The following is a 57,671-nucleotide window of genomic DNA, read 5'->3' on the forward strand; positions in this document are numbered from 1 at the left end:
GAAGAACCTCTTCGAGGCCCCGCAGGTCTACAAGGTCAAGGACCGGAACCAGTACCTCATGCTCGTCGAGGCCCGCGGCGCGAACGAGCAGCGCTACTTCCGCTCCTTCACCGCCTCCAGCCTGAACGGCTCCTGGACCCCGCAGGCCGCCACCGAGGACCACCCCTTCGCGGGCAAGGCCAACAGCGGTGCCACCTGGACCAACGACATCAGCCACGGCGACCTCGTCCGCAACAACCCCGACCAGACCATGACCATCGACCCCTGCAACCTCCAGCTCCTCTACCAGGGCAAGTCCCCCACCGCGACCGGCTCCTACGACCGACTGCCGTGGCGGCCCGGCGTCCTCACCCTCCAGCGCTGACCCCGCCTGATCCACGGTGATCGCGATCGGGTGCGGCCCGCCGGCGCGTAACCGAGCGGTTCACGCCGCGGGCGGCTCCACCCGCTGACCGGCACTCGCCGCATCGAGGAACCCCAGCCGTGCGCCGGCTGGGGTTCCTCCTTCGTGGACCTCCGCCGCGGGTAGCCGAAGCGTTCAGCCGCAGCACGTCGCTCTCGTCCCGGGCGTGGGGCGAAAACGTCCGCGGGAGTCTCGGAACACCGCGCACGAAGGCCGTCACAGCCCCAGCGCCGGACTACTCTGAGGGTGTTGCCCGGCATACCCCAGGAGACCGCGCATGAACCCGGAGCACTTCGCACTTCTCGAAGAAGCCCGCCGGAGCCTGCCCGACGGATTCAAGGTGGAGATCTCGGGCGACACCATCGTCATGATGGTCAGCCCCTCGGGCATCCACCAGCGAAACCTGCTACTGGTCCGCCGCCAGTTCGACAGGCACGCCCCGGTCGACCTGCTGCCGAGTGAGAACACCGACCTCGTCTCGCCCAACGTCGGCAAGAGCCGCAATCCGGACCTGACATACCTTCCGAGTGAGGCGTTGGAAACGTCCGACAACCAGGTCCCGTCCGAGCTCGCCGCGGTCGCCGTCGAGCTGGTCTCCCCCTCGAACCCGGAGAACGACTGGGTGGGGAAGGTTCGCGACTACCCCCTGATGGGCATCCCGCTGTACTTGCTGGTCGACGCCAGGCAGAAGACCGTGACCCTGTTCAGCCGACCCGACGGTACGAAGTACCACCGCCGTGAGGACGTCGACTTCGGCGAGACGCTGCGCATCCCCGAGCCGTTCGACTTCGACCTGGTCACGAGCGACCTGCTGCCGTACTGATCCGCGCCGGCTCGTGCTCCCCGCCGCCGGTTGACGCCAACGCTGACGCCAACCGATCCGGACGACGGCGCTCGACAGCGGCCTTCCCCGGACGGCAGAGGTGATCAGGCCGGGGGCGTTCCCCTCCTCAGCCGCCGCCCGACCGCCCCTCACCGGGCGAGCCGGGCGGCGAGCCAGTCCGCGGTGGCGGGGAGCCAGTCGGGCAGGGCGGTGCCGAGCAGGTGGTTGCCGTGCGGGACGAGGAGGAGCTCGGCGTTCGGCGCGTGCTCGGCGAGGACGGTGGCGTTGGTGACGCCGGGGATGCGGTCCTCGCCGCCCTCGACCACCAGCAGCGGCAGGGTGATGGTCGGCGCGAGCCCGGTCAGGTCGAGCCGGTCGGCGAAGGCCCGGGCCGCCTCGGGGCCGCCGCAGCGCTGGCCGAGGGTCTCGGTGACGAACGGCACCAGGTCCGCCCAGTCCAGCCGGTACGGACCGCTGACCGCCACGGCGGCGCGCAGCCGCGGCTCGTGGGCGGCGGCCATCGCCGCGTAGTAACCGCCCAGGCTGAGCCCGACCAGGGCGGTGCGGCCGAGGTCCAGGCCGTCGTGCGCCGCGAGCGCGTCCAGCGCCCGGCCCACGACCCGGTGGTAGTCCGGCTCCGGCGCACTGGTGGCCGCCAGCACGCCCTGCCCGGGCCCGTCGATCGCCAACACGGCGATCCCCCGGGCCAGCAGCGCGTCGGCGAGCGCGTGGAACTCCTCCTTCGAGGAGTCCATGCCCGGCACGATCAGCACCACCGGACCGCCGGACTCCGCCGGGCGCCGCAGCCAGCCCGCGAAGCCCTCACCCTCGACCCTCGCCGCCTCCGGCTCCAGCAGCGCCAGCGACTGCCGCATCGCCTCGTCGGCCTCGGCGGCCAGCCGGGCGGCGCCCGCCCGGTCGGGGTGCGGCATCAGCCCGGCCGCGTGGAACCAGCGGGCGGCACTGCGGTAGGCGCCACCCGCGGTGACCGTACGACCCTGGGCAGCGGCGATCCCGGCCTCAGCGGCGTACCGGCGCCCGACCGCGCCGAACGCGGCCGGCCAGTCGCGCAGCGAACCCAGCGCCCCGGTCACCCGGTCGTACTCGTACAGGTCGAGACCGGCGCCGTGGGCACGCGGTCGGGTCTCCGCGATGAACGCGGGCAGCAGACCGGGGGTGTCGACGAAGGACACGATGAAAGCTCCTTTTCCGGCAATCAGGCGACGGTCAGCACGGCCTTGCCGCGGATCCGCCGGTCACGCAGGTCGGTGAGGGTGGTCGCGGTCCGCTCCCAGGGCGCGACCAGGCCGATCTCCGGGGTCAGCCGGCCCGCCCCCACCAGGCGCACCAGGGTGGCCAGGTCCTCGCCGTCCGGGACGTCCGAGTCGGCGTAGTGGAAGTGCCGCAGGGCGGCCGACTCGGGACCGGCGAAGAAGTCGAAGAAGTTCAGCGTGGCCGGCGTGCGCGAGGCCTGGCCGAACCAGACCAGCGTCCCGCGCCGGTCCAGCCGGGCCAGCGCCAACGGCAGGTTGTCCCCACCCGTGGACTCCAGCACCAGGTCGTACGGGCCCCGGGCCTCACCCAGCCCGTGCACCACCTCGGCCGCCCCCAGCTCGGCCAGCCGCCGGCCGCGCTCCGGCGAAGCGGTCACGACGGTCAGCTCGGCCCCCGCCGCCGCGGCCAGCTCGGTGAAGTAGTGCCCCACCCCACCGGACGCCCCGGTCAACAGCACCCGCCGCCCGGCCACCGCCCCCACCGTGCGCAGCAGCCGCAACGCGGTCAACCCCGCCAACGGCAGCGCGGCCGCCCGTACGGCATCCACGCTGTCCGGCAGCTCGGCCAGCGAGGACACCGGCACACACACGTACTCGGCCCACCCCGCCGCCGGCGGATGCCCCACCACCCGCCGACACACCGCAGGCCCCGACCCGTCAGCCGCAGCCTGCACCACCAGCCCGGCCACGTCCTTCCCCGGCCGCCACCCGTCCCTGGGCGCCTCCAGCTGGAACGTCTCCCCCCGGTTCACCGAGAAGGCCTCCACCTTCACCAACACCTCCCCCGGCCCCGGCTGCGGCTGCTCCACCTCCGCGAACCGCACCGGCTCCACCGCGTCCCCCGTCGCCACCAGCGCCTTCATCCCCGCTCCTCACCTCGTCGGAGCCCCCACTCCACCGCCCCCACCGCCCCCCGGTCCAACAACCACCGGACAGCGACGACAACCATCAGCTGTCACAGCCGCACCCCACCCAACCAGGGCGAGAGGGGTGCGCCCCGGCGTCACCCACCCTCCCGGGAGCCCCCACCCCCAACAACAACCCCCCGCTAGGGTTCCCCAGGTGGATCTGGATCTGGGACAGGTACGAGCCTTCGTGACCACCGCCGAAGAACTCCACTTCGGCCGAGCCGCCACCCGCCTGGCCATCAGCCAACAAGGCCTCTCCAAGCGCATCGCCCGCCTCGAGGCCGCCCTCGGCCTGCGCCTGCTGGAGCGCGACGCCCGAGGCGTCGCCCTGACCGCAGCCGGAACCCGCTTCCTGGGCCCCGCACGGCGAGTGCTCACCCAGGGGGACCTGGCAGTGGCCGCCGCACAGGAAACCGGACGGCCGTTGCGGATCGACGTGTGGGGACACCTGTACGCCCCGATGCGCACCCTCGCACAGGCGGTGGACGCGGCACCCGGCCTGGAGGTGGAGCCGGTGCCGGGGCGGGACCTGCCGTCGGTGGCGGCGGCGCTGCTGCGCGGGGAGGCGGACGCCGGGTTCGGCCGGGTGCACGCCCTGCCGGACGGCGCCGACGCCGGGCTGACGCACCGGCTGGTCCGCCTGGAACCGGTGGACGCGCTGCTGAGCGCGGACCATCCGCTGGCCGACCGCGACACCCTGAGCCCGGCGGAGCTGCGCAGCAGTGTGCTGCGCTATCCGGCGGCGGTGGACCGGCTGGACTTCCTGACCCGCTTCGCCGCCCGGTTCGACGTCACCGCCCGGGTCGGCTCGACCAATCTGGGCCTGGAGCACTTCCTCGATCAGGTCGCCGCCGATCCGGGCTGCTTCTCCCTGGTGCCCGCCGACGGCCCGCTGCCGGACCGCCCGGGTGTCCGCACCGTCCCGCTGGCCGATCCGACCCCGCTGTACGCCTGGTCACTGCTCTGGCGGACCGACCGGGCACCCGAGAGCGACGGCCAACTGGACCGCCTGTTGAGGGCGTTCACCGCCGAGGCCGCCCGAAGCCGGTGGCTGGAGTACGACCCGTCCCGCGACTGGCTCCCGGACGCCGACGAAGCCGCCCTCCGGCCGTAGCGGCCTGGCGAGGCGGACCCGGTGCCGGCGGTGGTCACGGAGACCCCGAAGCCCCACCCGGCCGGCCGACAGGCCCGTCGCCACGCTCATCGACGGCCGCCTCCCGCACAGTTGACACCCGGTCACATCCGGGGCCCACTGTGCCGCACGGCACGGACAACCGGGTGCGGCGGTGGCTCGACCCGTGTCCCGCCGCCGGTCACCACCAGGTGTTCCGGACCCCCAGCACCGACCCGTCCGCGGCGAAGGAGGTGGCGGTGTTGCCGGTGTTGCCGGTGGAGCCCAGCCTGCGGACGACGGCGTACCAGTGCACAGGGGAGTCCCCGACCGCGACCGGGACCGCGGCCACGGAGCCGCCGGTCTTCCAGCTGACCACGACCCTGGCGACCTCCGGTCCGACCGAGACGGCCACCATGTCCGGCCGGCTCGCCTCCCCGGTCACCCGGTTGAGCATCACGCCCTTGGTGGGGCCCGTGTCGTCCTTCGCCGTCCCGCCCGGAGCGGTGGTCGCGTCCACGAAGTCCCCGGGCTGCCGCTTGCCGTCCGCGACCAGGTAGACGTCGACCCGGTCGGCCTGCAGGTCCCAGACCGGGTTTCCGCTCTCCGCGGGGTCGGCCGGCAGCGTCGGGTCGGCGGCACGCCGCTCCCTCCAGATCAGCTCACCCTGTTTGAGGCCGTCCTGCGCGGTCGGGGCCGCCGGCCACAGGGCGACCCAGACCTCCATGGTGTGGCCGTTGACGGCGCCCTCGCCGATCTTGGCCCGGACCGGGGTGAACGGGTCCCGCGGGGTCCGCGACGAAGCGGCCGAAGCGGCCGGCGTGACCGTCGGGATGGCCGCCGGGGTGGCCGTAGCCGCTGGTGCGACCACCGGGGACGGCGAGGCCACCGGCGAGGGGAAGGCCGAGGCCGACGGCGTGCCCGACACCGACGACCTGCCCGGAACGAGCGCGGCCGCGGAGGACACGGCCGCCACCGAGGCGCCGCCGGCCTCCCGCCCGTACCCGCCGATCGCCGTCCCCGCCCCGGCCACCGCCACCACCAGCACCGCGCCCGCGCCACCGGTCAGCAGCCGCCGGCGCCGCAGCCTGCGCCGGCCCCCGGCCAGCAGCCGGTCGTACGGGACGGCGCCGATCTCGATGCTCTCGGCCACCTCGCTCAACCCGTACGACGCCGCGGCCTCGGCCCCGGCCATGTCCTCGTTGCTCATCTTCCGCCTCCGACGGTCGTCAGCTCGCTGAGTGAGGAGGTCTCCCGGAGCTTGGCCAGCCCCCTGGCCGCCTGGCTCTTGACCGTGCCGACCGAGCAGCCCATGGCCGCCGCGGTCTGGGACTCGCTGAGGTCCTCCCAGTACCGCAGCACGACGGCCTCCCGCTGGCGGGGCGGCAGGGCGGCGAGCGCGGCGAGCAGCACGGCCCGGGCGTCCGGGTCGGGCCCGGTCGGGGCGGGCCGGTCGGGGAAGGCCTCGACCAGGTACTCGGCCGGTCTGCGCCGGAACCGCCGGGCGTGCTCGTTGACCAGGATCCGGCGCACGTAGGCGTTCGGGTCGTCCGCGGCGCGCACCTTGGTCCAGTGGACGTAGGCCCGTTCCAGGGCCTGCTGGACCAGGTCCTCGGCGCCGTGGCGGTCCCCCGCCAGCAGGTACGCCGTCCGCAGCAGTCGTGACCACGCGCTGCCGGCGAACGCCCGGAACTCGTCGTCCCGGGCGGTCTTCTGGGCTCCCATGAGCACCTCCTCGAACCCCCAGAGCCCGGAACCGCCGCCGATCGTTGCCCGGCGTCCGCGACCAGTCGTTCGCGATTCGCGACCAGTCGTTCGCGATTCGCCACCGGCGGCTGTGACACTGGAGGGGCTCGAAAACCGAGGTGCGCTCCGCCGTGCCTCCTTGCGAACCTAGAGGGATGCCCGCAGTGAGTTCTCCCGCAGTCCAGTCCGCCCCCGTACCCGCCGAGGGTCCCGGAATCGGTGAGCTGGCCGCCCGCCTGCCCGAGCTGACCCTGCGCGACGAGGTGCGGATCGGGCGCCGGCTGGAGGGGGCCCGCAGGGTCCGCAAACCCGAGGCCAGGCAGAAGATCGCCGCCGAGATCGCCGCCGACATCGACCGCGCCGAGCTGCTGGTCGAGCAGCGCCGGGGCGCCGTGCCGAAGATCACGTACCCGGCCGAGCTTCCGGTCAGTCAGAAGAAGGACGACATCCTGGCGGCCATTCGGGACCACCAGGTGGTGATCGTCGCAGGTGAGACCGGGTCCGGCAAGACCACCCAGATCCCGAAGATCTGCCTGGAGCTGGGCCGTGGCGTGCGCGGTCTGGTCGGTCACACCCAGCCGCGCCGGATCGCCGCCCGTACGGTGGCCGAGCGCGTCGCGGAGGAGCTGGACACCCCGCTCGGCGAGGCGGTCGGCTGGAAGGTCCGGTTCACCGACCAGGTCGGCCAGGACACCCTGGTCAAGCTGATGACGGACGGCATCCTGCTGGCGGAGATCCAAACCGACCGCGATCTGCGCCAGTACGACACCCTGATCATCGACGAGGCGCACGAGCGCAGCCTCAACATCGACTTCCTGCTCGGCTACCTCAAGCAGCTGCTCCCCCGCCGCCCCGACCTCAAGGTCGTGATCACCTCCGCGACGATCGACCCCGAGCGCTTCTCCCGGCACTTCGGCGACGCTCCGATCATCGAGGTCTCCGGCCGGACGTACCCCGTCGAGGTCCGCTACCGCCCGGTGATCGACGACGGCGAGGACGAGGCCGACGAGGCGGACCGCGACCGCGACCAGATCCAGGCGATCTGCGACGCCGCCCAGGAACTGCAGGACGAGGGCCCGGGCGACATCCTGGTCTTCCTCTCCGGCGAGCGCGAGATCCGCGACACCGCCGACGCCCTCACCAAGCTGAAGCTGAGGAACACCGAGGTCCTCCCGCTCTACGCCCGCCTCAGCTCGGCCGAGCAGCACCGGGTGTTCCAGCGCTCCAACCTGCGCCGGATCGTGCTGGCCACCAACGTGGCCGAGACCTCGCTGACCGTCCCCGGCATCAAGTACGTGATCGACCCGGGCACCGCCCGGATCTCCCGCTACAGCCACCGCACCAAGGTGCAGCGGCTGCCGATCGAGGCGATCAGCCAGGCCAGCGCCAACCAGCGCAAGGGCCGCTGCGGCCGCACCTCGGACGGCATCTGCATCCGGCTGTACTCGGAGGAGGACTTCCTCTCCCGCCCCGAGTTCACCGACGCCGAGATCCTGCGCACCAACCTCGCCTCGGTGATCCTCCAGATGACCGCGGCCGGCCTGGGCGACATCTCCGCCTTCCCGTTCCTGGACCCGCCGGACTCGCGCAACATCAAGGACGGCGTCCACCTGCTGCACGAGCTGGGCGCGCTGGACCCGGACGAGAAGGACCCGCGCAAGCGCCTGACCGCGCTCGGCCGCAAGCTCGCCCAGCTCCCGGTGGACCCGCGGATGGCCCGCATGGTGCTGGAGGCGGACCGCAACGGCTGCGTGCGCGACGTCATGGTGATCGCCGCCGCGCTGTCCATCCAGGACCCGCGCGAGCGCCCCGCCGAGAAGCGCCAGGCCGCCGACGAGCGGCACCGCCGGTTCTCCTCGGAGACCTCGGACTTCCTCTCCTACCTGGCGATGTGGCGCTACGTCCGGGAGCAGCAGAAGGAGCTCTCCTCCTCGGCGTTCCGCCGGATGTGCAAGTCGGAGTTCCTCAACTACCTGCGGATACGGGAGTGGCAGGACGTCTACACCCAGCTGCGCACCGTCGCCAAGCAGTTGGGGGTGACGATCGAGGAGCCTCACCCCGATGCCGAGCCGGACGCCGACCGGATCCACCAGTCGCTGCTGGCCGGGCTGCTCTCCCACATCGGCCTGTTCGACGTGGAGAAGCGCGAGTACGGCGGCGCCCGCGGCGCCCGCTTCGCGGTCTTCCCGGGCTCCGGCCTGTTCAAGAAGCCCCCGCGCTGGGTGATGTCGGCCGAGCTGGTGGAGACCTCCCGGCTGTGGGCCCGGATCAACGCGAAGATCGAGCCCGAGTGGGTCGAGCCGCTGGCCGGGCACCTGATCAAGCGCAGCTACAGCGAGCCGCACTGGGAGAAGAAGGCCGGCGCCGTGCTGGCGTACGAGAAGGTGACCCTCTACGGGATGCCGATCGTCGCCCAGCGCAAGGTCAACTACGGCCGGATCGACCCGGAGCTCTGCCGCGAGCTGTTCATCCGCAACGCGCTGGTCGAGGGCGACTGGGAGACCCACCACCGGTTCTTCGCCGAGAACCGCAAGCTGCTCGGCGAGGTCGAGGAGCTGGAGAACCGGGCCCGCCGCCGGGACATCCTGGTGGACGACCAGACCCTGTTCGACTTCTACGACGCCCGGCTGCCCGACGAGGTCGTCTCCACCCGGCACTTCGACTCCTGGTGGAAGAAGGCCCGGCACGAGCAGCCGGACCTGCTGAACTTCGAGAAGTCGATGCTGATCAACGACGCCGCGGACGGCGTCACCGAGGCCGACTACCCGGACTACTGGCAGCAGGGCAAGCTGCGCTTCAAGCTGACCTACCAGTTCGAGCCGGGCAGCGACGCGGACGGCGTGACCGTCCACATCCCGCTGCCGGTGCTCAACCAGGTCACCGCGGAGGGCTTCGACTGGCAGATCCCCGGCCTGCGGGAGGAGCTGGTCACCGCGTACATCAAGTCGCTGCCCAAGGCGATCCGGCGCAACTTCGTGCCGGCCCCGGACTTCGCCAAGGCGGCCCTGCGCCAGGTGAAGGACCGCCAGGAGCCCTTGCTGCCGTCCCTGGAGCACGCCCTGAAGCGCCTGACGGCCGTCACGGTGCCGCCGGAGGCCTGGGACGACGAGCGGGTGCCGGAACACCTCAAGGTGACCTTCCGGGTGGTGGACGGCAAGCGCAGGCTCGCCGAGTCCAAGGACCTGGAGGAGCTGCGGCTGAAGCTCAAGCCCAAGCTCAAGGAGACGCTCTCCTCTGCAGCCTCCGGCAAGGGCATCGAGCAGAGCGGCCTGACCGCCTGGCCGGCCGGGCTGCCGGTGCTCCAGCGCACCTTCGAGCAGCGCTCGCGCGGCCATTCGCTGCGCGCCTACCCGGCGCTGGTGGACGAGGGCTCCTCGGTGGGCGTGAAGCTGTTCGACACCCCGGAGGCCCAGGCCCACGCGATGTGGGAGGGGACGCGCCGACTGCTGATGCTGACCACCACCTCCCCGGCCAAGTCGATCCAGGGCCGGCTGGGCAACCAGGCGAAGCTGGCGCTCTCGCACAGCCCGCACGGCTCGATCAACGCCCTGTTCGAGGACGTCGTCTCGGCCGCGACGGACCGGCTGATGGCCCTGGCCGGCGGCCCGGCCTGGGACGAGGCGGCCTTCGGCAAGCTGCACGACAAGGTGCGGGCGGACCTGTACGACCTGTCCGCGGACACCACGCTGAAGACGGCCACCGCGCTGATCGCCTTCCACAAGGCCTCGACCCGGCTGAAGTCGGTGAGCAGCCCGGTGCTGCTGAACGCGGTGAACGACGTCCGGCTGCACCTGGCCTCGCTGGTGCACCCGGGCTTCGTGACGGCCACCGGCTGGCAGCGGCTGCCCGACCTCAAGCGCTACCTGCTGGCGGTGGACCGCCGGCTGGAGGCGCTGCCCAACCACCCGCAGCGGGACGCCCAGCAGCTGCTGAAGGTCCAGCAGGTGCAGCAGGCGTACGGGGAGCTGCTGGCGGCCGTACCGCCCGGGCGGCAGCCCTCCGAGGAGGTGCGGGCGATCCGCTGGATGATCGAGGAGCTGCGGGTCAGCTTCTTCGCCCAGTCGCTGGGCACGCCGAGCCCGGTCTCGGAGAAGCGGATCATGAAGGCGATGGAGGCGGCCCGGGCGACCCTGTGACCCGGGCGGCGCCCTGAGCTGCGGGTGCGCGGTGGGGCCTTCAGGAGCCAGTTCGACCTGGAGGCCCACCATGGGCTACGATCTGTCTTGTTCGCAGCGCGGCAAGCGAGTGAACGAGATCAGAAAACTCTGGTCCCGTGGAGCAGTTGGTTAGCTCGCCACCCTGTCAAGGTGGAGGTCGCGGGTTCAAGTCCCGTCGGGATCGCCGTAGCGCGAGAGGCCCGGAACCGTAAGGTTCCGGGCCTCTCGCTTTTGGTTTTCGGCTTCTACCAGGCACCAGGTCCGGGCCACAAGCGGCAGGTGCTGTGATCGTCGCCACTCGATGCCCCCGGGAACGACCCCGGAAACAGTCGGTTCTTGAGTCCACTAATTTAATATGTAAAATTGCACTTCTATTCACTGTAAATCCCCCCCGCACCACGTGCACCAAATCGTTATCCGGAGTTCAGCATTCCGACCCTCGCGAAGCGCGCTCCGGGCACGACAAAGGGGCCGCTGACCGGACCCGGCGGAGTCCGGTCAGCGGCCCCTTTGAAAGAGCCTTCGGCCTAATCAGGCCTCAGTGCGCTGAGCGGGAATCCCGGCCAGCAGGGCACGCACCTCCGCCTCACGGTAACGACGGTGACCGCCGAGCGTGCGGATCGACGTCAGCTTGCCCGCCTTGGCCCAGCGGGTGACCGTCTTCGGGTCAACGCGGAACATGGTGGCAACCTCCGCCGGCGTCAGCAGCGGCTCAGCATCAGGGGTACGAGCGGTCATGAGCGGCCTCCTCGGGAGAACCGAACCAGGGCGGTTCTATCCTTCAAATTCTGCACCTTGGCCCGCGATGCCCTAAATGGCATAGACGGACCGAGTCGGTTATAGGACGAACGGCTTGTCCTGGTGTCTACAACTACACCATCCGTCCAGCCCTATCGACCAAACCGCCAAAATTGACCCCTCACGGGTTCAAGGCCGACGGATGGCGATGGACCACCCCATAACGGACAGTCACTCGACAGTGACGTCCGGTTACGAGGGGACCAGACCCTCCGTTTCCCCGCAAAGCACGCATCGACTCCAGAACCACCCAAAAGTGGGCACGCTCACGTGAAGTTGGGCTGGTTGTCCCATTTTTGCACATAGGGGTAAGTTCGCGTCAACGGTGAGTAGTGTCACGTTCGGCAGCTATTGACCCGAACCGGGACCTTGGTCGGAGCCGTTGCGGACCAAAGACCCCTCCCAGTCATACACGGGCGGTCGGACGTCAGTTCGCCTGCCGCAGCGCAAGCACCCGCCGCCAGCGCACCGTCAGTTCCCCGTACGCGCGCAGCGCCTCGGCGGTGTCCCCCGCCCGCAGCGCCCGCAGCCCGTCCTCCAGCTCCCCCGCCGAACGGTCCGCCAACAGCCTCTCCGGCCCCAGCAGATGCACCAGCCCCCCGTAGTCCAGCTCCACCAGCGAGCGCGGGTGGAACTCCTCCAGCCACCGCCCGACCTGCTCCGCCCCGCGCACCAACTCCCCCTCCGGCACCGCCTCGCGCAGAGCCCGGTAGGCCCGCGCCACCCGGCGCCGCGCCTGGGCCATCGGCACCAGGTAGAACAGCGCCGCCGGCCTCCCCCGCTCCCCCTCCACTCCCTCCCCGTCCGTACCCCCCGGCACGAAGCAACGGTCCTCGTCCCCGAACGGGAGGAACCAGCGCACCGGCACCTCCCACCGGCTGGTGAGGATCCACGGCCGGGCGTCCGGGTGCCCGGCCAGCCAGCGCTCCCGGTCCGCCTCGGCGGCCGCCCTGGTCACCGGCGGCACCGCGGTGTCCAGCAGCGCCACCGGAGCCCCCGCCCGCAGCTCCTCCAGCGCCTGCCAGCTGCGCAGCCTGGTCGCCCACGGGCACACGTACAGTACGCCGTCGACGATCCGCAGGTACGCCCGCCCGCTCTCCTTCTCCGGCAGCGCCCTCGGCGTGCGGGCGGCCAGCTCCGCGAGCGCCTCCCGCTGCTCCTCCAGCACCGCCGCGGCCACCGACTGCTCGGCCGCCGACGCGTCCGGCCCGTGCTCCGCCGCGTAGGCCTGCCAGTCCGCCCGCTCGGGTTCCGGGTAGGCCGCCAGCGGCTCGTAGACGCGCAGGTGGGCGGCGTAGGGCGGCAGTACGGAAGTGCGTACGACGGTCACGTCCTGCATGGTCGCACGCGCCGCGCGGCGCCGGGAGGGCGCGCCTGCGAACCGTTCGTCCCCGCACCGCGCGAGCTCCTCCGTCTCACCCTTCGGACAACCGGCACAAGCTCGGACAAGACGGCGGATCAGCGGCCCCCGCCCGACTACTCTTCGGCTTAGGCGCCCGCACCACAGCAGCGGGCCTTTCGATACTGGAGTCACCACAGTGACCGACGTACAGACCCCGGCCACGCACCCCGCACCCGGCGTGCTCAGCAGGATCTTCCGCACCGAGCAGGACGGCGCCCCCGGCGACGGCCACGAGCAGGTCGTCCTCTGCCACGACCGCAGCTCCGGGCTCAAGGCGATCATCGCCATCCACTCCACCGCCCTCGGCCCCGCCCTCGGCGGCACCCGCTTCTTCCCGTACGCCTCCGAGGAGGCGGCCCTGGAGGACGCGCTGAACCTCTCCCGCGGGATGTCCTACAAGAACGCGCTCGCCGGCCTCGACCTCGGCGGCGGCAAGGCCGTCATCATCGGTGACCCGAACAAGGACAAGAACGAGGCGATGCTCCGGGCCTACGGCCGCTTCGTCGAGTCCCTGCGCGGCCGCTACATCACCGCCTGCGACGTGGGCACCTACGTCCAGGACATGGACGTCATCGCGCGCGAGACCGAGTTCGTGACCGGCCGCTCGCCCGAGCACGGCGGCGCCGGCGACTCGTCGATCCTGACCGCCTTCGGCGTCTTCCAGGGCATGCGCGCCTCCGCCCAGGCCCGTTGGGGCCAGCCCACCCTGCGCGGCAAGCGGGTCGGCGTCGCGGGCGTCGGCAAGGTCGGCCACTACCTGGTCGGCCACCTGGTCGCGGACGGCGCCACCGTGGTCGTCACCGACCCCTTCGAGGCCGCCGTCAACCGCGTGCGCGCGGCCCACCCGGAGGTGGAGGTGGTCGCCGACACCACCGCCCTGCTCCGGGCCAAGCTGGACGTCTACGCCCCCTGCGCCCTCGGCGGCGCGCTGACCGACCCCGTGGTCGCGGCGCTCAGCGAGTTCGGCACCTCCATCGTCTGCGGCGCGGCCAACAACCAGCTGGCCCACCCGGGCGTCGAGAAGGACCTGTCCGACCGCGGCATCCTCTACGCCCCCGACTACCTGGTGAACTCCGGCGGCGTGATCCAGGTCGCCGACGAGATCGACGGCTTCAACTTCGAGCGGGCCAAGAACAAGGCCACCAAGATCTTCGACACCACCCTGGAGATCTTCACCCGGGCAGCCGCCGACGGCGTCCCGCCGGCGGTCGCCGCCGACCGCCTGGCCGAGAAGCGGATGCGCGAGATCAGCGCGCTGCGCACGGTCCTGCTGCCGGGCGCCCGCCGCGGCTGACCGGGCCCGCTCCGGTGAGCCGGTGCGCGGGGGGCCGTCACCGTCGGCCCCCCGCGCATCACGATGTGGAACCGGATTCTCACTTCTCCGCCCGAACGGGTGATCCCAGGCCCCCCCAGGGGGGATAATCGGTCCTGGAACGACGGACCCCGAACACCTCCGGACAGCGTGCAAAACGCCGCAAAACCTCCTCTGACCTGGGAAGACCCGGTCGTTGGTGCAGTCGGTGCGCGCCACGTCACACCGACGACGTACCGTCCAGCGGCGGAAACAGGTACCGTTAATGCTCCAAGGGACGGTCCTCCCATTCGGGCAGGCCGGTCCTGATCATGAACACGTGTCAGACTCGGGGCCGTGAGCCCCATCGTTGAGGGGGTCGACCCATGGGGCGCGGCCGGGCCAAGGCCAAGCAGACGAAGGTCGCCCGCGAGCTGAAGTACAACAGCGGCGGGTTCGACGCTAACCGTCTGTCCAACGAGCTGGGCGTATCGCCGTCCACCGCTTCGATCGACCCGGAGCCGATCGAGGAGGAGGAGGACGACGACCCGTACGCGGAGTACGCCGCCCGCTACGCCGACCTCGACGACGAGGACGACAACGAGCCGGGCAACGGGCCGTCGCGGGCATCCCGCCGCTCGTAACCCACAGCTTCGCCGGACCGGTCCGGGCGCCCCTGGGTGCCGGACCGGTCTTCGGCGTTCCTCCGGGCGGATCCGGCGCCGTCGCGGACGACAGCCGTCGGTTGCCAGGCCAGGGTGACCGCCGCAGACGTGCGGCAGAGGCCCCTCCGGTGCACCGGAGGGGCCTCTGCCGTCAACGGGGCCGGACGGGCCGTCAGCCCGCCGTGAAGCCCTCGTAGGCGTTGTAGAGGGCCGCGCCCTCCGTGTGCTCGTCGGTGCGCTCGACGATGTCACCGAGCAGCCAGGCCTCGACGCCGCGGTCCTCCAGGATCGACAGCACCACGTCCACCGAGTGCGGCGGGACGACGGCGACCATGCCGACACCCATGTTGAGCGTCTTCTCCAGCTCCAGGGTGGCCACCTTGCCGACCTCGGCGACGGTCCGGAAGACCGGCAGCGGGGTCCAGGTGCCGCGGTCCAGGCGGGCGTGCAGGCCGTCCGGGATGACCCGGGCCAGGTTGGCCGCCAGGCCGCCGCCGGTCACGTGCGAGAAGGCGTGCACCTCGGTCGCGCGGGTGAGCGCCAGGCAGTCCAGCGAGTAGATCCGGGTCGGCTCCAGCAGCTCCTCGCCGAGGGTGCGGCCGAACTCCTCGACCTTGCGGTCCAGCTTCCAGCCGGCCTGGTTCAGCAGCACGTGGCGGACCAGCGAGTAGCCGTTGGAGTGCAGGCCGGAGGCGGCCATCGCGATCACCACGTCGCCCGCCCGGACCCGCTCGGAGCCCAGCAGCGCGTCGGCCTCGACCACACCGGTGCCGGCGCCCGCGACGTCGTACTCGTCCGGGCCGAGCAGGCCCGGGTGCTCGGCGGTCTCGCCGCCGACCAGGGCGCAGCCGGCCAGCGCGCAGCCCTCTGCGATGCCCTTGACGATCGAGGCGACCCGCTCCGGGACGACCTTGCCGACGCAGATGTAGTCGGTCATGAACAGCGGCTCGGCGCCGCACACCACGATGTCGTCCACGACCATGCCGACCAGGTCGTGGCCGATGGTGTCGTGCTTGTCCATGGCGGCCGCGATGGCCACCTTGGTCCCCACGCCGTCGGTGGCCGAGGCCAGCAGCGGCCGCTCGTAGTCCTTGAAGGCGGACACGTCGAAGAGGCCGGCGAAGCCGCCGAGACCGCCGACCACCTCGGGGCGGTTGGCCTTCCTCACCCACTGCTTCATGAGCTCGACGGCGCGGTCGCCCGCCTCGATGTCGACACCGGCGGCGGCGTAGGTGGCGCCGTTCTGGTTGCTGGTCACTGCGTGCGGCCCTTTCGGGTCAGGTGGGGGTGGTTCGGAAACAGCGGTGGGGCCCCGGTTCGCGGGACCCCACCGTGCGTTCGTTACGGGCGGCGCAGCGCGTCGGCCGCGCCCGCCCCGCCGAGCAGCGACTGGACGCCGTCCAGGTCGCTGCCGCTGGTCGGCTTGCCGCGGACGGCCGGCTGCTGCTGGCCGCCCTTGATCTCGGCCTCCAGCAGGAGCTTGCCGAGCAGCGCCGGGTCCGGCAGCTCCATCGGGTACTCGCCGTCGAAGCAGGCCCGGCAGAGCTTGTCCTTGGGCTGCTTGGTGGCCTCGATCATGCCGTCGATCGAGATGTACGCGAGCGAGTCGGCGCCGAGCGTGCGGCCGATCTCCTCGATGGTCATGCCGTTGGCGATCAGCTCCGCGCGGGTGGCGAAGTCGATGCCGAAGAAGCAGGGCCACTTCACCGGCGGCGAGGAGATCCGGATGTGCACCTCGGCGGCGCCCGCCTCGCGCAGCATCTTCACCAGCGCGCGCTGGGTGTTGCCGCGCACGATCGAGTCGTCCACGACCACCAGGCGCTTGCCCTGGATGACCTCGCGCAGCGGGTTGAGCTTGAGCCGGATGCCGAGCTGGCGGATGGTCTGGCTGGGCTGGATGAAGGTGCGGCCCACGTAGGCGTTCTTCACCAGGCCGGAGCCGTACGGGATGCCGCTGGCCTCGGCGTAGCCGATCGCGGCGGGGGTGCCGGACTCGGGCGTGGCTATCACCAGGTCGGCCTCGACGGGCGCCTCCTTCGCCAGTCGGCGGCCCATCTCCACCCGGGAGAGGTGCACGTTGCGGCCGGCGATGGAGGTGTCGGGGCGGGCCAGGTAGACGTACTCGAACACGCAGCCCTTGGGCTTCGCCTCGGCGAAGCGGGAGGTGCGCATGCCGTTCTCGTCGATGGCGATGAGCTCGCCGGGCTCGACCTCGCGGATGAAGGAGGCGCCGCAGATGTCCAGCGCCGCCGTCTCGGAGGCGACCACCCAGCCGCGCTCCAGCCGGCCGAGCACCAGCGGGCGGATGCCCTGCGGGTCGCGGGCGGCGTAGAGGGTGTGCTCGTCCATGAAGACGAGCGAGAAGGCGCCCTTGACCTTGGGCAGCACGACCTTGGCCGTCTCCTCGATGGAGAGGTCCGGGTGGCCGGCCAGCAGGGCGGTCACCAGGTCGGTGTCGTTGGTCGCGGCGGTCCGGCCGGAGCGCGAGACGTGCTCCTCGCCGGGCAGTTCGGCGACCATGGCCGCCAGTTCGGCGGTGTTCACCAGGTTTCCGTTGTGCCCGAGGGCCAGCGAACCGTGCACGGTCGCCCGGAAGGTCGGCTGGGCGTTCTCCCAGACCGAGGAACCGGTGGTCGAGTAGCGGGCGTGTCCGACGGCGATATGCCCGTGCAACGACCCCAGCGAGGCCTCGTCGAAGACCTGGGAGACGAGCCCCATGTCCTTGAAGACGAGAATCTGGGAGCCGTTGCTCACTGCGATGCCCGCGGATTCCTGACCGCGGTGCTGCAGGGCGTAAAGGCCGAAGAACGTGAGCTTGGCGACCTCCTCGCCGGGAGCCCAGACACCGAAGACGCCACACGCGTCCTGGGGGCCTTTCTCGCCGGGAAGAAGATCGTGGTTGAGTCTTCCGTCACCACGTGGCACGCCTTCGAGTCTAGGGCAGTTGACCAGGGCTTCCGGAACCCGGGACGTCCGGTTCGGTCGGCGATCGCGGAGTAACGCGCGTAGACAAAACCCCTTACGGGGCCGGGAATTCGGGTGGGGGAATTCCGTCGGACGTCGGTTGGCCTTGCGGTTCGCGCCTGTTGGGGCTTTCCGTGTGCGGAGCGGTGGTTGCCGGGGCGGCGCGAACGTGAGCCTGCTCACCCGGGGTTCAGCGGGCGTTCACGGGCGGAGGTCGTGCGGCGCGCGTTCACGGGCGGGCTCGCGGGCGGGGGTTCGCGGGCGGGGTTCGCGGGTGGTGGTCACGCCGCGGGCAGCAGCAGGCCCCAGGCGCCCGGGTGGACCGTCCAGGTCCGGGCGCGGACCGGGCCGACCGCGTGGCCGTCCGCCTCGTAGCCGAAGCCGCGCCCGACCACCGAGACGCTCGCCGCCCGCGCCCGTACCAGCGCGCCCGGCGCGCTGACCACCACTTCGAGCACCCCCGCGCCGGCCGGGTCGGTCCGCCCGGCGCCCTGGAGGGTCAGCTGCACCAGCCGGACCGGGCGGTGCACGTCGGCGAGCAGCCGGCCGTCCGCCTCGACCCGGACCCGGGGGCTGTGGTCCGCCGTCTCCGGGGTGAGTGCGTTCGCCTGCTCGGCCGCAGCCAGTTTCGCCCATAGCGAACGCCACCCACCCGTACGGCCCACCTGCCGCCGGGCGCCACCGGTGATCCGCACCCCGCCCAGCGCCACCCCGCCGCCGTCGTCCACCAGCAGGTCGAAGGTGCGCGGCGCACCCGACAGCACGGCCCGCGCCGCCCGTACCGGCTCGCCCGGCACACCGAGCGCGCGGGCCGTCGCCAACTCCTCCGCCCGGCCGACCGGAACCATGCCCACCGGATCGGCGCCCAGCTCACGCTGCCGGTGCAGTGCCTGGAGCACCCGCTGCAGGGCGAGATCGGAACCGATCACCACCGGTCGCCGACGGCCCCGGTGCGAAAGCATCCGGTCGAGTTCCGACGGGCTCTCCGGATAGGCCACCTTGACGTCCGCACCCCCGCACAGCACGTCCTTCGCGATCCGCACCGACTCCCCGTCGGTCTGCCGGGCCGCCGGGTCGAGCAGTAGTAGAAGGGGCTCGGGACCGCCGGTTCCAGGCGTGGACAGGGACGACACGACCGGTCCTTCCTCAGGTAATCTCTCGGTGCAAGAGCCCCTTGCGCCATTGCGCCAGGGGCTTCGTCTATCTCGGGGCAGACTGCGGCCTACGCAGGATGCCCCAACCGGAAGGGGTGTACGCCTGTGCCGGCACTCGTGCTCGTTGGCGCTCAGTGGGGGGACGAGGGCAAGGGGAAGGCCACCGACCTCCTCGGCGGCTCCGTCGACTACGTCGTCCGCTACCAGGGCGGCAACAACGCCGGTCACACGGTGGTCATCGGCGACCAGAAGTACGCCCTGCACCTGCTCCCCTCCGGCATCCTCAGCCCGAACGTGACGCCGGTGATCGGCAACGGCGTCGTCATCGACCCGGGCGTGCTGCTCTCCGAGCTCAACGGCCTGAACGAGCGCGGCATCGACACCTCCAAGCTGCTGATCTCGGGCAACGCCCACCTGATCACCCCGTACCACCGCACCATCGACAAGGTCACCGAGCGCTTCCTCGGCAAGCGCCGGATCGGTACCACCGGCCGCGGCATCGGCCCGACCTACGCGGACAAGATCAACCGCGTGGGCATCCGGGTCCAGGACCTGTTCGACGAGTCGATCCTCCGCCAGAAGATCGAGGCGGCGCTGCACGACAAGAACCAGATCCTGGTCAAGCTCTACAACCGCCGCGCCATCCCGGCCGACCTGGTGGTCGAGGAGTACCTGGGCTACGCGGAGAAGATCAAGCCCTTCCTGGCCGACACCACCCTCGTCCTGGACGAGGCGCTGAAGGCGAACAAGGTCGTCCTGCTGGAGGGCGGCCAGGGCACCCTGCTCGACGTCGACCACGGCACGTACCCCTTCGTGACCTCGTCGAACCCGACCGCGGGCGGCGCCTGCACCGGCGCCGGCATCGGCCCCACCAAGATCGACCGGGTCATCGGCATCCTCAAGGCCTACACCACCCGCGTCGGCTCCGGCCCCTTCCCGACCGAACTGCTCGACGAGGACGGCGAGGCGCTGCGCCGGATCGGCGGCGAGCGCGGTGTCACCACCGGCCGCGACCGCCGCTGCGGCTGGTTCGACGCCGTCATCGCGCGCTACGCGACCCGGGTCAACGGCCTCACCGACTTCTTCCTCACCAAGCTCGACGTGCTCACCGGCTGGGAGCAGATCCCGGTCTGCGTCGCCTACGAGATCGACGGCCGCCGGGTCGAGGAACTCCCCTACAACCAGTCGGACTTCCACCACGCCAAGCCGATCTACGAGACGCTGCCGGGCTGGACCGAGGACATCAGCAAGGCGAAGACCTTCGCCGAGCTGCCGAAGAACGCCCAGGCGTACGTGAAGGCCCTGGAGGAGATGTCCGGCGCGCCGATCTCCGCCATCGGCGTCGGCCCGGGCCGCGACGAGACGATCCAGATCAACTCGTTCATCTGAGCCTGACGGCCTTCGAGGGCCCCGCGGGACGGTTCGTCCCGCGGGGCCCTTCGCTTAGCCTCGCTGTTTTGCACTAGTTCAGAGATTCATTGCCTCTAGTGCAGAACCGAGCTACGTTCGGATCATGACCGCGAAGCTGCCCTCACCCGTCACCCTCACCGGCCACCACATCCGCCTCGAGCCGCTGGCCCGCCACCATCTCGCCGACCTCTGGGCCACCATCGGCTCCGAGCCCGACGTCTGGCGCTGGACCATGAACCTCCCGCCCGCCACCGAGGAGGAGCTCGGCGCGATCCTCGACGCCCGCATCGCCGAGGGAGCCAGCGGCGAATCCGTGGAGTTCGCCGCCGTCGACCTCGCCAGCGGCACCGCCGTCGGCGTCACCGGCTACTACGACCTCAACGCCAAGGACGAGTACCTGGAGATCGGCGGCACCATGTACGCCCGCTCGGTCTGGCGCACCGCGGTCAACACCGAGGCCAAGCTGCTGCTGCTCACCCACGCCTTCGAGGAACTCGGCATGGGCCGCGTCTTCTGGAAGACCGACGCCCTCAACGAGCGCTCCCGCAACGCGATCCTGCGCCTCGGCGCCCAGTACGAGGGCACCTTCCGCCGCCACCGCCTCCGCCCCACCGGCGTCTGGCGCGACAGCGTCTACTTCTCGATGCTCGCCGACGAGTGGCCTGCCGCCAAGTCCCGCCTGGAGGAGCGACTTTCGCGCGGCTGAGGGCTCACCCTCATCACCGGTGGGCCCAACTTGGCCACGGCCCATACGGCTTTGCCGTGGCTGCCGATCAGTTCGACGGCCCACTCCTCCGAGAGGGCCTCGACGATGTCCAGGCCCCGGCCACTCGCCCGCGCGTCGTCCCAGGCCTGCCGCAGAAGCGGGCCCCCCGAGGCGTCGGAGACGGTGATGTGCAGCTCGCCGCAGAGGAGTTCGAGCGTGATGCCCGGTCGGCCCTCCCCGTGGAGCAGGGCGTTGGTCACCACCTCGGAGAGGATGAGGCACGCCGAGTCCGGGTCCAGGCCCATGGCATGGAGCAGGTCCCGGAGGAATCGGCGGATCGGCCCGACCATCCCGGGAAGGGCCGGCGGGGACAGGTCGAGCCGGAACTCGGAGGCGAGCGGGCCCCGGGAGGGACCGAACCGTGGAAGGCACATGGCTTTCTCCAGCCCTGAGATGAGTGGAAAGCACCTGGGAGAGAAGCGAAACCCGTGGCCTGCCCCGCCGACGATGGAGGAGGGCAGGCGACGGCAGCCTGCACTCCCACACCCGGGGTGCACTTCGGGACCGCTTGCGCGACTTCGCGTAAGCGACTCGCTACACCCGGCAGGCCATCTTCTGGCAGTTGCGCCACCCATTCCGTGGCATTGATGCCTCGTCAATTCGGGGAAAATATGCCCCAATCGGCGAGGGCCGCAGCCCACACGAAGTGGACTGCCGCCACCGGACGCGGGAGACTCTCCGCATGCCGCCGAGGACCACACCAACCGCCCGCCAGTTGCGCGTTGGCCTGGAGCTGCGAAAGATGCGCGACTCCGCCAGGAAGACCTCCGCTAACGCGGCCTCAACTCTCGGCCTGGACCGGACGAAGATCACCCACGGCCCCGCCCGCCCAGGACCTGGGCGGAAGATTCAACGGAGAAGCCAGGGGAAGGGCGAGCGATGCCGGGCCCGTCAGCGCCAGAGACTGATGCGCGGGCTGGTGGCTGTTACGGCCGCCCGCTCAGGTACGGGGCACCTGGGAAGCAGCGGCCGACACGGTCGAGTGGCTCGCGGGACGGTACGGGGAGCACTCGCCCGGCGGCGATCCGTGGATGCCGATCGAGGCACGGCGCCGGTGCGCCGTTGCGCAACTGACCGAGGCGTCGGACGTGGTGTGGTCATGTTGGGTGTCCGGCAGCCGCTGGTCGGGCCACTACGTGATTGTCTGCCCCAACAAGACCTGGCCGCAGCTCGCTTGTCCGGTGAGTTGAGGACATGGTGGGGGTGGGGTCGGGAGGCAGGGCAGGTCAGTCGCGGTCGACGGGGGTGGGGCGGCGGGGGGTGAACTCGCGTTTCAAGGGGCGAAGTTCGCGCGGCTGGCCGTTGACCAGCCAGACCAGCCAGCCGACGAAAAGGACGGCGAGGAGGAGGGTGGACAATCCGGCGACGAGAAGGGCGTTCACCAGGACGGGGAATTGCGGGGAGGAAGACGGAGGGGCGGCGGAAGGGGCACGGCTGTCTCCGGTCGGTGATGTCGAACGCCCTGACCATGCATCTGGTGTGTATTTACGGCTCATTGGCGACTTGGCGACTGTTTACGGGACAACAAGTCAGCGAGTGACAAGGATGACCATAGAGTCAGGGTGCCAGAGTTGCTACCGAGGGACTGGACGTTCACTCCATCGTGGGGTATCCCCCATTTCGCTAGCTAGTGCCCGGTGTCCACGGCACACTTCACCGGAAGCATCGACCGTAGCCGCGATTCGGAGAAGAGAGTCATGCCACCCCGCTTGTCGCCGACCGTGCGCCAGCAGCGCCTGGGAATCGAACTACGCAAGATGCGCGAGCGCGTGGGGGTGACGCCCAAGAGCCTGGCCGCCACGATCGGCACCGACCTGCCCAAGATCTCGCAGATGGAGAACGGGAAGTCGGGCATCAGCGCCGAGCGGCTCCGGACCTGGGCGCGCACCTGCGGCTGCCCCGAGGGCCCGTACCTCGACGCGCTGCTCGCGATGACGCAGGACCGCCGTAAGTACTGGTGGGACGGTTACCGGGGGCGGATGCCCAGCGGGATCGTCGACATCGCGGAGATGGAGCACCACGCGGCGTCGCTGTCGATCCTGAACAGCACTTTCATCCCCGGGCTGCTGCAGACCTCGGACTACGCCGCCGCGGTGTTCGAGCGGCTTCCCGCGCACTACCGGCAGGAGGCGGAGGTCCGGAAGGCATTCCGGATTCGGCGCCAGCAGATCTTCGTCGACCACCCGAAGCCGTACAGCGCAATCCTGCACGAATCCGCACTGCGGATGCAGTTCGGCGGTCCGGAAGTGCTGCGCGAGCAGTTGCGGAGCCTGCTGGAGAATTCCGAGCGGCCGGGCGTGGAGATCCGGGTGATCCCGTTCAGCGTGCCCACCTACACGGGGTCCGGGGAGAGCCTGTATCTCGCCCGCGGGCCGGTCCCGGAGCTCGACACCGTGCAGATCGATCTCTCTCACGGGCCGAAGTTCGTGCACTCCGAGGCGGAATTGGCCTCCTACCGCCGGATCAAGGAGAAGACCGCGGCGATCGCGCTCGGGACGGCGGAGTCCCGGGACTTCATCCGGGCCTTACTGAAAGACTTCGTATGAGTACGTGGCGCAAGGCGTCAGCCAGCGGCGAGAGCACCGACTGCGTGGAGGTCAGATCGGCGGGCGGCCTGGTGGAGATCCGGGAGTCGGACCTGCCCGAGGTGGTGGTGCGCACGACGCCGCGCAAGTGGGCGGCGTTCGTCCGCGGGGTGAAGGCCGGGGAGTTCGACCGGTACGCCGACTTCACCCGGGCCCGGCCGTGAACCGGGCCGTCAACCCGGCTGTGAGCCCGGCCGTGACCCCGCCGTGACGGCGGTAGGCTTGGCAGCCCACAGTGGACCCCTGCGCCTGGCACAGCACTCCGCGTCGGGGTGCGCGTGCGGGAGAAATCGGAGCATCCGAGGATGGCTCGGCACCTGATCACCAGCGCCCTTCCGTACATCAACGGGATCAAGCACCTGGGCAACATGGTCGGGTCGATGCTCCCGGCGGACGTCTACTCCCGCTACCTGCGCCAGACCGGCCACGAGGTGCTGTTCATCTGCGCCACCGACGAGCACGGCACGCCCGCCGAGCTGGCCGCCCAGGAGGCCGGGCTGCCGGTCGCGGAGTTCTGCGCCCAGGCGCACGAGGCCCAGAAGGCGGTGTACGACGGCTTCGGGCTGTCCTTCGACCACTTCGGCCGCAGCTCCTCGCCGCAGAACCGGGAGATCACCCAGGAGATCGCCCGCGAACTCCAGCGCAACGGCTTCATCGAGGAGCGCTCGATCCGCCAGGTGTACTCCAACACCGACGGCCGCTTCCTGCCGGACCGCTACATCGTCGGCACCTGCCCGCACTGCGGCTACGACAAGGCGCGCGGCGACCAGTGCGAGAACTGCACCCGGGTGCTGGACCCGACCGACCTGCTGGAGCCGCGCTCGGCGATCAGCGGCAGCGCCGACCTGGAGGTCCGGCAGACCCGGCACCTGTTCCTGCTCCAGTCGAAGCTGACCGGGGAGGTCGAGCGCTGGATCGCCGACCACGGAGACGACTGGCCGGTGCTGGCCTCCTCGATCGCCCGCAAGTGGCTGACCGAGGGCCTGCAGGACCGTTCGATCACCCGTGACCTGGAGTGGGGCGTCCCGGTGCCGGCCGACGTGTGGCCCGAACTGGCCGCCGAGGGCAAGGTGTTCTACGTCTGGTTCGACGCCCCGATCGAGTACATCGGCGCCACCAAGGAATGGGCGGACGCGGCCCCGGCGGAGCGGCGGGACTGGAAGTCCTGGTGGTACGAGGCCGACGAGAGCGTCCGCTACACCCAGTTCATGGCCAAGGACAACGTCCCGTTCCACACCGTGATGTTCCCGGCGACGATCCTCGGCTCGCGCCGCCCGTGGAAGAAGGTCGACTACGTCAAGGCCTTCAACTGGCTGACGTACTACGGCGGGAAGTTCTCCACCAGCCAGAAGCGCGGGATCTTCACGGACGTCGCGCTGGAGCTGCTGCCGGCCGACTACTGGCGCTACTTCCTGATGGCGCACGCCCCCGAGTCGGACGACTCCAGCTTCACCTGGGACCTCTTCGCCTCGGTGGTCAACAAGGACCTCGCCGACACCCTCGGCAACTTCGTCAACCGGGTGCTCTCCTTCAGCCGCAAGCGCTTCGGCGACGACGTCCCGGCCGGGGCCGCGGCCGGCGAGGCCGAGGCGCGGCTCGGCGAGCAGATCGCCGGCCTGCTGGCCGAGTACGAGGCCCAGCTGGACGCGCTGAACTTCCGCAAGGCGGCGCAGGCGCTGCGCGCGCTGTGGAGCGCGGGCAACGCGTACCTGGACGAGAAGGCGCCCTGGCAGCAGGTGAAGACCGACCCGGAGGCGGCGGCGCTGACCCTGCGGACGGCGATGAACCTGATCCGGCTGTACGCGGTGGTGTCCGAGCCGTTCATCCCGACCGCCGCGGCGGCGATGCGCGGCGCCTTCGCGCTGCCCTCGGACGGGCGCACCTGGATCACCGGGGAGGAGGCCCGGGCGCTGGACCTGGTCCCGGCCGGGACGCCGTTCACCGTGCCGCCGGTGCTGTTCGCGAAGATCACGGACGAGGACCTGGCGGCCTGGACGGCCCGCTTCGGCGGCACGGAGGCGTAGGGTACGCAGGTCACGAGGCCCCCGACCGTCGCGAAACGGTCGGGGGCCTCGTCGGTGGTACGGGCCCGGTGGACGGACCTGTGGCGACGGGCCCGGTGGGGCGGGCCGGTGGTGGGGGCTACCAGCGGGTGGTCTCCGCGAAGAAGCCGGGGATCTCGGTCGCCTTGCCCGCGGCCACCGCCTCCGCGTGCACCAGCGCGCCGACCGCCAGGTCGAGCACGCCGAGGCCGAAGGGCGAGAAGACCACCGGGCGGTCGGTGCCGACGGCGACCTCGCCCTCGATCACCTGGGCGAGCGTGCCGGTGACGAACTCCCGGTTGCCGTAGAGCTGTTCGGCCAGGTGCGGCGAGGTGTTCGCCTTCATGCAGTGCTCCACGTCGTCGAGCACGTTGTACGCGCCGCCGATGATCTCCGGGGCGAGGTCGCGCAGCGAGATGTTGAGCACCAGCTGGCCGGGGGTGAAGGTCTCCGGGTCGAGGATGTACGGCTCGCCGGCGGTGGTGGCCAGCACCACCACGTCGGCGCCCTTGAGCGCCTCGCCGAGGTCCTCGACCACCCGCGCCGGGTAGCCGAGCTGGGCGTCCGCGTGGTCGACCAGCGCCTGGGCGTACGTCGCCTCGCGGTCGTGCACCACCAGCTCGTCGATCGCCCACTTCTGGGCGCCGAAGAACTCCAGGATGTTGCGGGCGATGATGCCGGCGCCGACCACCGCGAGCCGGCCCGCCGTCCGGCCGCCGCTGAGCACCTCGGCGGCGAGCACCGCGGAGGCCGCGGTACGGGCCGCGCTGATCTGCGAGGCCTCCAGGACGGCGAACGGGTAGCCGGTCTCGTAGTCGTTCAGCAGCAGGGCGGCCGAGGCGCGGGGGAAGCCCCGCTCGATGTTGGCCGGGAAGCTGCTGATCCACTTGATGCCGGCCAGGCCGACGCTGCCGCCGAGGTAGGCCGGCAGGGCGATGATCCGGGCGTCCGGCTTGGCGGGGAACCGCAGGAAGTAGCTGTCGGGGTTGACCGACTCGCCGGCGCCGTGGGTCAGGTAGGTCTCCCGGACCTCCTGGACGATCCGCGGGCGGGCTCCCGCGATGACCTCGCGGGCGGTGGTGCCGTCGATGACTCTGAACTCGAACACGGTGGTGGCTCCAGTCGAGACCGCCCGGTGCGGGCGGGGATTCGGATGTGCGGGCGGAGTGGGGTCAGCTGACGTAGGCGGTGCCGGCGGGCTCGTGGCGGCCGCCGGCCGCGTGCGCACCACCGGCGTGGGCGCGGGTGCTGCGGCCGCCGCCCAGCCAGCGCGGCAGGTACCAGTTGCGGTCGCCGAGCAGGGCCATCACCGCGGGCAGCAGCACCGCGCGGACCAGCGTGGCGTCCAGCAGGACCGCGACCGCCAGGCCGATGCCGAGCTGCTTGAAGTCCTGCATGCCCAGGGTGCCGAAGACCGCGAACACCGCGACCATGATCAGCCCGGCGCTGGTGACCACCCCGGCGGTGTTGCGGATGCCGAGGCCGACCGCCTCCCGGCTGGGCTTGCCCGACAGGTAGGCCTCGCGGATCCGGGAGACCACGAACACGTGGTAGTCCATCGAGAGGCCGAAGAGCACCACGAAGACGAACAGCGGCATCCAGGACTCGATCGCGCCGGGTGCCTTGGTGCCGACGATCGAGGCTCCCCAGCCGTGCACGAACACCGCGGTCATCACGCCGTACGCGGCCGCGACCGAGAGCAGGTTGAGCAGGATCGAGGTGATCGAGATGGTCAGCGAGCGGAAGGAGAACAGCATCAGCAGGAAGGTGACGCCCATGACGAAGGCGAACACCGGGACGATGCTGCGGTGCAGCTGGTCGTTGTAGTCGACCGAGAAGGCGAGGTCACCGTTGACCAGTGCGGTGGTGCCCGGGACGGTCTTCAGCGTCTGCGGCACCAGCTGCCCGCGCAGCGCCGCCAGAGCCGCCTTGGAGGTGGCGTCGGTACCGTTGCCGGCCAGCGGAACGCTGATCTCGGCGATGTTCTTGTCCTTCCAGTACCGCACGTCGATCTGGTTGCCGGTCCTGCCGGACGCCAGGGCGGCCGCCTTGAAGTCGTCGATGCTCTTGGCGACCTGCGGCGAGCCGATGTCATCGGCCTTGACCACCACGGTGGCGGGCGAGGGCGAGCCGGGGAACTCCCGGTCGATCCGCTGCGAGACAGAGACCAGGGGGTTGTCCGAGGGCAGCAGCTTGTCCATGCCGAGCTTCTCGGTCTTCATGCCGAGCGCCGGCACGGCCAGCACCACGAGCACCGCGGCGGACAGCACGGCGAAGATGCCGGGGCGGGCGAGCACGCCGCGCAGCAGCGCGTTGGCGGGCTTGGGGTTGGCCGCGGCGGCCTGGCGGCGCTTGCTGATCCACGGGATCCGGCCGGACGCGACCTTGTCGCCGAGCATCGACATCAGGGCCGGCAGCACGGTCATCGAGCCGACCACCGCGACCGCGACGACCTCGATGGTGGCCATCGCGAAGCCCTCGAAGACGGTCAGTCCGGAGAGGAACATGCCGGCCATCGCGACCATGACGGTGAAGCCGGAGACCATCACCGAGTGGCCCGAGGTGTGGGCGGCGATCCGCAGCGCGGTCGCCTTGTCCCGGCCGGCCGCCCGCTCCTCGCGCTCACGGCGCAGGTAGAACAGGCAGTAGTCGACGCCGACGGCCAGACCCATCAGGAACATCACCGAGTTGGTCATGCCGTCCACCGGCACCGCCTGGCTGCTCAGCGAGAGCAGGCCGAGCGCGCCGATGCAGGCGGTGACCGCCAGGGCGACCGGCAGGACGGCCGCCACGAAGGCGCCGAAGACCACCAGCAGAATGCCCAACGCGACCGGCAGGGCGGTCAGTTCGGCGCGCGTGAAGTCGTCGCCGAGGCTGTCGTTGATGCCCTTGAGGGCGGTCGCGCCGCCGAACTCGCCGATGGTCACCTGCGAGTGGGCCTTGGCGGTGTCCTGGACGGCGGTGATCACCGGCTCGATCCGGTCGGCCGCGGTGTCCGGGTCGCCGGTGACGGCGAACGTGATCAGTGCCGAGTGCTTGTCGGCCGAGAAGGCCTGGGTGGTGTACGGGTCACGGAGGTTCTCCGCGAGACCGGTCTTGTTGACCGCGTCGGAGGTGGCCTGGACGGCGCTGCGGAACTCCGGGGAGTCCGCGGTCAGACCGTCGCTGTGGACCAGGATCAGTTCGTTGACCGGGTCGTTGATCCCGGCGTCCTTGAGGATCTGGGCGGCGCGGCCGGAGTCCCCGGTCCCGTAGTCGGCCTGGGTGAGGCTCTTCTGGCCGACCATGCCACCGAGCACGGTGACCAGGACGACCAGGACGACCCAGCCGATGACGGCGGTCCTGCGGTGGTGGGCACTCCACTCGCCCAGCCTGGCCGCGAAGTTGCTTTGACGTGCCATTACCTCTCCTGCGATAGGCGGCATGATCAAGCCGCAGTGGCGACAGTCGGGTTCGGATGTGTCCTCACCGGCATGAGGGGGACCGGAGGAATACTCATGACCGTAGGCCCTCGCGAACGGCCCCGGGGCCTGCGGGAGTTGCAGCATCCTGCGGTGGCAAGCTGCTGCCAGCCGAGCCCCGCCGAAGCCCCTTACCGCGTCCGTTTCCCCGGTGCTACGGTCGGTTCCCGTTGAGGGACAACCATTCGAGCGGGCCACATCCGAGTGAAGCCGGGCCGAAGCCGCGGCAACGCCCAGCGGCCGCCGAACGATTCCACCCAATTCCTTGGTCCCACGCCGGAATGCGCTCCGGCGTCGGCTTTCCGCACGATTCACCTACCTCCGTGAAAGGGGGAATGAATGATGGACACAGCCATTCGGGCGACCGGTCTCGGCAAGAGATACGGGGAGCACCACGCGCTGAGAGGCGTGGACCTGGAGGTGGCGGCCGGCACCGTGCTCGGCCTGCTCGGGCCCAACGGGGCCGGCAAGACCACCACCGTCCGGCTGCTGGCGACCCTGCTGGAGCCGGACCAGGGGCGGGCCGAGGTGGCCGGCTTCGACGTGGTCCGCCAGCAGCGCCAGGTGCGCCGCCGGATCGGCCTGGCGGGCCAGTACGCCGCCGTGGACGGGCTGCTCACCGGCCGCGAGAACCTCGAACTCCTCGGCCGGCTCCTGCACCTGGGCCGCAAGGGCGCCCGCGCGCGGGCGGCCGAACTGCTCACCCGCTTCGAGCTGGAGGGCGCCGCCGAGAAGCCGGCCCAGACCTACTCCGGCGGCATGCGCCGCAGGCTGGACCTGGCCGCCGCGCTGATCGGGCGACCCGAGGTGCTGTTCCTGGACGAGCCGACCACCGGGCTGGACCCGGCGAGCCGGCTGGTGCTCTGGGAGATGGTCCGTGAGCAGGTCGCCCAGGGGGTGACCGTGCTGCTCACCACCCAGTACCTGGAGGAGGCCGACTTCCTGGCCGACCGGATCCTGGTGATCGACACCGGCCAGGTGATCGCCGAGGGCACCCCGGACGAGCTCAAGCGCAAGGTCGGTGAGGAGTGGCTGGAAGTGGGCGTTTCGACCGACGCCGCCCTGCCGCAGGCCCTGGCCGTGCTCGCCCCGGTGGCCGCCGCCCAGCCCGAGGTGGACCGCACCGGGCGCCGGATCACCGTCCAACTGGCCGACGGCATCGGCACGATAGCCGCCGCGGCGGTCGCCCTGGAGTCGGCCGGCGTGCCGGTGACCGACTTCGCGCTGCGCCGCCCGTCGCTGGACGACGTGTTCTTCCACCTGACCGGGCGCGGCACCCAGGTGGGCCGGGCCCCCGAGGAGGGCGCCCAGCCGCTCGCACAGGGCCCGGAGGGGGAGGCCGAGCGGGACGAGAAGGCCGAGAAGGCCGCGCCGGGTGAGAAGGCCGGGCGGACCGAGAACGGTGAGAAGGCCGAGCGGGAGCCGGTGGCCGCCGCCACCGCACGGACGGGAGACGAGCAGTGAGTGACATCGGCGCATCGGCCGGCCTCGGCACGGCCCTCGGCGACACCGCCGCGCTGATCGGCCGCCACCTGCGGCACCTGCGCCGCACTCCCGAGAAGATCATCGCGATCACCCTGACGCCGGTGACCATGGTGGTCGTCCTGGGCTACCTGTTCGCCAGCGTGGTGACCGTGGCCGGCTCCGGGGAGTACCACGACTACGTGATGGCCGGGGTGTTCGCCCAGGTCGGTCTGACCTGCGTCGGCGTGGCCGCGCTGGGTGTGGCCACCGACCTGCGCACCGGTCTGATCGACCGCTTCCGCTCGCTGCCGATGGGCCGCTCCGCCGTCCTGGTCAGCCACACCGCGGCCGACCTGCTCACCGCCGCGGCCGCCACCTTCGCCGTCACCCTGGCCGGTCTCGGCGTCGGCTGGCGGATCCACAAGGACGCCGGCTCGGCGGTGCTGGGCTTCGTGCTGGTCCTGGCCTTCGCCTACGTGATGCTCTGGCTGGGCGCGCTGGTCGGCATGCTGATGCGCAACGCCGAGGCGATAAACGGCATTTCGGCGCTGTTCCTGGTCGTGCTGTCGTTCCTGTCCAACTCGTTCATGCCGCTGTCCGGGCTGCCCGCCTGGCTGCGCGCGGTGGCCGAGTGGAACCCGGTGAGCCTGGTGGCCACGGCCTGCCGCGAGCTGTGGGGCAACGCGCCGACGGTGGCCGGCTCCAGCCTGCCGGACCGGCACCCGGTGCTGCTCGCGGTGATCGTGGTGGCGGCCCTGCTCGCGGTGCTGGTCCCGGTGAACCTACGGGTCTACCGCACCGCGGTGACGCGTTGAAGGAGCACGGGGCAGGCCGGTTCGGGCGAGGCGGTAGGTGTCCCGCCCGGACCGGCCGTTCGCGTGGGCGCGTGGGCTCAGGAGCCGGACCGGCCCTGGCCCTCGCGCGCCGACGCGCCGCCCTGCAGCAGACCGCGCTCGCCGGCTATCACCCCGGCCTGGAAGCGGCTCCGGCCGCCGAGCCAGGCCATCAGCTCCGCGGTGATCCGGCGCGAGGTGCGCACCGAGACGCCGAGCCTGCGGGCCACCACCTCGTCGGTGTGGCCCTGGGCGAGCAGGCTGAGCACCGCCATCGTCTGCGGGTTGAGGCCCTCGGCCCCCCTGGCCGGGGTCTTCCCGTACGGGGCGGCGTTCTCCCAGACGTACTCGAACAGCGCGCAGAGCGCGGAGACCAGTCCGGGACCGGACAGCACCAGAGCCCCCACGCTGGTGTCGTCCGGATCGGTCGGGACGACCGCCACCTCGCGGTCGAAGATCACCAGGCGCATCGGGAGCGAGGGCGCGACCCGCACCCGGGCGCCCCTCTCCGTGAGCCAGTCCAGGTGGGCGATGGTGCCGCCGTCGTTGGCCGCGCTCTCCAGGTAGATGCTGCGCATCTGCACGCCGCGGTCGAAGACCGCCTGGTCGGCGGCCTGGCTCGCCTTCCGGGCGGCCTGGGACTGCCCGCCGCCGGTCGCGAAGCCCATGATCTCGCTGGTGCAGGAGTGCGCGAGCTCCTCCAGCCGCAGCCGGATCTGGTCGACACCCTCCAACTGTTCGACGCCCAGGCCCCGTTCGCCCTTGCGGTTCTCGGCGTACTGGGCGACGAGCTTGGCGGCCTCCAGCCGGCTCTGCGCGATCTGGCGCTGCCGCTCGGCGAGTTCGGCCTCCTGTCGGCCGATCAGCATCGCCAGGCTGACCTCCGGGTTGACCAGGAGGAGATGCCCGGGCTCCAGCTCGGAGTGCCTGATCAGGGTGAGCCGGGCCAGTCCGTCCAGGGCGTCCCGGACGCGTTGTTCCGGCCAGTTGAGATCCTGCGCGACCCCCGCGATTCCGAGCTCCGGACGGGCCAGCACCGTCCGGTACACGGCCTCGGCGTCGGGATCCAGTCCTAACACTGACAGCACCGCCTGCCCCCCCGATATTTCGAACCTGATGAAAACGCCACGTCATTGCCGGATCTCGGGGGCATGCTACGACACCTGACCCGGAGCCACCCGAGGTTTCAGGACAGGCCCTTTCCTGCGGGCTTCGAGCGGGTCCACCCACGAGAGGATTTGACATGTATATCACTGTCGGACGTCTGGTTCGGGGTATGGTCGGACCGGAACAGGTCACGCCCGACAAACTCGTCGAACTGCTCCGAAAGGCCGCCCGTCCGGGCGAGGGACTTGAGCACGTGTATGTCGAGATCGACCCGCTCGGCGCCGATCTCGTCTTCTTTCTGGGGCCACCCAAATCCGGAGACCTGGATTCCGCCGCACGCCGAATCACCAGCCGGTGCCTACGGGACGCGCCTGAACTGCGCGGATGGCGGCTGGCAGCCCAATTCAGCGACGACCGGCTGCCGTTGCTGGAGGAGTGACGCCGGAGACGGAGGCTGTGCAGGGTGCTGCCATAGCAGGACCCTGACAGCGGCGAACCATGGCACGGAACGTGTGTGCGAGACAGACTTGGTCACGCCGAAGGGGGCCGGAGCCCCCTTCCCGCAGGATTAGAGAGCCGGGCTCGCCTAGCCATTCAGCGCAGGATTCGAACCCGGCGGAGCGCTCATCCGTTTCCGTTGTTTCGCCGCCGCTTATTACGCGGCCCGCGACGTCTTTGCCACCGGGGGTTCACCATGAGCAGCATCACCGTTTTCGCCGGCCGCGCCGCCGCCCTCCTCGGCCTGCTGGCCGCCGGCATCACCCTCACCGCGCCGGCTGCCGGCGCCACCACCACCGCCGCCCCGACCGGCGCCCACACCGCCACCGTGCACGGCGACGACATCATCTGGGACTGACGTCCCGTCACTCGACGCGAAGGGGGACGGGCCGATGCCCATCATCAGAACACCGCAGGAGTTCAACGAGGACGATCTCTTCGTCGACCTGCGCGCGATGTTCGACTACCCGCTGTACCTCAAGTGCGAGGGCTTCAACTTCGCCGGATCCGTCAAGCTCAAAGCCGCCCTCAGCATGGTCGACGCCGCCGAGCGCGACGGCCGGCTGAACCGCGACTCCGTCCTGGTGGAGTCCTCCTCGGGCAACCTCGGGATGGCGTTGAGCATGATCGCCTCCGTCCGGGGCTACCAGTTCATCTGCGTCGTCGACCCACGTACGAACTTGTCCACCCGCCAGCTCATCGAAACCCTCGGCGGCCATGTCCACATGATCACCGAGCCCTCGCCGGAAACCGGGTTCCTGGGCGCCCGGCTGGACTACGTCCGCGAGCTGTGCGCCTCCTCGCCGCGGTACGTGTGGCTCAACCAGCACGCCAACCCGGACAACTGGCGGGCCCACTACCGCACCACCGGGCCGTCGATCCTCCGCCAGTTCCCCGAGCTGGACGTGCTGTTCGTCGGCGCCGGGACCACCGGGACGCTGATGGGCTGCGCCCGCTACTTCAAGGAGCACCGGCCTGCCACCCGGGTCGTCGCGGTGGACAGCGTCGGCTCCGTCACCTTCGGCGGCGAGCCCGGCCCGCGGATGATCCCCGGCCTGGGCGCCGGCGTCCGGCCGGCGCTGCTGGACGAGGACTTCGTCGACGACGTGGTCCACGTGCCCGAGGTCGACACCGTCCGCACCTGCCACCGGCTCGCCCGCGGCGGCTTCCTGTTCGGCGGCTCCACCGGCACGGTGGTCAGCGGCGCCGCGGCCTGGCTCGAGAAGCACCGCGAAGGCAAGGACGTCGTGGCCGTCGCCGTCTCGCCCGACCTGGGCGACCGCTACCTCGACACCATCTACCAGAGCGCCTGGGTGCGCGACATCTACGGAGCCGACGCACTGGATGCGGTCGAGCGCCTGACGCCGCCCAACGCCATTGTCACGGGGGTAAGATGACGATGCGTCATGACGCGCGTCCGATCGAAACAGTGCGTCCCGAAGAACTGCCGCTGTCCGCCGCCCAGCGCGAGATGTGGTTCGCCCAGCAGCTCGACCCGGGCAACCCGGTGTTCACCATGGCGGACTGCCTGGAACTGACCGGCCCGCTGGACCACGAGCGGCTGCGGGCCGCCTGGCAGCGCGTGCAGAACCGCACCGAGGCGCTGCGGGTGCGCTTCGTCGAGCGGGACGGTCAGCCGGTGCAACTCGTCGAGCCGCCCCACGAGCGCCCGCTGCCGGTGCTCGACCTGACCGGCGAGCCGGACCCGCTCGCCGCCGCCGAGGCGTTCCTGGACGCCGACCGGCAGCTCCCGTCCACGCTCGGTCCCGACGCCTTCGCCGCCACCCTGCTGCTGATCGGCCCCGAACTGGCCTGGCTGCACGTGAAGGCCAACCACATCCTGGTGGACGGCTTCAGCCGCTCCCTGGTCTACGCGCGGCTCGCCGCCGAGTACGACCTGCCCGACGCCGAGCCGGCCGCCGACCCGACCCTCGCCGAGCTGCTCGCCGAGGAGGACGACTACCTCGCCTCCCCCGCCCACCAGCGCGACCGCGCCTACTGGGCCGAGCAGTTGGCCGACGGCATCGAGCCCACCGTGCTCTCCGGCCACCTCGGCGCGCCCGCCCGCAGCACCCTGCGCAGCACCGGCCTGATCCCGCCCGACACCGTCACCAGGCTCCAGGACGCCGCCTGGGCCGAGCGGGTCACCTGGCAGACCCTGCTGATCGGCGCCACCGCCGGCTGCCTGGCCCAGCTGGCCGGCACCGACCGGGTCGTGCTGACCCTGCCCGTCGCCGCCCGGACCACCCCGCTGGCGCAGTCCGTCCCCGGCATGCGCGCCAACTTCCTGCCGCTGCCGGTCGCCGCCCACCCCGCGCTCGGTCGCGACGGCCTGCTCACCCAGGTCGCGGCCACCCTGCGCGGCACGCTGCGCCACCAGCGCCACCGGCACGACGCGATCCGCCGCGACCTCGGTCTGACCGGCGACGCCGGCCGCAGCTTCGGCCCGACCGTCAACGTGCTGCAGACCGGCGGCGAGTTCGCCCTCGGCGACTGCCGCGCCCGGGTCCGCAACCTGTCCACCGGCCCCGTCCCGGACCTGCAGATCCTGTTCCTGGACAGCGGCGAGGAAGGCTGCGAGCTGCGGATCGACGGCGACGCCGACCGCTACCCGCAGGAGCGCCTGGACCTCTTCCGCGACGCCCTGCTCGGCTACCTCGCCGAGTTCGCCACCGTCCCCACCGAGCTGCCGGTCGGCCGGATCGCCGCCCTGCCGCCGGCCGAGCGCGAGCACGTCCTCGCCGGGGGGAACGGCTACGGGCAGCAGCCCGAGGTGTTCACCGACGTCCTGCCCCGGATCCGCGAACTCGCCCTGGCCCGGCCCGGTGCGACCGCCGTCCAGGACGACGCCGGCCGGCTCGACTACGCCGAGCTGGTCGCCCGGGCCAGCGCCCTGTCCCGCCGACTGGTCGCCGCGGGCGCCGGGCCGGACCGGCTGGTGGCCGTCGCCGCCGCCCCCGGCACCGGCTTCGTGACCGCCGTCCTCGGCGTGCTCGGCGCGGGCGCGGCCTGGCTGCCGCTGGACGTCCGGGCCCCGGCCGCCCGCGGCGCGGCACTGGTCGAGGCCGCGGGCGCCGCCGTCCTGCTGCACGGCGAGGACCAGCAGCCGTACGTCGACACCCTGCTCGGCGCACTGTCCGAGGGCCACCCCGCCGTCCTGGTCCTCGACGACGCCCGGGACGAGGAACTGCTGCCGGCCGCCGGGGGCCCCGCCGAGCTGGCGTACGTCATCTACACCTCGGGCTCCACCGGCCGGCCCAAGGGCGCCATGGTGCACCGCGACGGCATGGTCAACCACCTGCTCGCCAAGCACGCCGACCTGGAGCTGTCCGAGGCCGACACCGTGGTGCACAACGCCCCGGTGACCTTCGACATCTCGGTCTGGCAGATGCTGAGCCCGCTGGTCGCGGGCGGGCGGCTGCGGGTGGTCTCCCGCGAGCTCGCGGCCGACCCCGGCGCGCTGTTCGCGCTCGCCGACACCGAGGGCGTCACCGTGCTGGAGGTCGTCCCCTCGCTGCTGCGCGCCGCCCTGGACTCCTGGGAGGCCGGCGCGCCGGTGCCCCCGCTGTCCGCGCTGCGCAAGCTGGTGGTCACCGGCGAGGCGATGCCCGCCGACCTGGCCCGCCGCTGGTTCGCACTGCGGCCCGGCATCCCGCTGGTCAACGCCTTCGGGCCGACCGAGTGCTCGGACGACGTCACCCACGCCCTGATCGGCTCCCCGGCGGAGCTGGACTCGGTGCGCGCCCCGATCGGCCGCCCGGTCCGCGACACCCGGCTGTACGTCCTCGGGGACTCGCTGCAGCCCGTACCGGCCGGGCAGCCCGGCGAGCTGTACGTCGGCGGGCGCGGCGTCGGCCGCGGCTACCTGAACGACCCGCGGCGCACCGCCGGAGCGTTCGTCGCCGACCCGTACTCGGACGAGCCCGGCGCCCGGATGTACCGCACCGGCGACCGGGTGGTGCACCGGACGGACGGGCAGCTGGAGTTCCTCGAGCGGGTCGACCACCAGGTCAAGATCCGCGGCCACCGGATCGAGCCCGGCGAGGTCGAGGCCGCGCTGCGCGCCGTCCCCGGCGTGGCCGACGCGGTGGTCACCGTCGCCCGGGACCCTTCCGGCGGCGCCCGGCTGGTCGCCCACCTCGCCGGCGGCGCCGACCCGGCCGCCGTCCGCGCCGAACTGGCCCGGACGCTGCCCGACTACATGGTCCCGGCCGTGCTGGTACCGATGGCGGCGCTGCCGCTGACCCCCAACGGCAAGGTGGACCGCAAGGCCCTGCCGGTGCCGGACTTCGGCGCGCTGCGCCGCGAGCGGCGGGCCCCGGCCACCGAGCGCGAGGCGCTGCTGTGCGCGCTGTTCGCCGAGGTGCTGGAACTCGACGAGGTCGGCGCCGACGAGGACTTCTTCGCGCTCGGCGGGCACTCGCTGCTGGCCGGCCGGGTGGTCACCGCGCTGCGCGCCCGGCTCGGCGTCGAGCTGCCGATCCGCACCCTGTTCGAGGCGCCCACCCCGTTCGCCCTGGCGCTCGCCCTGGACGGCGCCGAACCGGCCCGGGAGGAGCTGGTGGCCGGCCCGCGGCCGGAGCGGATCCCGCTCTCCCCCGGGCAGCAACGACTGTGGTTCCTCTCCCAGTTGGACGCTGCCGGCGCCACCTACCACCTCTCCCACGCGGTCCGGCTGACCGGCGCCCTGGAACGGGCGGCGCTCGCCGAGGCGCTGGCCGACGTGGTCGCCCGGCACGAGAGCCTGCGCACCGTCTTCCCCGCCGAGGACGGACGCCCGCACCAGCGGGTGCTGCCGGTCGGCGAGGCCGGCCCGGAGCTGCCGGTCGTCCCGTTCACCGGCCGCACGGCCGAGGAGCTGGACGCCGAACTGGCCGCCCGGGCTGGCACGCCCTTCGACCTGGCCGCCGAACCGCCGCTGCGCGCGGTGCTGTTCGAGACCGGCGTCGAGGAGCACGTGCTGCTGCTGGTGCAGCACCACATCGCGGCCGACGGCTGGTCGGTGCGCCCGCTGGTCGACGACCTCCAGGCCGCCTACCGCGCCCGGCTGGCCGGCGGCGCCCCGGAGTGGGCCGAGCTGCCCGTCCAGTACGCCGACTACACCCTCTGGCACCGTCGACTGCTCGGCGATCAGGACGACCCGGGTTCGCTGATGTCCCGCCAGCTCGACTACTGGGCCGGACAGTTGTCGGACCTCCCGGAGGAGCTGTCGCTGCCCGTCGACTTCCCGCGCCCGGCGGTGCCCAGCTACCGGGGCGCCACCGTGCCGCTGCGGCTGGACGCGCAGGCGCACCGCGCCCTGGCCGAGCTGGCCCGGGAGTCCGGCGCCAGCCCGTTCATGGTGGTGCAGGCGGCACTCGCCGTGCTGCTCGGCAAGCTCGGCGCCGGTACGGACATCCCGGTCGGCACCCCGGTGGCCGGGCGCACCGCCGAGGCCCTGGACAGCCTGGTCGGCTTCTTCGTCAACACCCTGGTGCTGCGCACCGACCTCTCCGGCGACCCGACCTTCCGCACCCTGGTCGGCCGGGCCCGGGAGACCGTCCTGGCCGCCCTGGCCCACCAGGACGTGCCCTTCGAGAAGCTGGTCGACCGGCTCGGCGCCGGCCGCTCGCTGGCCCGCCAGCCGCTCTTCCAGGTGATGCTGGCCTTCCAGAACAACGCCGGGGCCCGCCCCGAGCTGCCCGGCCTGACCGCCGAGGTCAGCCCGGTCGGCACCGGGACGGCCAAGTTCGACCTGGCCTTCGAACTCGTCGAGCAGTACGACGGGTCGGGCGAGCCGGACGGCCTCACCGGCACCCTGGAGTACAGCACCGACCTGTTCACCGAGCGGACCGCCCGCGGCCTCGCGGACCGGCTGGCCCACCTGATCGGCCTGCTCACCGGCGAGCCCGACCGGCCGCTCAGCGGACTGGACGCCCTGCTGCCCGAGGAGCGCGAGCTGCTGCTCGGCTCCTGGAGCGGGGCCTCGATCCCGACCACCGTCGGTGCCGTCCACCTGCCCGCGCTGTTCCAGGCGCAGGCGCACCGCGCGCCCGAGCGGCCCGCGCTGCGCTGGTTCGAGGACGGCGCGGTGCGCGCCGAGGTCGGCTACGGCGAGCTGAACGAGCGCGCCAACCGGCTCGCCCACCACCTGATCGCCCTGGGCGCGGGCCCCGGACGGATCGTCGCCCTGGCGCTGCCGCGCACGGTCGACGCGGTCGTCGCGGTGCTCGCGGTCCTCAAGACGGGCGCGGCCTACCTGCCCGTCGACCCGGCGTACCCGCGAGAGCGGATCGCCTACCTGCTCGAGGACTCCGCCCCGCTGGCGGTGCTCAGCCACGGCTCGGTGGCCGGACGGCTGCCCGAGCAGCAGGCCGCACCCGTGCTGCTGCTGGACGACCCGGCGACCGCCGCCGCGATCGCCGGAGCCCCCGCGCACGACCCGGAGGACGCCGAGCGGGTCGCCCCGCTGGGCCCGGACCACCCGGCGTACGTGATCTACACCTCCGGCTCCACCGGCCGCCCCAAGGGCGTGCTGGTGCCGCACCGGGCGGTGGCCGCGCTGGCCGCCGAGCACGACCGCTTCGGCGTCGGCGAGGGCACCCGGCTGCTGCAGTTCGCCTCGTTCAGCTTCGACGCCGCCGCCTGGGAGCTGCTCACCGCGCTGCTCACCGGCGCCGTCCTGGTGCTGGCCGCGGAGGCCGACCGGGCGCCCGGCGAGCCGCTCGCCGAGCTGGTCGCGAAGGCCGGCATCGAGGTGGTCTGCCTGCCGCCGACGGTGCTCGCCGCCTGGCCGGTCGGGCTGCCGATGCCCGACGGCCTGACCCTCATCACGGCCGGCGAGGCCTGCCCGCCCGAGCTGGTGGAGCGCTGGTCCGCGGGCCGGCGGATGCTCAACGCGTACGGCCCGACCGAGACCACGGTCTGCGCCACCGTCAGCGAGCCGCTGGCCGGAGCGGTCAAGCCGCCGATCGGCCGCCCGCTGGCCGGCGCCCGGGTGTACGTGCTGGACGAGGCCCTGCGGCCCACCCCGCCCGGCGTGATCGGCGAACTGTACGTGGCCGGCGCCGGGGTGGCCCTCGGCTACCTGCACCGGCCCGAACTCACCGCCCAGCGCTTCACCGCCGACCCGTACGGCGGCCGGGATGACCGGATGTACCGCACCGGCGACCTGGTGCGCTGGACGGCCGACGGCCAGCTGGACTACGTGGGCCGGGTCGACGAGCAGGTCAAGCTGCGCGGCTTCCGGATCGAGCTCGGCGAGATCGAGACCGCGCTGCTCGCCCGGCCGGGCGTGGAGCAGGCCGCCGCGGTGGTCCGCGAGGACCGCCCCGGCGACAAGCGGCTCGTCGCCTACGTGACCCCGGCCGACCTGCCGGTCGGCGAGCTGCGGGCGGCGCTCGCGGCGGAGCTGCCCGACTACCTGGTGCCCTCCGCGTTCGTCCCGCTGGAGATCCTGCCGCTGACCGGCAACGGCAAGCTGGACCGCCGGGCGCTGCCCGCGCCCGACTACGCCGCCGCCTCCACCGGCCGCGCCCCGGCCGACGCCCGGGAGGCCGCGTTCTGCGCGGTCTTCGCCGAGGTGCTCGGACTGCCCGAGGTCGGCGCCGACGACGGGTTCTTCGACCTGGGCGGCGACAGCATCGTCTCCATCCAGCTGGTCAGCCGGGCCCGCGCGGCCGGGCTGGTGGTCACCGCGCAGGACGTCTTCACCCACCGGACCCCGGCGGCGCTGGCCGTGGTGGCCCGCGACGGCGAGGACGAGGGGGCCGTCGCCACGGTCGGCACCGATGACGGCGTCGGCCCGCTGGGGCAGCTGCCGATCGGGCACTGGCTGCGCGAACTCGGCGGACCGGTGAACGGCTTCCACCAGGCCGTCCTGGTCCGCACCCCGGCCGACGCCACCCGGGAGTCGCTCACCGCGGCCCTGCAGGCGCTGCTGGACCACCACGACGGGCTGCGGATGCGGCTGCTGCCGGACTGGTCGCTGCTGATCACCGAGCCCGGCACGGTGGACGCCGGCGCGCTGCTGCGGATCCTCGAGGGCCCGGCCGCCGACTGGCCCGCCGAGGCGGTCGCCGCCCGGCAGCGGCTGGCACCCGGCCAGGGCCTGATGGTCCAGGCGCTCTGGCACCCGGGCGCGCCCGGCGAGAGCGGCGAGCTGCTGCTCACCCTGCACCACCTGGTGGTGGACGGGGTGTCCTGGCGGGTGCTGCTGCCCGACCTGGCCCGGGCGCACGCGTCCGTCCTGGCGGGCGAGCCGGTGCGGCTGCAGCCGGTCGGCACCTCGCTGCGGCACTGGTCCGGGCTACTGGAGCGGACCGCGGGCACGCCCGAGCTGCGCGCCCAACTCGACTGGTGGCGCACCGAGTCGGCCGGCGAGGAGGCCCCGCTGGGCCACCGGCCCGCCGACCCGGCGGTGGACACCTTCGCCACCGCCCGTACGCTGCACCGCACCCTGGACGCCGACACCACGGCGGCGCTGCTCACCGAGGTCACCGGGGCGTTCCACGCCGAGGTGAACGACGTGCTGCTGACCGCCCTGGCACTCGCCGTCGCGGACTGGCGGCGACGCACCGGACGGCCACAGGGCCCGGTGCCGGTCGAGCTGGAGGGCCACGGGCGCGAGGAGTTCGCCCCCGGCGTGGACCTGTCCCGCACGGTCGGCTGGTTCACCACCGCCTACCCGCTGCGGCTGCACCCCGGCCCGGTGGACCTGGCCGAGGCGCTGTCCGGCGGCCCGGCCGCCGGACACAGCCTCAAGCTGGTCAAGGAACACCTACGGATGGTGCCCGGACACGGGCTCGGCTGGGGCCAACTGCGCTATCTGGACCGCGCCGAGGCGCTGTCGGGGGCGGCCCGGCCGCAGCTCGGCTTCAACTACCTGGGCCGGATGCCCGCGCCCACCGGCGAGGACTGGTCGCTGACCGAGCAGTCCGCCGCCCTGGCCGCCGGGGCCGACCCGGAGATGCCGCTGCCGCACGTCCTGGACGTCAACGCGGTGACCGAGGACGGCCCGGACGGCCCGCGGCTCAGCGCCCGCTGGACCTGGGCCGGCCAGGCCCTGCCGCAGGCCGACGCCGAGGACCTGGCCGAGAGCTGGTTCCAGGCCCTGCGCGCCCTGGTGCGGCACACCCGGGAGCCCGGTGCCGGCGGCTGGACGCCGTCCGACCTCGACCTGGTGGCACTCAGCCAGGACGAGATCGACGAATTCGAGGACGAGATGGACGACTGGGGGGACGAGCTGTGACCACGGCCTCGGCCGAGCCCCGCGCCGGGCGACGACCCGGGCGGAGCTCCAATCTGAGCGACATCCTGCCGGTGGCACCGCTGCAGGAAGGGCTGATGTTCCACGCGCAGTACCACCGCGAGGAACTCGACGTCTACACCGTGCAGTTGGTGATGGACCTGGCCGGCGAGCTGGACCCGGCGCGGCTGCGTGCCGCGGTCACCGCCCTGCTGGAGCGCCACCCCAACCTGCGGGCGGCCTTCCGCTACCGCAAGAACGGGGACCCGGTGCAGGTCGTGCCGCGCGAGGTCGCGCTCGACTGGCGGGAGATCGACCTCCGGGGCGACGAGGACGCCGAGCAGCAGAGCGAGGGGATCGCCGAGCGCGACCGGCTGCGCCCCTTCGACCTGGCGCGCCCGCCGCTGCTGCGCTTCAGCCTGCTGCGGCTCGGCGATCTGGAGCACCGCCTGGTGCTGACCGCCCACCAGATCCTGTTCGACGGCTGGTCGATGCCGATCGTGGTGCGCGAGCTGTTCGCCTGCTACGCCGATCGCGGCCTCTCCCTGCCGCGCCCCGCCCCGTACAAGTCCTACCTGGCCCACCTGGCCCGGCAGGACAGAGCGGCGGCCGAGGCGGCCTGGACGGCCGCGCTCGACGGCTTCACCGAGCCCACCCGGCTGTCCGGCGCGACCGCCGGCACCGGGTCCACCCGGCGCGGCATGCCCGGCGAGCACGCCGTCGAGCTGAACGAGCGGGAGTTCGCCGCGCTCACCGGCTGGGCCCGCAGCCGCGGCCTGACCGTCAACACCGTGGTGCAGGGCGCCTGGGCCACCGTGCTGGGCACCCTCACCGGGCTGCGCGACATCGTCTTCGGCGGCACCGTCTCCGGCCGCCCCCCGGAGCTGCCCGGGGTCGAGGGCATGGTCGGGCTGTTCATCAACACCCTGCCGGTGCGCGTCGACCTGGACCCGGCGCAGAGCTTCACCGAGCTGCTGTCCGCCCTCCAGGACCGCCAGTCCGCCCTGCTGCCGCACCAGCACCTGGGCCTCAACGCCATCCAGCGCCTGGCCGGGGTCGGTGACCTCTTCGACAGCGTGCTGGTCTTCGAGAACTACCCGCTCGACCCGAAGGCGCTGGCCGGCGAGGTCGCCGGGCTGCGGCTGACCGGCCTGCGGGCCGGCGACGCCAACCACTACCCGCTCAGTCTGATGGCCCTTCCCGGCGAGCGGCTGCGGCTCCAGGTCGGCTACGACACCTCCCGGTTCACCCCGGCCGAGGCCGCCGTCGTCGCCGAGCGACTGCTGCACGTGCTGCGCACCGCCCAGGCCGAGCCGGACCGCCCGCTCGGGCAGCTGGACCTGCTGCTGCCCGGCGAGCGCGCCCGGCTGGCCGTCACCGCCCCGGAGCCGGCCGGGGCCGACCCGTGGACGGACGTGGTGGCGCGGGTCCAGGAGTTCGCCCGCACCACCCCGGCCGCCGTCGCCGTCTCCGACGGCACCGAGCAGCTGACCTACCGCGAGCTGGCCGGCCGGGCCGGCGCCCTGTCCCGGGCGCTGCTCGACGCGGGCGCCGCGACCGGACCGGTCGGCGTGCTGGCCCAGCCCGGCTGCGGCTTCGTCACCGCCGTCCTGGGCGTGCTCGGCGCGGGCGCGGCCTGGCTGCCGCTGGACGTCGCCGCGCCGGTCAGGCGCGGCGCCGTGCTGGCCGCCGAGGCGCACGTGAGCGCGCTGGTGGTCGGCCCCGACGAGCACGCCATGGCCGCCGAACTGCTGGCCGGGGCCGGGCTGGACGTCCCGGTGCTGGAGCCGGGCCCGGCCGTCGCCGAGGAGCCGCCGGCCCCGCGCGGCGCCGGCGACGACCTGGCGTACGTCATCTTCACCTCGGGCTCCACCGGACGCCCCAAGGGCGCCATGGTGCACCGGGCGGGCATGGTCAACCACCTGTTCGCCAAGATCGACGACCTGGAGCTGGACGGGCACACCGTGCTGGTCCACAACGCCCCGGTCACCTTCGACATCTCGGTCTGGCAGATGCTCGCCGCGCTGGTCGTCGGCGGGCGCCTGCGGGTCACCGGCCGGGAACTCGCCGCCGACCCGCAGGCGCTGTTCGGGCTGGTCGCCCCCGAGGGCGTCACCGTGCTGGAGGTCGTCCCCTCGCTGCTGCGCGCCGCCCTGGACAGCTGGGACGACGGCGCCCAGCCGCCCGTCCTGGACGGCCTGCGCAAGCTGGTGGTCACCGGCGAGGCGCTGCCCGCCGACCTGGCGCACCGCTGGTTCGCCCGCTACCCGGCGATCCCGCTGGTCAACGCGTACGGGCCGACCGAGTGCTCGGACGACGTGACGCACGCCGTGATCGGCTCCCCCGCGGAGCTGGACTCGGTGCGCGCCCCGATCGGCCGGGCGGTGCGCGGCACCGGCCTGTACCTCCTGGACCACGCGCTGCGCCCGGTGCCGGACGGCGTCCCCGGCGAGCTGTACGTCGGCGGGCGCGGCGTCGGCCGCGGCTACCTGGACCAGCCCGGCCGCACCGCATCGGTGTTCGTCGCCGACCCGTTCAGCCCGCTGCCGGGCGCGCGGATGTACCGCACCGGCGACCGGGTGATCCGCCGGACGGACGGGCAGCTGGAGTTCCTGGAGCGGGTCGACCACCAGGTCAAGATCCGCGGCCACCGGATCGAGCCCGGCGAGGTCGAGGCCGCGCTGCGCTCGATCGAGCGGATCGGCGACGCCGTGGTGGTGGTCCGCCGCGGCGGGGCCGGCGACGCCCGGCTGGTCGGCTACGTCACCGGCGACCTCGACCCGGCCTGGGGTCGGGCGGCGGCCGCCGCGATCCTGCCCGAGTACATGGTGCCCTCCGCCCTGGTGGTGCTGGACGCCCTGCCGCTGACCCCCAACGGCAAGGTGGACCGCAAGGCGCTGCCCGAGGTCGACCTCTCCTCGGCCACCGGCCGCGGCCCGCGCACCCCGCAGGAGGAGGTGCTGTGCGCCGCCTTCGCCGAGGTCCTGGACCTGCCGAAGGTCGGCATCGACGAGGACTTCTTCCAGCTCGGCGGCCACTCGCTGCTCGCCACCCGGCTGGTCAGCCGGGTACGCACGCTGCTCGGTGCCGAACTGCCGATCCGCACCCTGTTCGACGCGCCCACGGTGGCCGCGCTGGCCGGGCGGCTCACCCAGGACGCCGACCGCCCCGCGCTGACCGCCGGGGAGCGACCGGAGCTGCTGCCGCTGTCCTACGCCCAGCAGCGGCTCTGGTTCCTGGACCGGCTGGAGGGCCCCTCCGCCACCTACAACCTGCCGTGGACGCTGCGGCTGCGCGGCCCGCTGGACCGCGCGGCGCTGACCGCCGCGCTGACCGACGTGGTCGAGCGGCACGAGAGCCTGCGCACCGTCTTCCCGGACCGCGACGGGCTGCCGTACCAGCGGGTCCTGTCCGTCCGGCAGGCCGCCGTCGAGCTGCCGGTCCGTGAGCTGGACGAGACCGAACTCTCCGCGGTCGCCGAGGAGTTCGCCACCCGAACCTTCGACCTGGCGAATCGCCCGCCGATCCGGGCCACGCTGCTCGCGGCCGGGCCCGAGGACCACCTGCTGGTCGTGGTGATCCACCACATCGCCGGTGACGGCTGGTCCAACGGCCCGCTCGCCCGCGACCTCTCCACCGCCTACGCGGCCCGGCTGGCCGGCCGCGCGCCCGCCTGGACGCCGCTGCCGGTGCAGTACGCCGACTACGCGCTCTGGCAGCGTGAACTGCTCGGCGAGGAGGGCGACCAGGAGTCCCTCATCGCGCGCCAGACCGCCTACTGGAAGGAGCAGCTGGCCGGGCTGCCGGAGGAGCTGCAGCTGCCGGTGGAGACCGCCCGGCGGGCCACCGCCGGCTACCGCGGCGCCAGCGTCCGCTTCGCCGTCCCGGCCGAACTGCACCACCGGGCGGCCGCGCTGGCCCGGCAGAGCGGGGCGAGCCTGTTCATGGTGCTCCAGGCCGCGCTGGCCACCCTGTACGGCAAGCTCGGCGCGGGCGAGGACATCCCGCTCGGCACCCCGATCGCCGGCCGCACCGACGACGCGCTGGACGACCTGGTCGGCATGTTCGTCAACACCCTGGTGCTGCGCACCGACCTGTCCGGCGCGCCGACCTTCCGCGAACTGCTGGAGCGGGTCAAGGCCACCGACCTGGCCGCCTACGCCCACCAGGACCTGCCCTTCGAGAAGCTGGTCGACGCGCTCGGCCCCGAGCGCGCCCCGGCCCGCAACCCGCTGTTCCAGACCCTGCTGGCCCTGCACAACAACGCCGCCGCCCGGCTGGAGCTGCCCGGCATCACCGCCGAGGCGGGCGCGGCCGAACTCGGCGTGGCCCGGCTCGACCTCTGCTTCGAACTCGCCGAGGTCTCCGGACCGGACGGCCCCGGCGGGCTGGAGGGGCGGCTGGAGTACAGCACCGACCTGTTCAGCGCGGCCGGCGCCCGGCGCCTGGCCGACCGCCTGGTGCACCTGCTGGGCGTCCTGGTCGACCAGCCGGACCGGTCGATCGGCGCAGCCCCGGTGCTGCTGCCCGGCGAGCAGGAGGAGCTGCTGGCCCTCGGGACCGGCGCCGCCGCCCGGGGCGACGGGCAGCCGCTCGCCACCCTGCTGGAGGCCACCGCGGACGCCCACCCGGACGCGATCGCGCTCGAACACGCCGACCAGCGGCTCGGCTTCGCCGAGCTGCACCGCCGGGCCAACCGGCTCGCCCGCACCCTGGTCGCCCAGGGCGCCGCGCCGGACCGGCTCGTGGCGATCGCGCTGCCGCGCTCGGTCGACCTGGTGGTGGCCGCGCTCGCGGCGGTCAAGACCGGGGCCGCCTACCTGCCGATCGACCCGTCCTACCCGGCCGACCGGATCGCCGGGATGGCCAAGGACGCCCGGCCGGTGCTGACCGTGACCCTGACCGGGGTGGCCGCGGCCGTCCCCGGCCTGGACAACGGCCGGCTCCTGCTGCTGGACGACCCGGCCACCCGCGCGCTGGTCGACGGCCAGGACGCGGACCACCTGCGCCCCGCCGAACTCGCCGGGCCGGTACGGCCCGAGCACGCCGGGTACGTCATCTACACCTCGGGCTCCACCGGCCGCCCCAAGGGCGTCGTGGTGCCGCGCGGGGCCCTGGTCAACCACCTGTACGACCTCACCGAGCGGGTCGGCCTGGCCCCCGGGCGCACCCTGCTGGCCGTCACCACCTTCGGCTTCGACATCGCCAACCTGGAGCTGTTCGGCCCACTGCTCAGCGGCGCCCGGCTGGTCCTCGCCCCGCACGACACGGTCCGCGACCCGGAGCTGCTGGCCGAGCTGACCCTCGCCACCGGGGCGGACGTCATGCAGGCCACCCCGACGCTGTGGCACGCGCTGGTCACCGCCCGGCCCGACGCGCTGGCCGGGGTGCACGTGATGACCGGCGGCGAGGCCCTCAGCCCGGCCCTGGCGGCGGCGCTGACCGGCGCCGCGGCGAAGGTCAGCAACCTGTACGGCCCGACCGAGACCACCATCTACTCGGTCGGCGTCGACCTGGCGCCCGACCACACCGGCACCCCGCCGATCGGCCGCCCGCTGGCCGGCAACCGGGCCCTGCTGCTGGACCCCGCGCTGCGCCCGGTACCGCCGGGCGTGGTCGGCGAGCTCTACCTGGCCGGTGCCGGCCTCGCCCGGGGCTACCTGGACCGGCCCGGCCTGACCGCCGAGCGCTTCACCGCCGACCCGTACGGGCCGCCCGGCTCGCGGATGTACCGCACCGGGGACCTCGCCCGCTGGCGGCCGGACGGCTCGATCGACTACCTCGGCCGGATCGACCACCAGGTGAAGATCCGCGGCTTCCGGATCGAACTCGGCGAGATCGAGGCGGTGCTGACGGATCATCCGCTGGTTGAGCGGGCCTCCGTGACCGACCGGGAGGACTCCCAGGGCGAACGCCGGCTGATCGCCTACCTGGTGCCCGCCGGCCCCGAGCGGCCCGAACCCGCCGCGCTGCGCGCCCACTTGGCGGCCGTACTGCCGGAGTACATGCTCCCGGCCGCGTACGTCCCGCTGGAGGCGCTGCCGCTCACCCCGAACGGCAAGGTGGACCGCAAGGCGCTGCCCGCACCCGGGGCCGGGGACCGGGCGGTGGCCCGCTCGGACGGCCGCGCACCCAGCGGACCGGTGGAGCTCGCGCTCGGCCGGGTGTTCGCCGAGGTGCTCGGACTGGACCGGGTCGGCGCCGAGGACGGCTTCTTCGATCTGGGCGGCGACAGCCTGAAGTCCATCCAGCTGGTCAGCCGGGCCCGCGCGGCCGGGCTGGAGCTCACCCCGGCCGACGTCTTCGCGCACCGCACGGTGGCCGGGCTGGCCCTGGTGGCCGGCGCCGTCGAGGGCACCGGTGCGCCGGAGGACCCGTTCGCGCCCGTCCTGGCGATCCGGCCGACCGGCACCGCCCGTCCGGTGTTCTGCGTGCACGGCGCGGTCGGACTCGGCTGGCCCTTCCTGACCCTCGCCGCGGAAATTGACGCGGACATTCCCGTGTACGCTTTCCAGACCGGTGGGGTGCGCTCCCCGGAAAAGGCCCCGGAGTCCGTCCGGGAAATCGCCGGAAAATATCTCGGCGAAATGCTGGAAATCCAACCGCAGGGGCCCTATCGTATTCTCGGCTGGTCGTTCGGGGGGCTTGTCGCCCACGAGATCGCGGTCCAGCTGCAGGCCCGCGGCGAACAGGTCGAACTGCTCGCCGACCTGGACGGCTACCCCGGCAGCGGCTCGCCCGCCGAGGACGTGCCGGACGACCGGGCCGTCCTGGCCGAACTGCTCCAGCGGGCCGGCCTCCCCGGCGAGGGCCCGGTCGACCCGGGCACCGCCCGCGAGCGCCTCGCCGAGGCCGGCAACGCGCTCGCGGAGCTGGACGAGACCGAACTGACCAGGCTGCTCGGGGTGATCCGCACCCACAGCCTGCTGGGCGACGCCCACCGCCCCGGCCGCTACCAGGGCGACCTGCTCCTGTTCGCGGCCACCCGCGGCGTCGCCCCCGGCGACCCGGACGAGGAGTCCTGGCGGGAGCACGTGACCGGCCGGATCCTGCGGCACCCGGTCGACAGCGACCACGACTCGATGCTCGAACCGACCCCGGCCGCATTCATCGGAAAGACCCTGTCGGCCGCCCTGCGGAAGTCGGACTGAAAACAGACGGCAACCGCCCCGGACAATTCCGCCCCGGGGCCGCCGCGCCCGGACAGAAGACGTTCCCGGGAATTCCGAAAGGACCAGAATCATGAGCAACCCGTTCGACGACGAGCAGGGCACCTTCCTCGTACTCGCCAACCACGAGAACCAGCACAGCCTGTGGCCCGCCTTCGCCGAGGTCCCGGCCGGCTGGCGGACCGTCAAGGGCGCGAGCACCCGGCAGGAGGCGCTCGACCACATCGAGCGCACCTGGACCGACCTGCGCCCGCAGAGCCTGATCGACGCAACCGCCTGAGCACCACCCAACCGACACCCCTGAGGAGCACACCATGAGCGCTGTCGCCATCGACGAGGCCAAGGTCCGCGAGATCGTCGCCGACTGCCTGGACCTCGAAGTCGAGGAGCTGACCCTGACCGACCACTTCATCGACCACTACGGCGCCGACTCGCTGAACGCCATCGAGGTCCTCGCCCGCCTCGAGAAGGAGTTCCACGTCACCATCCCGCAGGAGGAGCTGGCCAACATGGTCAACCTGTCCGCCGTGCTGGAGGTCCTGTCCCGGGCGAACGCGCGATGAACGAACCCCAGCGCGTGGTGGTGACCGGCATCGGCGTCCTGTCGAGCATCGGCAACGGGGTCGAGGAGTTCACCTCGGCCCTGCGCGAGGGCCGCTGCGGCGCCGGTCCGATCACCAGCTTCGACACCACCGGCTTCCTCCGGACCTTCGGCCACGAGGTCGACGGCTTCCGGCCGGAGCAGTGGATCCACCGCCTCCCGGTCGAACAGCTCGGCCGCGCCACCCAGTTCGCCGTCGCGGCGGCCCGGATGGCCGTCCAGGACGCAGGCCTCGACGAGCAGGAGCTCGCCGGACTGCGCGCCCAGATCACCGTCGGCACCACCGACGGCGAGGCCGCCGAACTCGACAAGATGATGGCCGAGTCGGTGGCGAAGGGCCCGGAGCACCCGGCGGACCAGCTGGTGGCCGGCCGGCTGCCGTCCCACCAGCTGGCCCTGGCCATCGCCCGGGAGCTGCGGCTCCCCCGGGCGGTCCCGGCCGTCCTCGGCACCGCCTGCGCGGCCGGCAACTACGCGATCGGCGACGGCTTCGACGCCGTCCGCAGCGGCGAGGCGGACATCGCCGTCGTCGGCGGCGCGGACGCGATCTGCCGCCGCACCTTCGCCGGGTTCAGCCGGCTCGGCCTGGTCTCCTCGGACTTCTGCCGTCCGTTCGACGCCGACCGGGAGGGGCTGCTCACGGCCGAGGGCGCGGGGGTCCTCGTCCTGGAGACGCTCGAATCCGCCCGGCACCGCGGCGCCCGGATCTACGCCGAACTGCTCGGCTACGGGCTCAACTGCGACGCCCACCACCCGACCGCACCCGACCAGGCCAGCGTCGCCCGCTGCATGGAGCTCGCGCTCGCCGACGCCGGGGTCAAGGCGAACGAGGTGGACCTGGTCTCCGCCCACGGAACCGGCACCCCCACCAACGACATCACCGAGACCCGTGCGATCCGCGAGGTCTTCGGCGACAACCCGCCGCGCACCGTCGCCCTCAAGGCGATGCTCGGCCACTCCATGGGCGCGGCGAGCGCGCTCGGCGCGGCCGCCTCGGCGCTCGCGCTGGCCCACGGGTTCGTCCCGCCCACGGTCAACCACCGCACCACCGACCCCCAGTGCCAGATCGACTGCGTGCCCAACCACTCCGTCCCCGCGGACCTCCGGGTGGTGGTCAACAACGGCCTGGCCTTCGGCGGCAACAACGCCTCCGTCGTCCTGGGGCGCCACGACGAGGAACTTGTTCGATGAGCGAGCGCAGCGAGCGAACCATCAAGAGGAGCGCGTGGGCGAATGCCCCCGCCGAGCACAGCGAGGTGGGCGCATGAGCGAGCGCAGCGAGCGAACCATCAAGAGGAGCGCGTGGGCGAATGCCCCCGCCGAGCACAGCGAGGTGGGCGCATGAGCGAGCGCAGCGAGCGAACCATCAAGAGGAGCGCGTGGGCGAATGCCCCCGCCGAGCACAGCGAGGTGGGCGCATGAGCCCCAGCACCATCCACCGGGATGCGCCGCTGATCACCGCGTGGTCCGCCGTCTCCCCGTTCGGCCTCGGCCGCGAAGCGTTCGCGGCCGGGGTCGGCCGGGGGGAACCGGCCCACGAGGTGCCCGACTTCGACACCCGCAAGGTGCTCGGCAAGGCCGGCACCCGCACCTTCGACCGGGCCACCGGCCTGGCCGTCACCGCCGTCCGCGAACTGCTCGACGAGGCCGAGGCCGCACAGAGCCCGATCGCCACCGGCGGCGGCACCGCCCTCGTCCTCGGCACCACCCTCGGCAGCGCCCACAGCTCCGCCGGGTTCAGCCGGGCCTCCTTCGAGGGCGACAAGCCCTACGACGTGCCGGCCCAGCTGATGCCGAACGTGCTGATGAACGGACCGGCCGCGGCCACCGCCATCCGCTTCGACCTCAAGGGCCCCAACACCACCCTGGCCGGCGGCGCCGCGGGCGGCCTGCTCGCCCTCGGCTACGCCCGCCGCCTGCTGGCCGCCGACCGCGCCGAACGCGCCGTGGTCGGCGCGGTGGAGGAGCAGTCGACCACCCGCGAGTGGCTGGCCGGCCTCGCCGAGCAGCCGCTCGGCGAGGGCAGCGTCGTCCTGCTGATGGAGACCGCCAGGACACTGCCGCCCGGCCGCCGGGTGCTGGCCGAACTGCTCGCCCTGGACGTCCGGCTGGACATCGACGACGACCCCGCACGGGCCCTCGCCGACGTCGTCCGCGAGGCCCTCGACCAGGCCGGCGCGACCCCCGACGAGGTCTGGGCCGCGGCCGTCACCGGGCAGCCGGCCCGCGACCAGCTCGCCGCACTGGTGGGCGCCGAGGCCGTCGACCGGGTCCCCGCACTGTTCGGTGACACCGGCTCCGCCGGCACTGTCTTCTCCCTCACCACCGTGCTGTCCCTGGCCGAGCACGACCCCACGGCCACCGGCCGCGTCGCCGTGATCGCCTCGCTGGACCACCAGGGCCTGGCCGCCTGCGCCGTCCTGCGCCTCACCGGCGGTGACCGATGAGCACCTCCGGCACCGCCCTGATCAGCGGCGGCTCCCGCGGCATCGGCAAGGCCGCCGCCCTGCGGCTGGCCGCCGAGGGCCACCCGATCAGCTTCTGCTACCAGTCCGACCAGCAGGCCGCCGACCTCCTCACCAAGGAGCTCGACGCCCTCGGCGTGGGCGTCCTGGCCGAACGGGTGGACGTCACCGACGCCGCCGCCGTCCGCGCCTGGGTCACCCGCACCGAACAGGAGCTCGGCCCGATCACCGTCGCCGTCGCCAGCGCCGGCATCACCCGCGACAAGCCGCTCCTCCTGATGGCCGACGAGGACTGGCAGGCCGTCACCGACACCAACCTCACCGGAACCGCCAACCTCTGCCGCGCGGTGGCCTTCCCGATGGTCAAGCGCCGCGGCGGCTCCATCATCACGCTCTCCTCGGTCTCCGGCCTCTACGGGAACCCCGGCCAGAGCAACTACGCGGCCTCCAAGGCCGGCATCATCGCGCTCACCCGCGCGCTGGCCAAGGAGGTCGGCCGCTACGGCGTCCGGGTCAACGCGGTGGCCCCCGGCATGATCGAGACCGACATGACCTCGGTGCTCACCGACGCCCAGCGCGGCGAGGCCCTCAAGAACATCCCGCTCGGCCGCTTCGGCACGGCGGACGAGGTGGCCGAATCGGTCGCCTTCCTGGCGGGCCCGCAGTCCGCCTACTTCACCGGCTCGGTCCTGCAGATCGACGGCGGAATCGTCCTGTGACCACCAGACGCACCGTCAACCTCTACTAGGAGCAACGACCATGACCATTCCCGCCGTGCGCACCTTCGACAACCACACCCCGCTGGTCGACACCGAGCTGCTCCCCGGCCGCGGCACCGGCGTCAACGCCGCCCACCGGATGTACGAGCACCTCATCGGCATCTGGGCCACCGGCGTCATCGAGGCCGCCCACGACCTCGGCGCCTTCACCGCGCTGATCAGCGGCCCGGCCACGGCCAGCGAGCTGTCCAGCAAGCTCGGCACCGACCTGCGCGCCACCCGCGTCCTGCTCGACGGCCTGGCCGCCTACGACGTGGTCGAGCGCAGCCGCGCGGCGGACGGCCAGGCCGTCTACACCCTGCCACCGGAGATGCACGACATCTTCGCCCCCGAGGGCCTGTACAGCCTGGTCGGCAAGATCCGGCACGACCGCAACGTCGCCTGGAGCGCCTGGCGCAACCTCGCCACCAACGTCCGCACCGGCGCCCGCAACTCCGACGGCTCCCAGCAGCTCAACCAGATCTCCGAGGAGGACTACACCTCCCTCGTCCGCGGCATCAACTTCTGGGCCCCGCCGATCGCCGCCACCCTCGCCACCGCCCTGCGCGAGCAGGGCTGGACCGACGGCACCGGCCGCACCCTGCTCGACGTCGGCTGCGGCACCGGCATCTACAGCCAGCTCCTCCTCCAGGAGTTCAGCGGCCTCAACGCCCGCGCCCTGGACGCCGAACGGATCATCCCGATCGCCAACGCCCAGGCCCACCGCCTCGGCGTGGCCGACCGCTTCAACCCCGAGATCGTCGACTTCTGGGCCGACGACTGGGGCACCGGCGTCGACGTCGCCCTCTTCGTCAACATCTTCCACCTGCAGACCCCGGAGTCCGCCCGCGAGCTCCTGCTCCGGTCCGCCAAGGCCCTCACCGAGGACGGCGTGATAGCCATCGCCGACCACATCGTCGACGAGGACAGCACCGACGGCAACACCCAGAACCGCTTCTTCCGCCTCTTCGCCGCCTCCATGCTCGCCACCGGCGGCGGCGACGCCTTCACCGTCCACGACTACGACCAGTGGCTCGCCGACGCCGGCCTGCGCCGCGTCTCCCTGCTCGACACCCCCATGCACCGCCTCCTGCTGGTCAAGCGCGCCTGACCCACCCCTCACCACCCCTCGACGGCCCCGACGCCCCGCGTCGGGGCCGTCGGGGTTCCCACACCCGGAGGCCCGGAATGACCGACCGAACCCCCCTCTTCCGCACCGACCGCACCGACCTCACCCCCGAGGAGATCGCCACCCTCACCGTCCTCCTCCTCCAACGCCACAGAACCCAGGCCGCCACCACCGGACACCACCCCGCCCCCCGCAGAGTCCGCTGGCACGACGTCTCCCTCAGACCCCCGACGCCCACCACCTCCTGGCAGATCGTCGCCTGACCCCGTCCCGCTTCGGTGGCCCGCCGCGCACGCCGGGGCCATCCCCCTGGGCGCCCACCCCACCCCCTCCCCTCCGTGGGCGCGCGGGCCACGCCCCGCGCGCCCACGCCGCACCTCCCCCACCCGACCGAGGCGGGAGGGACCCGCCCCGGCGTCACCCACCCTCCCGAGCCCCCCCACCCCCGACAACAACCCCACCCCCCACCCGGAAAGAACCCACCCGGAAAAAGCCCGAAAGGCCCGGAGCCTCCCCGGCCCCGGGCCTCCCTCCCCCGCCCCCTCACCCGATCAGATCCAACGACCCCGCCATCTGCCCCGTCCCGATCAGGTCATATCCCCCCGCCAGCACCAGGAACACCAGCGCCGCCACCGTCACCCCCGTGTAGTGCAGCCGCCCGAACACCCCCCACCAGCCCCGCCGCCAGGCGACCACCGCACAGATCACCATCAGCAGGGTGAGCACCGCCGCCCCCAGGTACATCGCCGGTACCACCTTCAGCAGCGGAGAGTCCCCCAGGAACAGCGTCTGGTTCAGCGCGTTGGAGTCCGAGGTCAGCAGGGCGAACCCCGCCGTGGCCACCACGAGCACCGCCCCCGTCAGCCACCCCAGCAGCCGGGCCGCCGGCTGCCCGGCCCGCCCCTTGCCCCGCGCCGCCCGCACGACCGCCGCCAGCCCCCACCCGAGCACGGTCAGCACCAGCACCACCAGGCTCCCCAGGGCGATCCGCTGGTGCAGCTCCGGAGCCTGGTACCACGCCAGCGGCTCGTACGCGATGGTCGGGTCGCTGTCCGTCAGCATCGAGGTGACGTCTCCGTCCCCGTCCAGCTCGAAGGCGATCCGACCGCTGCCGCCCACCTGCTGGAAGAGTCCCGGCTGCACCTGCTCCCACTGGGTCTCCCCCACCGAGGGATCCCGGGTGACCGGCCCGCTCACGACGAGCCGCCCGTCACGGGCGGCGATGTGCACCGACCCCGTCAGCGCCGCCGCCTTGGTCAGGTTCGACTGGCTGACCCGAGTCGACCGGAAGTCCCCGGTGAACTTCGAAAGGTCCCCACCCACCACACCAGCAGCACCCGCACCAACCGCACCCGCCCGCGCACCCCCAGCGGACGCACCCCCCACCGGGTAGAAGCGATCGACGAAGTCGTTCAGCACCTGCTGGGTCATCCACCCCCCGGTGGCCCCCTCCCCGTCCCCGTTGACGGTCACGTACAGCCCGACCCCCTGTGCCGGCAGCAGCGCCAGGTTGCTGTGGAACCCGGGCACGTCCCCGTCCTTGACCAGGAGCTGCTGCCCGTTCCGGGTGCGCTGTTCGAGCAGGTACGCCATCCCGGGCATCCGCTGGTCCGGCCCGAAGTGCCGGGCGAGCAGCAGGGCGTCGCCCTCCCGGTCCAGGATCGACCGGCCGTCGAAGGTCCCGTCGTGCAGCTGGGCGAGCATCAGCCGCCCCATGTCGCCCGCCGTGGTGACGGCGGCCGCCCCGGTCGGGGTCAGCGGCCCGTACAGCCCCTTGGTCTCGGTCTGCCCGCCGCCCTCCGGCCGGTACCCGTGGGCGAGGTCGGCGTCGATGGGGGCGGGGTGCGGCTGGGTGAAGGTGGTGTGGTCCATGCCGAGCGGCTGCAGCACGTGCTGGGCGACGTACTGGTCGAACGGCTGGCCGGAGACCACCTCGACGAGGTAACCGGCGAGCGCGACACCGTAGTTGTCGTACGCGGCGGTCGTCCCGGGGGCCCGGACCCGGTCCGGCTGGTGGGCGGCCAGCGCGGGCCCGAGGCCGCCGCTGTTCCGGGGCTCGGCCTCGGCGAGTCCCATGAAGGTGTCGTCGAAGCCGCCGGTGTGGGTCAGCAGGTTCTCGACGGTGACCGGGCGCCCCGGGTAGCTGTCCCGGATCTTGAAGGCGGTCAGGTAGGTGTTGACGTCCGCGTGGAGGTCCAACTTGCCCGCCCGGACCTGCTGGAGGACGGCGACGGCGGTGAACACCTTGGCGTCGGAGCCCATGAAGAAGGCCGTCCGGGCCGGGTCGACGGGCTTGCGGTTCGGCACGTCGGAGACCCCGTACCCGCCGGCGAAGACCTGCTGCCCGCCGGCCACCACGCTCACCGCCGCGCCGGGGATCTTGTGCTCGGCGAGCAGTTTCGGCACGATCTCGTCGAACAGCCGCTTCACCGACCCGGGGTCGGGTGGTGCCGTCGAACCGCCCGCCGCCGAACTCCCGCTGCCCGCCGTCGTGGTGGCCGCGTGGGCACCGTCCGGCGTGAGCCCGTAGAGGAACAGGCCGATGGCCGCCAGCACCATCACGAGTCGGACCCAACCCCGCTCGGCCAGCGGCCGGTTCGCCTCTGCACGTCGCTCGCTCATGATGAACTCCCCTTCGGGAAAGATTGATTGTGGAGGCTCCGGCGCTCTGTGGCGGGTCGCCTCCCGACACCGACAACACTAGGAGGGACGCCCTTCCCGGGGACATGGCCTCTGGTCGTCGATCGGGGGGTGTACCCAGGTACCACCAAGAGGGGTCCAGGGCCCAGTGATCGGAATCGCGGCGGACGGCAGTCTGGATGTCGTCAGCAAGCAACGGGTAGGGATACCGGCCGCGAGGCCGTCACGGGAAGGGCCGAGCGGTCATGACCAGCAGCATCACCACGGGAGTTGTGAACAACGTGCAGAACACCGACACCACCGGCCGCTCCGGGCGGAACCCGCTCCGGGCGCTGGGCAACGCCATCCGGTCCTGCCTGCGCGGCCCGGTCCTGGCCGCCCTCGCGGTGCCGCAGCTGCTGCTGCTCACCGCGGCCACGGTCGCCGCCTCCCTGCTGGGCCTCGGCGTCGGCGCGCTGCTCGTTCCGCCCACGATCGTCGCGATCCGCGGCCTGGCCGGCCTGCGGCGCCGGCTCGCCGCCGACTGGACCGGCGTGGAGATCCGCGACCCCTACCAGCCGCTGCCGGACGCCGAAGCGGGCTTCAAGGGAGCCTGGAAGCGCTGCCAGGCGATGCTGTCCGACCAGGCCACCTGGCGCGACCTGCTCTGGCTGCTGGTCGATCCGATGGTCGGCTTCACGCTGGCGATCCTCCCGCTCACGGTGGTCGCGTACGGCGTCCTCGGCCTGGTGCTGCCCCAGTTCTGGCAGTCGATCGCCGACAACGGCGGCAACACCTGGTACCTGTGGATCCACGTCACCAGCTCGGGTGCGGCCGGCACC

Annotated in this window: 41 protein-coding genes and 1 tRNA gene (2 of these 42 running past the window's edge); 27 read left to right on the plus strand and 15 right to left on the minus strand. The window is 72.5% G+C overall.

Features of this window, described 5'->3' with window-relative positions; genetic code table 11:
• Together BOQ63_RS22405 and BOQ63_RS22410 are read left to right on the plus strand one after the other, a co-directional pair.
• A protein-coding gene (locus tag BOQ63_RS22405) for a non-reducing end alpha-L-arabinofuranosidase family hydrolase (protein ID WP_072654853.1) crosses the window boundary here: on the plus strand, positions 1 to 364 show its 3' end. Its footprint begins 2,072 nt before the window's first position; only the last 364 of its 2,436 coding nucleotides appear in the window; its start codon lies off the left edge, out of view; the stop codon is at positions 362 to 364.
• 316 nt (positions 365 to 680) lie between these two features.
• On the plus strand, positions 681 to 1,226 hold the full coding sequence (locus BOQ63_RS22410) for a Uma2 family endonuclease (protein WP_030289478.1): 546 nt from the start codon (positions 681 to 683) through the stop codon (positions 1,224 to 1,226).
• A gap of 149 nt (positions 1,227 to 1,375) precedes the next feature.
• Here the strand turns inward: BOQ63_RS22410 and BOQ63_RS22415 are convergent, their stop codons facing one another.
• Both BOQ63_RS22415 and BOQ63_RS22420 read right to left on the minus strand, forming a co-directional pair.
• Positions 1,376 to 2,419 carry an alpha/beta hydrolase family protein gene (locus BOQ63_RS22415; RefSeq protein WP_079183708.1) on the minus strand — a complete coding sequence of 348 codons (1,044 nt, stop codon included), beginning with the start codon at positions 2,417 to 2,419 and terminating at the stop codon, positions 1,376 to 1,378.
• A gap of 23 nt (positions 2,420 to 2,442) precedes the next feature.
• Positions 2,443 to 3,363, minus strand: a complete 921-nt coding sequence (locus tag BOQ63_RS22420; RefSeq protein WP_030555279.1) for a zinc-binding dehydrogenase — start codon at positions 3,361 to 3,363, stop codon at positions 2,443 to 2,445.
• A 199-nt stretch (positions 3,364 to 3,562) separates the two neighbouring features.
• Between BOQ63_RS22420 and BOQ63_RS22425 the strand changes: the two genes are divergently transcribed.
• Positions 3,563 to 4,522, plus strand: coding sequence for a LysR family transcriptional regulator (locus BOQ63_RS22425; protein ID WP_030556702.1), 960 nt, complete (start codon positions 3,563 to 3,565; stop codon positions 4,520 to 4,522).
• Positions 4,523 to 4,721: 199 nt separating this feature from the next.
• On the opposite strand, the gene BOQ63_RS22430 is transcribed toward BOQ63_RS22425, so the two are convergent.
• Together BOQ63_RS22430 and BOQ63_RS22435 are read right to left on the minus strand one after the other, a co-directional pair.
• Positions 4,722 to 5,729: a hypothetical protein gene (locus BOQ63_RS22430; RefSeq protein ID WP_150476059.1), complete on the minus strand. Its 1,008-nt coding sequence runs from the start codon at positions 5,727 to 5,729 to the stop codon at positions 4,722 to 4,724.
• Entirely contained in the window at positions 5,726 to 6,244 is a 519-nt protein-coding gene (locus BOQ63_RS22435; RefSeq protein WP_030289489.1) for a SigE family RNA polymerase sigma factor, read from the minus strand. The genes BOQ63_RS22430 and BOQ63_RS22435 overlap by 4 nt, the downstream gene beginning before the upstream one ends.
• Before the next feature lie 176 nt (positions 6,245 to 6,420).
• On the opposite strand from BOQ63_RS22435, the gene hrpA reads away from it, so the two are divergent.
• Both hrpA and BOQ63_RS22445 read left to right on the plus strand, forming a co-directional pair.
• The gene (gene hrpA / locus BOQ63_RS22440; RefSeq protein ID WP_072654855.1) at positions 6,421 to 10,401 is read left to right on the plus strand and encodes an ATP-dependent RNA helicase HrpA; all 3,981 of its coding nucleotides are present in this window, start codon (positions 6,421 to 6,423) and stop codon (positions 10,399 to 10,401) included.
• A 131-nt stretch (positions 10,402 to 10,532) separates the two neighbouring features.
• Positions 10,533 to 10,606 (plus strand) — tRNA-Asp (locus tag BOQ63_RS22445).
• Positions 10,607 to 10,953: 347 nt separating this feature from the next.
• Here BOQ63_RS22445 and bldC read toward each other — a convergent pair.
• Complete coding sequence (gene bldC, locus BOQ63_RS22450; RefSeq protein WP_014137253.1) at positions 10,954 to 11,160, minus strand: developmental transcriptional regulator BldC; 207 nt, start codon at positions 11,158 to 11,160, stop codon at positions 10,954 to 10,956.
• A 487-nt stretch (positions 11,161 to 11,647) separates the two neighbouring features.
• On the minus strand, positions 11,648 to 12,550 hold the full coding sequence (locus tag BOQ63_RS22455) for a DUF8083 family protein (RefSeq protein ID WP_465389164.1): 903 nt from the start codon (positions 12,548 to 12,550) through the stop codon (positions 11,648 to 11,650).
• 208 nt (positions 12,551 to 12,758) lie between these two features.
• Here BOQ63_RS22455 and BOQ63_RS22460 point away from each other — a divergent pair, with 208 nt between their 5' ends.
• Both BOQ63_RS22460 and BOQ63_RS22465 read left to right on the plus strand, forming a co-directional pair.
• Entirely contained in the window at positions 12,759 to 13,916 is a 1,158-nt protein-coding gene (locus BOQ63_RS22460; protein ID WP_072654856.1) for a Glu/Leu/Phe/Val dehydrogenase dimerization domain-containing protein, read from the plus strand.
• 383 nt (positions 13,917 to 14,299) lie between these two features.
• Complete coding sequence (locus BOQ63_RS22465) at positions 14,300 to 14,557, plus strand: DUF3073 domain-containing protein (protein ID WP_030289496.1); 258 nt, start codon at positions 14,300 to 14,302, stop codon at positions 14,555 to 14,557.
• Between the two features lie 193 nt (positions 14,558 to 14,750).
• Here BOQ63_RS22465 and purM read toward each other — a convergent pair whose 3' ends face one another.
• The 3 genes from purM to BOQ63_RS22480 all read right to left on the minus strand — a co-directional run bounded on the left by purM (position 14,751) and on the right by BOQ63_RS22480 (position 18,675).
• On the minus strand, positions 14,751 to 15,836 hold the full coding sequence (purM, locus tag BOQ63_RS22470) for a phosphoribosylformylglycinamidine cyclo-ligase (protein ID WP_030289497.1): 1,086 nt from the start codon (positions 15,834 to 15,836) through the stop codon (positions 14,751 to 14,753).
• Positions 15,837 to 15,919: 83 nt separating this feature from the next.
• Positions 15,920 to 17,503, minus strand: coding sequence for an amidophosphoribosyltransferase (gene purF / locus BOQ63_RS22475; protein WP_030289498.1), 1,584 nt, complete (start codon positions 17,501 to 17,503; stop codon positions 15,920 to 15,922).
• Between the two features lie 320 nt (positions 17,504 to 17,823).
• Entirely contained in the window at positions 17,824 to 18,675 is an 852-nt protein-coding gene (locus tag BOQ63_RS22480; protein ID WP_030289499.1) for a diacylglycerol kinase family protein, read from the minus strand.
• 126 nt (positions 18,676 to 18,801) lie between these two features.
• On the opposite strand from BOQ63_RS22480, the gene BOQ63_RS22485 reads away from it, so the two are divergent.
• The gene (locus tag BOQ63_RS22485) at positions 18,802 to 20,085 is read left to right on the plus strand and encodes an adenylosuccinate synthase (protein WP_030289500.1); all 1,284 of its coding nucleotides are present in this window, start codon (positions 18,802 to 18,804) and stop codon (positions 20,083 to 20,085) included.
• Positions 20,086 to 20,209: 124 nt separating this feature from the next.
• On the plus strand, positions 20,210 to 20,812 hold the full coding sequence (locus BOQ63_RS22490) for a GNAT family N-acetyltransferase (protein ID WP_030289501.1): 603 nt from the start codon (positions 20,210 to 20,212) through the stop codon (positions 20,810 to 20,812).
• Here the strand turns inward: BOQ63_RS22490 and BOQ63_RS22495 are convergent.
• Both BOQ63_RS22495 and BOQ63_RS22500 read right to left on the minus strand, forming a co-directional pair.
• Positions 20,740 to 21,246, minus strand: a complete 507-nt coding sequence (locus tag BOQ63_RS22495; protein WP_143174762.1) for an ATP-binding protein — start codon at positions 21,244 to 21,246, stop codon at positions 20,740 to 20,742. The two genes, BOQ63_RS22490 and BOQ63_RS22495, sit on opposite strands and share 73 nt — an antisense overlap.
• Positions 21,247 to 22,098: 852 nt before the next feature.
• Positions 22,099 to 22,254, minus strand: a complete 156-nt coding sequence (locus BOQ63_RS22500) for a hypothetical protein (RefSeq protein WP_157846581.1) — start codon at positions 22,252 to 22,254, stop codon at positions 22,099 to 22,101.
• A 327-nt stretch (positions 22,255 to 22,581) separates the two neighbouring features.
• On the opposite strand from BOQ63_RS22500, the gene BOQ63_RS22505 reads away from it, so the two are divergent.
• From BOQ63_RS22505 to metG, 3 genes are all read left to right on the plus strand, one after another.
• Positions 22,582 to 23,418, plus strand: a complete 837-nt coding sequence (locus BOQ63_RS22505; protein ID WP_167395774.1) for a helix-turn-helix domain-containing protein — start codon at positions 22,582 to 22,584, stop codon at positions 23,416 to 23,418.
• Positions 23,415 to 23,621, plus strand: a complete 207-nt coding sequence (locus BOQ63_RS22510) for a DUF397 domain-containing protein (protein ID WP_030289510.1) — start codon at positions 23,415 to 23,417, stop codon at positions 23,619 to 23,621. Before BOQ63_RS22505 ends, BOQ63_RS22510 begins: the two co-directional genes overlap by 4 nt.
• A 141-nt stretch (positions 23,622 to 23,762) precedes the next feature.
• Positions 23,763 to 25,481, plus strand: coding sequence for a methionine--tRNA ligase (gene metG / locus BOQ63_RS22515; protein ID WP_030289512.1), 1,719 nt, complete (start codon positions 23,763 to 23,765; stop codon positions 25,479 to 25,481).
• Positions 25,482 to 25,599: 118 nt separating this feature from the next.
• Here metG and sbnB read toward each other — a convergent pair whose 3' ends face one another.
• Positions 25,600 to 26,607: a 2,3-diaminopropionate biosynthesis protein SbnB gene (gene sbnB, locus BOQ63_RS22520; protein ID WP_072654858.1), complete on the minus strand. Its 1,008-nt coding sequence runs from the start codon at positions 26,605 to 26,607 to the stop codon at positions 25,600 to 25,602.
• Positions 26,608 to 26,671: 64 nt separating this feature from the next.
• On the minus strand, positions 26,672 to 28,900 hold the full coding sequence (locus BOQ63_RS22525; protein ID WP_050366655.1) for an MMPL family transporter: 2,229 nt from the start codon (positions 28,898 to 28,900) through the stop codon (positions 26,672 to 26,674).
• 402 nt (positions 28,901 to 29,302) lie between these two features.
• Here BOQ63_RS22525 and BOQ63_RS22530 point away from each other — a divergent pair, with 402 nt between their 5' ends.
• Positions 29,303 to 30,424, plus strand: coding sequence for an ATP-binding cassette domain-containing protein (locus BOQ63_RS22530; RefSeq protein ID WP_078867631.1), 1,122 nt, complete (start codon positions 29,303 to 29,305; stop codon positions 30,422 to 30,424).
• Positions 30,421 to 31,239 (plus strand): ABC transporter permease, encoded by an 819-nt coding sequence (locus BOQ63_RS22535; RefSeq protein ID WP_072654859.1) that lies wholly within the window; start codon positions 30,421 to 30,423, stop codon positions 31,237 to 31,239. The genes BOQ63_RS22530 and BOQ63_RS22535 overlap by 4 nt, the downstream gene beginning before the upstream one ends.
• Before the next feature lie 77 nt (positions 31,240 to 31,316).
• On the opposite strand, the gene BOQ63_RS22540 is transcribed toward BOQ63_RS22535, so the two are convergent.
• Complete coding sequence (locus BOQ63_RS22540; protein WP_223886017.1) at positions 31,317 to 32,336, minus strand: helix-turn-helix domain-containing protein; 1,020 nt, start codon at positions 32,334 to 32,336, stop codon at positions 31,317 to 31,319.
• A gap of 164 nt (positions 32,337 to 32,500) precedes the next feature.
• On the opposite strand from BOQ63_RS22540, the gene BOQ63_RS22545 reads away from it, so the two are divergent.
• The 12 genes from BOQ63_RS22545 (at position 32,501) to BOQ63_RS22600 (ending at position 54,473) form a co-directional block, all read left to right on the plus strand.
• A complete protein-coding gene (locus tag BOQ63_RS22545) occupies positions 32,501 to 32,803 on the plus strand; it encodes a hypothetical protein (RefSeq protein ID WP_030289523.1) in 303 nt (100 codons plus the stop codon).
• 255 nt (positions 32,804 to 33,058) lie between these two features.
• A complete protein-coding gene (locus tag BOQ63_RS22550) occupies positions 33,059 to 33,220 on the plus strand; it encodes a hypothetical protein (protein WP_157846580.1) in 162 nt (53 codons plus the stop codon).
• 34 nt (positions 33,221 to 33,254) lie between these two features.
• Positions 33,255 to 34,259: a 2,3-diaminopropionate biosynthesis protein SbnA gene (sbnA, locus tag BOQ63_RS22555; protein ID WP_030289525.1), complete on the plus strand. Its 1,005-nt coding sequence runs from the start codon at positions 33,255 to 33,257 to the stop codon at positions 34,257 to 34,259.
• Positions 34,260 to 34,291: 32 nt separating this feature from the next.
• Complete coding sequence (locus tag BOQ63_RS22560) at positions 34,292 to 42,091, plus strand: amino acid adenylation domain-containing protein (protein ID WP_499504505.1); 7,800 nt, start codon at positions 34,292 to 34,294, stop codon at positions 42,089 to 42,091.
• Positions 42,092 to 42,162: 71 nt separating this feature from the next.
• Positions 42,163 to 49,239: a non-ribosomal peptide synthetase gene (locus BOQ63_RS22565; protein ID WP_223886018.1), complete on the plus strand. Its 7,077-nt coding sequence runs from the start codon at positions 42,163 to 42,165 to the stop codon at positions 49,237 to 49,239.
• 91 nt (positions 49,240 to 49,330) lie between these two features.
• Complete coding sequence (locus BOQ63_RS22570; protein ID WP_030289532.1) at positions 49,331 to 49,537, plus strand: MbtH family protein; 207 nt, start codon at positions 49,331 to 49,333, stop codon at positions 49,535 to 49,537.
• Between the two features lie 34 nt (positions 49,538 to 49,571).
• Complete coding sequence (locus BOQ63_RS22575) at positions 49,572 to 49,820, plus strand: acyl carrier protein (protein ID WP_030289534.1); 249 nt, start codon at positions 49,572 to 49,574, stop codon at positions 49,818 to 49,820.
• A complete protein-coding gene (locus BOQ63_RS22580) occupies positions 49,817 to 51,049 on the plus strand; it encodes a beta-ketoacyl-[acyl-carrier-protein] synthase family protein (protein WP_030289536.1) in 1,233 nt (410 codons plus the stop codon). The genes BOQ63_RS22575 and BOQ63_RS22580 overlap by 4 nt, the downstream gene beginning before the upstream one ends.
• A 227-nt stretch (positions 51,050 to 51,276) precedes the next feature.
• A complete protein-coding gene (locus tag BOQ63_RS22585; protein ID WP_030556679.1) occupies positions 51,277 to 52,305 on the plus strand; it encodes a beta-ketoacyl synthase N-terminal-like domain-containing protein in 1,029 nt (342 codons plus the stop codon).
• Entirely contained in the window at positions 52,302 to 53,042 is a 741-nt protein-coding gene (gene fabG, locus BOQ63_RS22590) for a 3-oxoacyl-ACP reductase FabG (RefSeq protein ID WP_030289545.1), read from the plus strand. The genes BOQ63_RS22585 and fabG overlap by 4 nt, the downstream gene beginning before the upstream one ends.
• Positions 53,043 to 53,082: 40 nt before the next feature.
• On the plus strand, positions 53,083 to 54,192 hold the full coding sequence (locus BOQ63_RS22595; protein WP_072654863.1) for a class I SAM-dependent methyltransferase: 1,110 nt from the start codon (positions 53,083 to 53,085) through the stop codon (positions 54,190 to 54,192).
• Positions 54,193 to 54,269: 77 nt separating this feature from the next.
• On the plus strand, positions 54,270 to 54,473 hold the full coding sequence (locus BOQ63_RS22600) for an acyl-CoA carboxylase epsilon subunit (protein ID WP_030289549.1): 204 nt from the start codon (positions 54,270 to 54,272) through the stop codon (positions 54,471 to 54,473).
• A gap of 280 nt (positions 54,474 to 54,753) precedes the next feature.
• Here the strand turns inward: BOQ63_RS22600 and BOQ63_RS22605 are convergent, their stop codons facing one another.
• Positions 54,754 to 56,832, minus strand: a complete 2,079-nt coding sequence (locus BOQ63_RS22605) for a serine hydrolase domain-containing protein (protein ID WP_051835524.1) — start codon at positions 56,830 to 56,832, stop codon at positions 54,754 to 54,756.
• A gap of 263 nt (positions 56,833 to 57,095) precedes the next feature.
• Between BOQ63_RS22605 and BOQ63_RS22610 the strand changes: the two genes are divergently transcribed.
• Positions 57,096 to 57,671, plus strand: the beginning of a protein-coding gene (locus BOQ63_RS22610) for a sensor histidine kinase (protein ID WP_078656412.1). 786 nt of this gene lie beyond the right edge of the window; only the first 576 of its 1,362 coding nucleotides appear in the window; the start codon lies at positions 57,096 to 57,098; its stop codon lies off the right edge, out of view.

Source organism: Streptomyces viridifaciens, from assembly GCF_001888885.2.
Lineage (GTDB): Bacteria > Actinomycetota > Actinomycetes > Streptomycetales > Streptomycetaceae > Kitasatospora > Kitasatospora aureofaciens.

Coding starts and splice junctions, on each gene's coding strand:
- BOQ63_RS22495 (WP_143174762.1), bottom strand. CDS start 21,246: ATGTGCCTTCCACGGTTCGGTCCCTCCCGGGGCCCGCTCGCCTCCGAG.
- BOQ63_RS22465 (WP_030289496.1), top strand. CDS start 14,300: ATGGGGCGCGGCCGGGCCAAGGCCAAGCAGACGAAGGTCGCCCGCGAG.
- BOQ63_RS22595 (WP_072654863.1), top strand. CDS start 53,083: ATGACCATTCCCGCCGTGCGCACCTTCGACAACCACACCCCGCTGGTC.
- hrpA (WP_072654855.1), top strand. CDS start 6,421: ATGCCCGCAGTGAGTTCTCCCGCAGTCCAGTCCGCCCCCGTACCCGCC.
- BOQ63_RS22575 (WP_030289534.1), top strand. CDS start 49,572: ATGAGCGCTGTCGCCATCGACGAGGCCAAGGTCCGCGAGATCGTCGCC.
- BOQ63_RS22605 (WP_051835524.1), bottom strand. CDS start 56,832: ATGAGCGAGCGACGTGCAGAGGCGAACCGGCCGCTGGCCGAGCGGGGT.
- BOQ63_RS22545 (WP_030289523.1), top strand. CDS start 32,501: ATGTATATCACTGTCGGACGTCTGGTTCGGGGTATGGTCGGACCGGAA.
- BOQ63_RS22600 (WP_030289549.1), top strand. CDS start 54,270: ATGACCGACCGAACCCCCCTCTTCCGCACCGACCGCACCGACCTCACC.
- BOQ63_RS22420 (WP_030555279.1), bottom strand. CDS start 3,363: ATGAAGGCGCTGGTGGCGACGGGGGACGCGGTGGAGCCGGTGCGGTTC.
- fabG (WP_030289545.1), top strand. CDS start 52,302: ATGAGCACCTCCGGCACCGCCCTGATCAGCGGCGGCTCCCGCGGCATC.
- BOQ63_RS22580 (WP_030289536.1), top strand. CDS start 49,817: ATGAACGAACCCCAGCGCGTGGTGGTGACCGGCATCGGCGTCCTGTCG.
- BOQ63_RS22570 (WP_030289532.1), top strand. CDS start 49,331: ATGAGCAACCCGTTCGACGACGAGCAGGGCACCTTCCTCGTACTCGCC.
- BOQ63_RS22430 (WP_150476059.1), bottom strand. CDS start 5,729: ATGAGCAACGAGGACATGGCCGGGGCCGAGGCCGCGGCGTCGTACGGG.
- BOQ63_RS22490 (WP_030289501.1), top strand. CDS start 20,210: ATGACCGCGAAGCTGCCCTCACCCGTCACCCTCACCGGCCACCACATC.
- metG (WP_030289512.1), top strand. CDS start 23,763: ATGGCTCGGCACCTGATCACCAGCGCCCTTCCGTACATCAACGGGATC.
- BOQ63_RS22510 (WP_030289510.1), top strand. CDS start 23,415: ATGAGTACGTGGCGCAAGGCGTCAGCCAGCGGCGAGAGCACCGACTGC.
- BOQ63_RS22525 (WP_050366655.1), bottom strand. CDS start 28,900: ATGGCACGTCAAAGCAACTTCGCGGCCAGGCTGGGCGAGTGGAGTGCC.
- sbnA (WP_030289525.1), top strand. CDS start 33,255: ATGCCCATCATCAGAACACCGCAGGAGTTCAACGAGGACGATCTCTTC.
- BOQ63_RS22410 (WP_030289478.1), top strand. CDS start 681: ATGAACCCGGAGCACTTCGCACTTCTCGAAGAAGCCCGCCGGAGCCTG.
- bldC (WP_014137253.1), bottom strand. CDS start 11,160: ATGACCGCTCGTACCCCTGATGCTGAGCCGCTGCTGACGCCGGCGGAG.
- BOQ63_RS22585 (WP_030556679.1), top strand. CDS start 51,277: ATGAGCCCCAGCACCATCCACCGGGATGCGCCGCTGATCACCGCGTGG.
- BOQ63_RS22550 (WP_157846580.1), top strand. CDS start 33,059: ATGAGCAGCATCACCGTTTTCGCCGGCCGCGCCGCCGCCCTCCTCGGC.
- BOQ63_RS22435 (WP_030289489.1), bottom strand. CDS start 6,244: ATGGGAGCCCAGAAGACCGCCCGGGACGACGAGTTCCGGGCGTTCGCC.
- BOQ63_RS22530 (WP_078867631.1), top strand. CDS start 29,303: ATGGACACAGCCATTCGGGCGACCGGTCTCGGCAAGAGATACGGGGAG.